Source organism: Mesorhizobium sp. M0292 (assembly GCF_040321695.1).
Lineage (GTDB): Bacteria > Pseudomonadota > Alphaproteobacteria > Rhizobiales > Rhizobiaceae > Mesorhizobium.
The window spans coordinates 1-56390 of the sequence record NZ_JAMYSB010000015.1 but is presented as its reverse complement, the minus strand read 5'-3'; the positions used below and the strand labels follow the sequence as shown (position 1 = coordinate 56390).

Here is a 56390-nt window from a genome sequence, read left to right as displayed (position 1 = left end):
GGAGGCGGGCATCGACCTGCTGATCGACGCCACACATCCCTATGCGGCGCAGATATCCGCCAATGCGGCGCAAGCCTCGCGCCTGACCGGTGTGCCGATCCTGGCGCTGCGCCGTCCCGGCTGGAAGCCTGTCGACGGCGACCGCTGGACGCAGGTCGATAGGACAGGCGATGCGGTGCACGCGCTTGGATCGACGCCGCGCCGCGCCTTCCTGGCGCTCGGCCGGCAAGAGGTCGCGGCTTTCGAGGCGGCGCCGCAGCATCACTACCTCATCCGCAGCGTCGATCCGGTCGAGCCGAAACTGGCGGTGCCGGATGCGACCTACCTTCTGGCGCGCGGGCCGTTTCGCGAGGCGGATGAACGCGCACTGCTCGAGGAGCACCGCATCGATGGTGTCGTGTCCAAGAACAGCGGCGGTGAGGCGACCTACGGCAAGATCGCGGCGGCGCGGGCGCTCGGTATCGAGGTGGTGATGGTGCGCAGGCCCATCCTGCCGGAGGTGCCGTCGGCCGAAACTGTCGAAGCATTGGCCGCGATGATCGATCATGGTCTCGACCCCGTCGCGGAACGCGGTGTGTAGACCAGCGCCGGTTTGTCACCGCGCTTGATGATCCTTGTCTCCGGCGAACCGATGATGATGCAGGTCGCCATGTCGGCTTTTTGCGCGTCGACATCGGCCAGCAAAAAGACCTCGATGCGCTCGTCCGGGCGGCCGGCGGCGCGGCCGAAGATGACCGGCGTGGTGCCGGGCAGGATGGCGCGCAGGCATTCGAAGGCGCGGCCGAGCTGCCAAGGGCGCGCCTTGCTGATCGGGTTATAGAGCGCGATGACGAAGCCGGCGCCGGCCGCCGCCAAAAGGCGCAGCTCGATCAGATCCCACGGTTTGAGATTGTCGGACAGCGAGATGGCGCAGAAATCATGGCCGAGTGGCGCGCCGATGCGGGCGGCGACAGCCAGCATCGCAGTGATGCCCGGCACGACGGCGACATCGACCGCGCGCCACTCGGCCGGACCGGCCTCGATCGCCTCACAGACCGCGGCGGCCATGGCAAAGACGCCGGGATCGCCGCCGGAGACGACGGCGACGTCATGGCCGTCCGCCGCCTTTACCAGCGCGTCCTTGGAGCGGGCGAGTTCCTCGCGATTGTCCGAGGCGACGCGGGTCTGGTCCGGGCGCAGCTCCAGCCGGTCGAGATAAGGCTTGTAGCCATAGAAGAACTTTGCCTCGGCGACGGCGCGGCTGGCTTGCGGCGTCACCTGATCGGCATTGCCGGGCCCAAGGCCGATGACGGTGAGGCGGCCGCTCATGGCTTGGCTCCCATGACGCCAGGCCGGCCGGACCAGCCGGCAACCAGCACGATGGCGAAATAAGGCGCCTTGTCGTCCGGCTTGTCGGCAAGCTTCATCGAGATGCTACCGGCCATGGTGCCGCGCTCGACATAAACGGCGCGGGCGAGCTTGCCGGTGGCTTCCAGCGCCCGCCTGATCTTGGGCAGGTTGCGGCCGACCTTCATGATGACGGCGGCATCGGTGTCGGCGAGACGGCGTGTCAGTTCGAATTCGCTCATCGTGCCGGGCAAAACCGTCAGCACATCGTCGCCCTGGACGATCGGCACGCCGGTCTGCGACCAGCAGCCCGACATGGCGGTGACGCCGGGGATGACTTCGGTTCGGAAGCGATGCGCGAGGCGCACATGCAGGTGCATGTAGGAGCCGTAGAACAGCGGGTCGCCTTCGGAGAGCACGGCGACCATGCGGCCGGCTTCGAGGTGTTCGGCGACCTTCTCGGCCGACTCCTCGTAGAAATCGGTGATCTGCGAACGGTAGTCGTCGTGATCCTTGTCGATCTCGGTGGTGACGGGATAGAGAAGCGGCAGTTCCAGCATATCCGGCCGGAAACGCGCCTCGACGATGGCGCGCGCGTTGCTGTTGTTGCCGCGCTTGGCGAAGTAGGCGACGACATCGGCCTCGGCCAGAACGCGCGCGGCCTTCAGCGTCAGCAGCTCGGGGTCGCCAGGCCCCGTGCCGACGCCGACAAGACGGCCTTTTGCCAGATCTTCTTTGACGGCTGCGTTCACAGGCCGGGCCTCGCCAGCGAATTGAGCGCGGCTGCGGTCATGGCGCTGCCGCCAAGCCTGCCGCGCACGATGGCGTAGGGTACGCCATAGGAATTCTCGGCCAGCGCATCCTTGGATTCGGCGGCACCGACGAAGCCGACCGGCATGCCGATGATGGCTGCCGGCTTCGGCGCGCCGTCGCGCAACTTTTCCAGGAGATAGAACAGTGCCGTCGGCGCATTGCCTATGGCGACCACCGAACCGGCCATACGCTCGCCCCACAGATCGATTGCCGCCGCCGAGCGGGTGTTGCCGATCTCCTTGGCGATGTCGTGCGTGCGCGGGTCGCGCAAGGTGCAGATCACCTCGTTGCCGGCCGGCAGCCTGGCGCGGGTGACGCCATGCGAGACCATTTCGGCATCGCAGAAGATCGGCGCGCCGGCCGCCAAGGCGCTGCGGGCGGCGGCGACGAAATCGCTGGAGAAGACAAAATGACTTGATGCTTCGACCTGGCCGCAGGCATGGATCATGCGGATGGCGACGTCGGCCTCGGCCTCGGAAAAGAGGGACAAATCGGCCTCGGCGCGGATGATGGCAAAAGAGCGCTCATAGATGGCGTTGCCGTCATGGATGTAATCGTAGGCGGCCATGCTTATTCCTGTCGGTAGCTTTCGGCGATTGCCGCCGGCCCGAGCCTTGTCAGGCAAGCGGCGGCGGTTTCGCCCTGAAATCGTGCGCTGCGGACCATCGCCGCGACGCGACTGACGCCGCGTGCGGCGTCATAGCCCGGCCTGTAGCCCGCAGGAAGGGCCTTTGCCGTCGCGTTCACGACAAGTCCGGCTCCGTTTTCGCCGCCGACGATTGTTAGCGCGGCAGAGCCGGGGTGAGCGCAGCCCTTGGCGCAGCCGGAAATGTGCAGTGTGAAGTCGAGGATATCAGCGTTTTCGGCGGCGATTGTCTCGGCGATGTCGCGCGTGGCGATGCGGCCGGAGGCACACGCAGGGGTGCCGGGGCAGGCGGCGATGCGGGTGCGCGGGTCGGCGGCGGTGGTGACGAAGCCGAGCGCGGTGGCGGTGGCTTGCAGGAGGTGGTTTGCGGACGATGGTTGGCCGAGGAAAAGCAAGGCGCGGCCGGGGGCGAGGCGGATTTCGGCGACGCCGAGGGACAGGGCGCTTTGGGCGAGGGCGATGAGTTTTTCGGCCGGCATGCTGCCATAGGGGAGGGCTATGCCGAGAGCGGTGGTGTCGTTGGATAAGGGGAAAAGACCGATAGGCCGGCGATCCTGCACACCCCCCTCTGTCCTGCCGGACATCTCCCCCGCTTGGGGGGAGATTGCGTCTTCGTGGGCGATTTCGCCAATTTTCAGCGTCGAAAGTGGAGAGCCGCCGGCGACCCTGCTGATCTCCCCCCTTGAGGGGGAGATGTCCGGCAGGACAGAGGGGGGTGCGAAGGAATGCCAGCTTGCGAGAGAGGCCAATTGCCTCTCCGACAAATCCCGAGAATGTGCGTCACGCCCCTTCTCGGCAACCATCCTCAGCACAGCAACCGCAATATCGCGCGCTGCATCCTCATCGGCCGTCGCAAGCGGCCTCGCGCTTTGGCCATCGCTGGCAACAGACAAAGCCCACAGAACGCTAGCGCTGAATCGCACCGCCTTCAGCCTGACATCGGCCGTCACCCCATCCATCGTCAACTGCCCGCCGCCATCGACAACCACCGAAACCTTCGGCCCGAGCCTTGGCGTCAGCCCAGCTTCCTCGACCGCAGCCCTGACCCGCTCAGCCAAAGATCGCGGATCGGCAATCTCCCGCGGATCGATGCCAGCCAGCGGCCCGGTCTCGACCGGCACGCCGGTACGCACTGCAATCCCCAGTGCATCGACCTCCGCCGCCAACAGCACCGCACTTTCCGCCGTCAGGCCGCGTATCTGCAGGCTGCCTCGTGCGGTCACTTCCATGATGCCGTTGCCGCGCTTCAAGGCGGATTCGCAGAGTCCGATCAGCGACTTGGGGGAAAGCCCTCCAGCAACCGGGTTGAGCCGCACCAGCAGGCCATCGCCGGTCTGCATCGGCGCCGAGAGAGCCGGACAGGCGCCGCGGCGCGAGAAGGCGTTCATGCCGCGACCCCGAGCGCCTCGGCCTCGGCGATCAACGCCGCGAGATCGTCGTCGATCGCGTTGCGCAAGGGATGCCAGAGACCACGCCGGCGCGCCGACAGGAAGCGTTCGGCGATGACTTTGGCTGCGGCCGGGTTTTCGCGCAGGATGAAGGCGCGGACATCGGGATCACCGACATAGGCATCATGCACGGCCTCGATCAGCGCGCCTGAAATGGCGTGCGTGGTTTCAGCGAAGCCGATGAGGCGGTCGACCGTTTCGGCGAATTCGGAGGCGCCGCGCGGGCCGTGCCGCATCTGGCCGGCGATGAAACGCGCATTGACGGCTCGCGCCCGCACAACCCGCGACACAGCCTCGCCGACCGAGCGCGGCTTCGGCTTGTGCGGGTCGGTGGTGTCGAGCACGATGACGTCGGCATTTCGGCCGAGCGTCGCAAGTGCAGCCGAAAAGCCGCCGATGAAGGCGACGTCGGCGGAGCCCTCGAGAATGTCGCGGCCGGGATCGTCGCCGGTGTGGACGAGCAGATCGGCCTCGGCGATGCGGGTCTCGAAAGCGCCGGGGGAGGCAATGCCTTCGCCCTCGGCGCCGCCATAGGCATGCGATGTCGCATCGAGATAGGCGCGGCCGATTTCTTCGCGCCCGACCCAGTCGCCGCTGGACAGCAGGTCCTCGACGCCGGCGCCGTAGGTGCCGGGCGAGGTGCCGAAGATGCGCGGGCCGATCTTGCCATCGGCGCGGGTTCTGGCGGCGAGCGGGTTTTCCGAATCGTCCTCGTCGCGCGCGGCTACGGCGTTGGCGGCGGCGTCGATCAGCGCGATCTGGGTCGGGAACATGTCGCGGAACAGACCCGAAATCCGCCAGGTGACATCGACGCGCGGGCGACCGAGCGTGGCCGGCGGCAGCACTTCGATGCCGGTGATGCGGCCGGTGGCACTGTCCCATTGCGGCCGGCAGCCCATCAGCGCCAGGCCTTGCGCGATCTCCTCGCCGCCAGTGCGCAGCGAGGCCGAGCCCCAGAGGTCGATGACCAGCGAGCGCGGCCAGTCGCCATGCGACTGCATATAGCCGCGCACGACTTCTTCTGCCGCCGCCTTTCCCAGATCGTAGGCGGTCGGCGTCGGCATGGTGCGCGGGTCGGAGGTGAACAGGTTGCGGCCGGTGGGCAGCACGTCGGAGCGGCCACGCGCCGGTGCGCCCGCCGGACCCGCCTTGATGTGACGGCCGTCGAGCGCGGCAAGAAGTGCTGCTTTCTCGGCCTCCGCGCTTTGCACGCGCATGGCGTCGGGCTCGTCGTCGGGAGCGCGGCCATAGATGTGCAGGCCGTCCTTGATGGCGAAATCCTTGAGGTCGCAGAGCCAGGCGTCGATGCGGCGCAGCGCCTCGTCGGGCGCGTCGGTTTTGGCGACGCCGGCTTCGGAGGCGATGCCGGTCTTCTGCGCGGTGTCGACGATCAGCTTGGCCAGACGATCGCGCCGGCGGCGGTCGAGGCCGTCGGCCTGGGCGTATTCGTCGACGAGGCGCTCGAGCTTGTGCTGCTCTTCATCAAGGCCAGCAGCTGCCAGTGGTGGCGGCAGATGGCCAAGCGTGACGGCTGCTATGCGCCGCTTGGCTTGCGCCGCCTCGCCGGGATTGGAGACGATGAAGGGATAGATGACGGGCAGCGAGCCGGTGACGATCTCGGGGAAGCAGTTTTGTGAGAGCGCTACCGTCTTGCCGGGCAGCCATTCCAGCGTGCCATGGGCGCCGACATGGATGAGAGCATGGATGCGGAGCGATTTGCGCAGCCACAGGCCGAAGGCCAGCAGATCGTGGCGCGGCGGCAGCGTCGGGTCGTGGTAATCGGCGCGCCGGTCGGCCGAGCGGCCACGGTCGGGGGCGAGAGCGACAGTGATGTTGCCGAAGGTGGCGGCGCGGAAGGGGAAGCCGCTCTTACCCTCCCCCTTGTGGGGAGGGTGGCCCGCAGGGCCGGGTGGTGCACCGCTACCCCCACCCCGTTTCGCGCCATCCGCTTCGCGAATGTCGCGAACCGACCCTCCCCACAAGGGGGAGCGTGAAGGAGCACCCCATGCCGCCTCGACTGCAGCCAGTGCCTCAGCCGGCAAATCCTTTGAGAAGTCCAGATACTCATCCAGCCCCAGCCCACCATCGCTCCGCTCCAACGCGTCCAGCAGCGCACGCGGCGTTTCTGGAATCCCGTCAACGCGATAGCCCTGCTCCTTCAGGTCATGCAGCATGGCCAGCACGCTGGACGGCACATCCAGGCCCACTGCATAGCCAGTGCGGCCGGGCGCGCTCGGATAGTCCGGAATGAGGATCGCCAACTTACGCGTCGCGCGGGGCGTCTGCTGCAACCGTGTGAACGCCGCTAGCCTGTCCGCCACTTGCGCCACGCGATCCGGTTCCGGGCGGTTGGCGAAGGCGCGGTGGCCGAGCGCCGGGTCGGTCTCGCTCTCGCCCTTGAAGGAAATCGCGCCGGCGAGGATGCGGCCGTCGAGTTCGGGCAGCACGACATGCATGGCGAGGTCGGCGGGCGCCAGGCCGCGCTGGTTGTTGTCCCAGACGTCGCGGCGGGTGGTGGCGACGATGACCTGGAAGACAGGCACGCCGGCGCGGTCGAACAGGGTTTGGACGCCGGGTTCGGCGCCGGAGGCGAAGGCGGTTGCGGTGATGATGGCGGCGGGGTTGAGCGCGGCCAGAGCAGTTTCGACGAAGGCCAGGGAGGTCGGGTCTTTGAGGCTGGAGACGAAGATCGGGATCGGTCTCATGCCGCGCTGGCGGAGTGCATCAAAGAGGGCATCGATTGGCGCGACATCGGCGGCCAGCAGCATCGAGCGGTAGAAGAGGATGGGGATGATGGGAGGGTTGATGTTGTCTGCGCCGAGTTCCCGCCCACCCCCCTCTGTCCTGCCGGACATCTCCCCCGCAAGGGGGGAGATTGCGCTGTCATCGACGCTTTCGCCGATCGGGGATGTTGCAGAGGAATCTATTATCGGCTGGGCAGAAAAAGTGCCGAGGTCCGCGCCGGCTGATCTCCCCCCTTGCGGGGGAGATGTCCGGCAGGACAGAGGGGGGTGTGAAGGAACGCCGACATCGGCAAAATCCAACTTGCCTACGACGCCGCAGCCTGGCTCGTAGTAGCCAGCTTTCGGCACGCTGACCGGCTCAGCCGCCGCCACATCGGACCCAGCCAACCCCGCTAGCCGCTGCACCAGCGCCGTCATATTCTCCGGGCCACCCTCGCGGAAATAACCAAGCAGGCCGTCCAACTCCTCGCGCGGCAGCGTCGAGGCTTCGATCAGCCTGAGATCCTCGTCGTGGCTTTCACCAGGCAGCAGCGCCAGCTTGATGCCGTTCGCACGGGCAGTCGCGGCAAGCTGGTCGCAGCCATAGCGCCACCAGTCGTAGCCGCCGAGGATGCGCACCAAAATCACCTTGGCGTGGCGGGCGACGCTGTCGAACCAGAGGTCCACGGACATGGGATGGCGCAGGTCGCGCAGCGCCGCCAGCCGCATCGACGGCAGGCGGACGGCATCGGCCTTCCAGGCCGCCGCGAGGCCGGCGAGGTCGCTGTCCGTGAAGGACAGCGCCACGATATCCGCCGGCGTCTGCCGGAGATCAACTGGCTCGGCGAGATCGTCGAGCGACGCGGAGGTCGTGGTGAGTATGTGCATCGCGGCTCGTGCCTGAGATCAGCCGGCGAGTATACGCTCGATCGCCGGGCGGTTCAGCCCCTTCAGGCCGATGACGACAAGACGCGAGCGGCGATCGTCCTCGGCCGTCCAGGCGCGGTCATAGTAGTGGTTGACGCGTGGGCCGACGGCCTGCAGCAAAAGGCGCATCGGCTTGCCGCCGACATCGACGAAGCCTTTGACGCGCAGCACATTCTCTTCCTCGGCCACCGTAGCGACACGCCTGGCCAGTTCGTCCGGATTGGTGATGGAGGGGATGTCGACGATGAAGGTGTCGAAATCGTCATGCTCGTGATCGAAGGCGCCGTCATGGTGCGATTTGCGGTTCTCGATGTCGTCCTCGACGGCGAGGCCGAGGCCGAGCAGCACCGAGGGATCGACCTTGCCATGTGCGGTCGGCACGATCTTCACGGCGCGGGCGGAATGTTCATTGATGATGGCGTTGGCGCGGGCCGAACCGGCTGAATCCATCAAATCGCTCTTCGACAGGATGATCAGGTCGGCGCAGGCGATCTGGTCCTCGAAGACTTCTTCGACCGGATCGTCGTGGTCGAGCGTCTCGTCCTGAGCGCGCTGTGCCTGCAAAGCGTCCATGTCGTTGGCGACGCGGCCTTCGGCCAGCGCCGGGCCGTCTACCACGGCGATGACACCGTCGACGGTTACCCGGCTCTTCACGCTCGGCCACTGGAACGCCTGGACCAGCGGCTTGGGCAGAGCCAGGCCCGAGGTCTCGATCAGGATGTGGTCAACCTTCGGTGTCAGCGCGAGGACCTTGTCGAGGGCGGGCACGAAATCGTCGGCGACTGTACAGCAGATGCAGCCATTGGCCAGTTCGACGATGTTTTCCTCGGGGCAAGTGTCGATGCCGCACCCTTTGAGAATCTCGCCGTCGATGCCGATGTCGCCGAACTCGTTGACAATGATGGCAATGCGCTTGCCCCCGGCGTTTTCCAGGAGATGGCGGACCAGCGTCGTCTTGCCGGCACCGAGAAAGCCGGTGACGACGGTGCAGGGAACACGGGAGAGATTGCCGGTCGGGTTTGAAACGTTCATCGTCAGTCCTTCAGCATATCGAGGGGTGGGATGCGGGCAACGAGGCCGCGCTTGAGGCTATCGGGCCGGCCGCGCCACGGGATGAGACCGTCGGTCGAAGTCGCGAAGAGCTTTGCGCCGGTGACGAGGTCGGCGCCGCTGGTTGGGGCCAGATCGCCGAAGACATAGCTCCAGCAGCCATCACGCAGAATCGCGGCGCTGAGGCGGCGCTTGCAATTGCCGAGACATTCGGCGGTGCGGACGCGGATGTTGTCATCGGCTGCGGCGAGGCGCGTGTCGTCGGCCAGCAGTTCGCCGGCGCGGGGGTGAGCGTCTGAGCCGGTTTCATCGCGGCATGAGGCGCAGACGATGACGGTCACGCCAGCCAACGCGCCGCTATTGGCAGACGAAACATCCGCTGTGCCAGCCGAAAAACTGCTGTTCTGGTCCAAAAACCGTGCTCCTTGCCCGGAAACCCGCCAGGCGATCGGATACTTTGTCTCAGACGGCAGGTCTCCTGGCTCGCGGGTCATCGCCTTGGTTAGCCGCCTTCCCGGTGTTACCCAGTGGCTTTCGGCCTTGGCTCGTCGCTTACAGTTGCGGGGACAGCCGCGGATTTGGGATTTTCGTCCCGTACCGCATTCCCTCTTGGCCCTTGCCGTTGCGGGCAGGGGACCGTCTGGAACGGATTTAGGCTGTTGCGGGGAGTTGTGTCAACGCACGGCTACGACATGGCGATGTCGGCCAAAGGCTTCCCCAAATTGCCGGCCGGCGTTACTTCGACGCGCTCAAGGCCGAGCCAGCCCTGCATCTGCTTCAATTCCTCGAACAACTCTGCAGCTGTCTCAGGCGGTGCGCCTGCTTCGGCGTAGGCGGCGTGGACGCGTAAGACACTCGCAGGCCGGTCGGCCTTGAGATCGACGCGGGCGACGATCCGGTCGCCGAGCAGGAAGGGCAGCACGTAGTAGCCATATTGGCGCTTTTCGGCCGGCGTGTAGATCTCGATGCGGTAGTGGAAATCGAACAGGCGCTCGGTGCGCGAGCGCTCGAAGACCACCGGATCGAAGGGCGCCAGTAGCGCGCGGGCCTCGATCTTTCGCGGCAGACGGGCGTCCTTATAGAGGTAAGCCGGCTTGTCCCAGCCTTCGACGTTTACCGGCAGCAACTCGCCCATCTCAACCAGTTCCTCCAACCGGCCCTTCATGTCGGCTGGCGACAAGCGGAAATAATCGCGCAGGTCACCCGACGTCGCGATGCCGTGGGCGCGGGCGGAAATGCGCAGCAATTCGCGGTGCGCGTCCTCGGCCGCCGGCACCGGCAGGTCGAGGATCGCCTGCGGCAGCACGCGCTCGGGCAGGTCGTAGAAACGCTCGAAGCCACGGCGGTGCGCCGTGGTGATGCGTCCGGCCCAGAAGAGCCATTCGAAGGCGTGCTTGGCGTGGCTCCAGCCCCACCAGCCGCCCGAACCTTTCTGGCCCTCCAGTGCCGAAGCGGCAATCGGGCCGCGCTCGGCGACCGCGCGGTAGATCTCTTCGATATAGGCGGCGTGCTCGCGGCCCCATTTGGCGAGGCCCAGATACATTTCGTCGCCGCTTTCAGCGCGCTGCATGCGCCAGCGCATCAGTGGGTAGGTCTCGACCGGCAGGAACGAGGCCTCATGCGCCCAGTATTCGAACACCGTGCGTTTGCGGGTGATGGCCGCATTGTCGAGCAAAGCCAGCGGGTAGGGGCCAAGCCGCGAATAGAGCGGCATATAGTGGGCGCGCACCACCGCGCTGACGGAATCGATCTGCAGCAAGCCGGTGCGCGACAGCACGCGGGCGAGGTGGCGGCGATCGGGCGTGCCGCCCGGGCGCGGATCGAGAAATCCTTGCGCGGCGAGCGCGATGCGCCTGGCCGTCGGGAGTGAGATTTTGTCCTTCGTCAAAGTGTCTTGCCTCGAACCATTTTCCCGACTTTAGCCGGCGATTCCGGTCATGCTAGCAGGCAAATGGCGGGAGATGTGTCAGGAGACAAAAGTGGAGTGAAAGATGAAGGAAACCAAACAGGAGGAGATCGGACCAGTTTTTCCCGGCCTGCCGTCCAGCACTGTCTTTTGAACAAGGTTTGACTTGCTTCGCTGAAAGCCGTGCGCTAACCCTCGCCGCGTTGCAGCAAAGGCACCTAAAACGGTTCAGCGGTTAAACTGTCGCGCTTCCGCATTAGGGTTGGTTGCTGTAATCAAAGTGGATTGGCCGCCAACGGAAAGCCGAGCATGAACGTACTCCTCAGTTCATACCTGCCCATCGTCCTCTTCATCGCCGTGGCCGCGGTTGTAGGCTTGGCGCTTATCATCGCGCCGTTTCTGGTGGCTTATCGCAATCCCGATCCGGAGAAGCTTTCCGCCTACGAGTGCGGGTTCAACTCGTTCGACGATGCCCGGATGAAATTCGACATCCGCTTCTACCTGGTGTCGATCCTGTTCATCATCTTCGATCTGGAAGTGGCCTTCCTGTTTCCGTGGGCGGTGTCGTTCTCGAAGATCGGCATGCTCGGTTTCTGGTCGATGATGGTGTTTTTGGGGGTGCTGACCATCGGCTTTGCCTATGAGTGGAAAAAAGGAGCGCTGGAATGGGATTGAACGACAGTTCCGGAACGCTCGTCGCGCCGAAGCCCAGAGGCCTGATCGACCCCAATACCGGACGTCCGGTCGGTTCCGACGATCCGTTCTTCCTCGAGATCAACAATGAACTGGCCGACAAGGGTTTTCTGGTCACCTCGACCGAGGCGCTGATCACCTGGGCGCGCAGCGGCTCGCTGATGTTCATGACCTTCGGTCTCGCCTGCTGTGCCGTCGAGATGATCCACACCTCGATGCCGCGCTATGATTCGGAGCGGTTTGGCGTGGCTCCTCGCGCGTCGCCGCGCCAGTCGGACATCATGATCGTGGCGGGAACGCTGACCAACAAGATGGCCCCCGCTTTGCGCAAGGTCTACGACCAGATGCCGGAGCCGCGCTACGTCATCTCGATGGGTTCCTGCGCCAATGGCGGCGGCTATTATCACTATTCCTATTCGGTGGTGCGCGGCTGCGACCGCATCGTGCCGGTCGACATCTATGTGCCCGGCTGCCCGCCAAGCGCCGAAGCGCTGCTCTACGGCATTCTTCTCCTGCAGAAGAAGATCCGCCGCACCGGCACGATCGAACGGTAGACCCATGGCCGCATCCCTGAGCGAACTGTCGACCTATCTCGGCGAAAAGCTGCCGGGCCGCGTCACCGATGCAGTGCTTGCCTATGGCGAACTGACGATCTCGGTTGCTACAGACAATCTGATCGAGGTGACAAGCTTCCTGCGTGACGATTCGGGTTGCCAGTTCATTTCGATCATCGATATCTGCGGCGCCGACTACCCGTCGCGCGTCAAGCGTTTCGATGTCGTCTATCATCTGCTGTCGCCGAAGCAGAATTTGCGCATCCGCATCAAGGTGCAGGCCGACGAAGAGACGCTGGTGCCGTCGCTCACCGCTGTCTATCCCGGCGCCGACTGGTATGAGCGCGAAGCCTACGATCTCTATGGCGTGCTGTTCTCCGGCCATCCGGACCTGCGCCGCATCCTCACGGATTACGGCTTCGAGGGCCATCCCCTGCGCAAGGACTTCCCGCTGACAGGTTTCGTCGAGGTGCGCTACGACGACGAAGCCAAGCGCGTGATCTACGAGCCGGTGGAATTGAAGCAGGAATTCAGGAACTTCGATTTTCTCTCGCCATGGGAAGGGACGGACTACGTCCTGCCGGGCGATGAGAAGGCGAAACAGTAGGGGCGGCGGCGTGGCGATGATCCGCGTAGCGCTACTAAGCCTGTTTTGCTGTGCCGGCTTGCAGAATGCTTTTGCGAACGACTGCAAAGTAGCTGGAGTGGATTGCTATTCGGCGGCGCGAGCTGTCGTGGCGAACGACACGGTGAAGAACTGCCCGACGATATTTCGTATCAAGCCTGCGATGCAGATTGAATTGGACCAGATTTTGAACGCCTTGCGCGATGCTGGAGAGCTGGCCGATCTCCAGCCTTCCAACGAGACCATTGAGCAATGCGAGCAGAGAGCAAAAGAATATGTGGCCGGGCCGCAGACGGTCCGCTTCATGGAACTGACGCCGTCAGCCAAGGAAAGGCTTGGAATCTAGCATGACCGAGCACTCCGTCCGCAACTTTAACATCAACTTCGGACCGCAGCACCCTGCGGCACACGGTGTTTTGCGTCTTGTGCTGGAGCTTGACGGCGAGGTGGTCGACCGCGTCGATCCGCATATCGGCTTGCTGCATCGCGGCACCGAAAAGCTGATCGAGCACAAGACCTATCTGCAGGCCGTGCCCTATCTCGACCGGCTCGACTATTGCGCACCGATGAACCAGGAGCATGCCTTCGCGCTCGCCACCGAGCGGTTGCTCGGCATCGAAGTGCCGAGGCGCGGCCAGCTGATCCGCGTGCTCTATTCCGAGCTCAGCCGCATCATGTCGCACATCCTCAATGTGACGACGCAGGCGCTGGATATCGGCGCGCTGACGCCGCCGCTGTGGGGTTTCGTCGAACGCGAAAAGCTGATGGTGTTTTATGAGCGCGCTTCCGGTTCGCGCATGCACGCGGCCTATTTCCGTCCGGGCGGTGTGCACCAGGATCTGCCGGCGAAGCTGGTCGACGACATCGGCAAGTGGATCGACCCGTTCCTGAAGTCGCTTGACGACCTCGACAAGCTGCTTACCGGCAACCGCATCTTCAAGCAACGCAATGTCGATATCGGTATCGTGTCGCTTGCCGACGCCTGGGCCTGGGGTTTTTCCGGCGTCATGGTGCGCGGCTCGGGTGCTGCCTGGGATTTGCGCAAGTCGCAGCCCTATGAATGCTATTCCGAGATGGATTTCGACATCCCGATCGGCAAGAACGGCGACTGCTACGACCGTTATCTCGTGCGCATGGAAGAAATGCGCCAGTCGGCCAAGATCATGCGTCAGTGCGTCGACCTTCTGCTCGGCAAGGAGAGCACCGGGCCGGTGTCGAACCTCGACGGCAAGGTGGTGCCGCCCAAGCGCCAGGCGATGAAGCGCTCGATGGAAGCGCTGATCCATCATTTCAAGCTCTATACTGAGGGTTACCGCGTGCCGGCCGGCGAGGTCTATGCCGCGGTCGAGGCGCCGAAGGGGGAGTTCGGCGTCTATCTCGTCTCCGACGGCACCAACAAGCCCTACCGCTGCAAGCTGCGCGCGCCCGGCTTCGCGCATCTGCAAGCCATGGATTTCCTCTGCCGTGGCCACATGCTGGCCGACGTCACTGCCGTCCTGGGTTCCCTCGACATCGTGTTTGGTGAGGTCGATCGCTAAATGTCAGTCCGCCGTCTCGCAGAAGCAAGCGTCCAGCCAGCCACCTTCGCCTTCAACCGGGCGAATGCGGCGGTTGCGAAGCAATGGATCAAGAAATATCCGAAGGGCCGCGAGCAGTCGGCGATCATTCCCTTGCTGATGATTGCGCAGGAGCAGGAAGGCTGGGTCACCAAGGCGGCGATCGAGACGATTTCGGACATGCTCGGCATGCCGCGCATTCGCGGGCTCGAAGTCGCGACCTTCTACACGCAGTACCAGCTCAATCCGGTCGGCACGCGCGCGCATATCCAGGTCTGCGGCACCACGCCCTGCATGCTGCGCGGCTCGGAAGCGCTGATGGATGTGTGCCGCTCGAAAATCCATCACGACCAGTTCCACACCAACGACAAGGGCACGCTGTCGTGGGAGGAGGTCGAATGCCTCGGCGCCTGCGTCAACGCGCCGATGGTGATGGTCTTCAAGGATACGTTCGAGGATCTGACGCCTGAGCGGCTGGCCGAAATCATCGATCTTTATGATGCAGGCAAGGGCGCCTCGGTTCCCACGGGACCGCAAAATGGCAGAACCGGCTCGGAGCCGGCGCCTGGCCTGACGACGCTGAAGAGCGAAAAGGCGATCCTCAAAGCGACGCGCGACAAGGAAGCCAGGGCGGCGAGCAAGGCTGCCCACGCGGCGCCCGACGCGATCATTGCAGCGCCTGTTCCGGCGCCTGCCGCTCCTGCAGCGGCCGCCCCGGTGGCGCCATCCAACGCCGGCAAGCCGAAGACCGATGCGCCGGAAACCAGCTCGGCGTTGAAGTCGCCCTCCAGGGCCAAGGTTGCACCGGCGGCGGAAAAAGCGGCGAGCGTCCCGGCGCCCCTGCATTCGGCCGCCAACGCCAACACCGCGGCGCCTGAAGTCGAGAAGGTCGCCAAGCAGCGTAATGGCCCGAAGACCACCGCCACGCCGGCAACTGCCTTCACTGCGCCGGAATTCAAGGCGCCAGCGGTCAAGGCCGCGGTGGCCCCGGCCGTCAAGGCGCCGGCAGCCAGGCCCGCAAAGCCGTCGCTCGAGGACAAGAACCGTCCGGCCGGAATCGACAGGCCGGCTGCGGTCGACGATCTCAAGCTGATCTCGGGCATTGGCCCGAAGATCGAGGGCATCCTTCATTCGCTTGGCATCTTCACCTTCACACAGGTCGCATCCTGGAATAAGGCCGAGCGCGACTGGGTGGATGGATATCTCGCTTTCCAGGGCCGCATCGAGCGCGACGACTGGGGCAAGCAGGCCAAGGCGCTCGCCAAGGGCGGCGTCGCCGAATACATCCGCGTCTTCGGCAAGGAGCCACGTTGATGGCTGAAGCGCAAAGCACCGGATCTTTGCTGACGCTGCGCAGCATTGTCATCGGCGTTGTCTGCATCGCTGCTGCCAACATCCTTCTGGAGGGGCTTCGGCGCCTCGTCGAATTGCCGTTTTCGGATACCCTGGAATCGATGGCCGCGACCGGCATGGGCGTGCTGGTGTGGTTCTCGATCGTCTTGCGGGGAAAGAGGTAAGTCATGCTGGCTGACAAAGACCGCATCTTCAACAACATCTACGGCCTGTTCGATAAGTCGCTGGCCGGCGCCATGGCGCGCGGCGCCTGGGACAACACGCCAGGCATCATCGCCAAGGGGCGCGAGTGGATCGTCAACGAGATGAAGGCGTCAGGCCTGCGCGGCCGTGGCGGCGCCGGTTTCCCGACCGGGCTGAAATGGTCGTTCATGCCCAAGCAGAGCGACGGAAGGCCGAGCTATCTCGTTGTCAACGCCGACGAATCCGAGCCCGGCACGTGCAAGGACCGCGATATCCTGCGCAACGATCCGCACACGCTGGTCGAGGGCTCGTTCATCGCCGGCTTCGCCATGGGCGCGGTCGCCGCCTACATCTATGTGCGCGGCGAGTTCATCCGCGAGCGCGAAGCGCTGCAGCGCGCCATCGACGAGGCCTACGAGGCCAGGCTGATCGGCAAGAACAACACGTCCGGATACGATTTCGACATCTACATGCACCACGGCGCCGGCGCCTACATCTGCGGCGAGGAAACAGCGCTGCTCGAAAGCCTCGAAGGCAAGAAGGGCCAGCCCCGGCTGAAGCCGCCATTCCCAGCCAATGTCGGCTTGTACGGTTGTCCGACAACCGTGAACAATGTCGAGTCCATCGCGGTGGCGCCGACCATTTTGCGCCGCGGCGCGGCCTGGTTCTCGTCCTTCGGCCGGCCCAACAATGTCGGCACCAAGCTGTTTTGCATCTCGGGCCACGTCAACAATCCGTGCACCGTCGAAGAGGCGATGTCGATCCCGTTCCGCGAGCTGATCGAAACCCATTGCGGCGGCATTCGCGGCGGCTGGGACAATCTCCTGGCGGTCATTCCGGGCGGCGCTTCGGTGCCGCTGGTGCCGGCCGAGCAGATCATCGATGCGCCGATGGATTTCGATGCTTTGCGCGACCTGAAATCCGGCCTCGGCACGGCGGCTGTCATCGTCATGGACAAATCGACCGATATCGTGAAGGCGATCGCCAGGCTTTCCTATTTCTACAAGCATGAGAGCTGCGGCCAGTGCACGCCATGCCGCGAAGGCACCGGCTGGATGTGGCGGGTGATGGAGCGGCTGGTGCGCGGCGAGGCGCAGAAGCGCGAGATCGACATGCTGCTCGACGTCACCAAACAGGTGGAGGGTCATACGATCTGCGCGCTGGGCGATGCCGCGGCATGGCCGATCCAGGGCCTGATGCGGCATTTCCGCGGCGAGGTGGAGCGGCGCATCGACGAGTTTTCGCGCAACGCGCACCGGGCCGAACCGGTGATGGTGGCTGCTGAGTAGATTGAAATCGGGCGCAAGCCCCGGACGGAAATATAGGGGCGGGGCTGACGAAGAAACGACCAGGAGATGTCTATGGCGCCCTATTCGAACCCTTTGATGCCCAATTTGGACCAGCTTGAGAAGATGAACCAGGATTTGACAAGGATGATGCCGAAGGAGATGGCCAGCGCCGTCAAACTTCTCGCGCATCCTGTCGCGGGTGCCGCCGCCATGTCGGCGCTGGGCTTCGGCCTTGCCAACCATGCCTTTGGCGTGTGGCTAGGCGCCTTGTCGGGTGCTGCCGAGGCATCGCAGCGGATTTTCCAGCCGATCATCGACGATTTCGAGCAGCGCAGCCAAGAGTTCTCCGAGACCGCGCCGGCCAGCAAGGCGCGCGCGGCGACCAGAACCCTGATCGCCGAGGCGCAGACTTTTGCCCAGGACGTGACCGATATTGCCGCTCGCACCGTAGACGCCGAGCCGGAGAAGACCGATGCCGTCGCCGAAGGCGCGACGATCGGATTGATGCCGGAGGATTTCAGACAGCCCAAGGCCGTGGCTCGTCCGGCCAAGCCGTCGGATCTCAAGGCGATCACCGGCGTTGGGCCGAAGCTGGAAAAGGTGCTGAACGGCCTCGGCATCTGGACCTTTGCCCAGATCGCCGCCTGGGCGCCGGAAGAGATCGCCTGGGTCGAGGACTACCTGTCGCTCACCGGCCGTATCGGCCGCGACGAGTGGACCCGCCAGGCCGCGGCGCTGACGCTGGCTGCCAAGGCGAAGAAGTAGGGGTGGCAGGCATGGAGATCCACGACAGGAGCGATGTTCTCGATGTGCGCAATGCCATCGTCAGCAACTCCAGATTTGACGATGTGAACCTGTCGAACACGCAGTTTCACAACGTCGACCTGTCGGCGGCCGTGGTGGAGGACGCGAACCTCTCGAACGCGTTTTTCAGCAATGTGAATATGAGCAATTTGAAGATAGAAAACGCTGAAGTCGCCGGCATGATGATCAATGGCATCAGGCTGAGCGATCTGTTTCAGGCATATGAGACGGCGCAGACCGCCGGGGGCAATTGATGGCAAAGCTCAAGGTCGACGGGAAAGAGATCACTGTACCCGACCACTACACGCTGCTGCAGGCGGCCGAGGACGCCGGTGCGGAAGTGCCGCGCTTCTGCTTCCATGAGCGGCTGTCGATCGCCGGCAATTGCCGCATGTGCCTGATCGAGGTGAAGGGCGGGCCGCCCAAACCGCAGGCCTCCTGCGCCATGAATGTGCGCGACCTGCGTCCGGGACCCAACGGCGAGGCGCCTGAAATCTTCACCAACACGCCGATGGTCAAGAAGGCCCGCGAAGGCGTGATGGAATTCCTTTTGATCAACCATCCGCTGGATTGCCCGATCTGCGACCAGGGCGGCGAATGCGACCTGCAGGACCAGGCGATGGCCTTCGGCGTCGATTCCTCGCGCTATCACGAGAACAAGCGCGCGGTCGAAGACAAGTATATCGGCCCATTGGTCAAGACGGTTATGAACCGCTGCATCCACTGCACGCGCTGCGTTCGCTTCACCACGGAAGTTGCGGGCATTTCCGAGCTTGGCCTGATCGGCCGCGGCGAGGATGCCGAGATCACCACCTATCTCGAAAGCGCCATGACCTCGGAGCTGCAGGGCAATGTCATCGACCTCTGCCCGGTCGGCGCGCTGACCTCCAAGCCTTTCGCCTTTCAGGCACGGCCGTGGGAGCTGACCAAGACAGAATCCATCGACGTCATGGACGCCGTCGGCTCGGCAATCCGCGTCGACAGCCGCGGCCGCGAGGTGATGCGCATCCTGCCGCGCGTCAATGAGGCGGTCAACGAGGAGTGGATTTCCGACAAGACCCGCTTCATCTGGGACGGATTGCGCACGCAGCGCCTCGACCGCCCCTATGTCCGCAAGGACGGAAAGTTGGCGCCGGCCAGCTGGGCCGAAGCGTTCGTTGCGATCAGGGATGGGGTGTCGAATGCTGCGCCCGAGAAAATCGGCGCAATTGCGGGCGATCTTGCCGCCGTCGAGGAAATCTACGCGCTGAAGCAGCTTATGGCTGCGTTGGGCTCGAAGAACACCGATTGCCGCCAGGACGGCGCCGCACTCGATCCCGCGCTCGGCCGCGCCAGCTACATCTTCAACCCCACCATCGAGGGCATCGAGCAGGCCGACGCGGTGCTGATCATCGGCGCCAATCCGCGCTTCGAGGCCTCGGTGCTCAATGCCCGCATCCGCAAGCGCTGGCGGATCAGCAATCTGCCGGTCGGCGTCATCGGCGAGGTCGGCGACACGCGTTACGACTACGAACAGCTCGGCGCCGGCCCGGAGTCGCTGAAAGACCTGGCCGACGGCAACGGGAAGTTCTTCCAGGTGCTGAAGAAGGCGACGCATCCGCTGATCATCGTCGGCCAGGGCGCGCTGTCGCGTGCCGACGGCGCGGCGGTGCTCGGCCAGGCGGCGAAACTCGCCACCGCCGTCAACGCTGCCCGCGCCGACTGGAACGGCTTTGCCGTGCTGCACACTGCGGCCGCGCGCGTCGGCGGTCTCGATGTCGGCTTCGTGCCTGGCAAGGGCGGCAAGAACGTTGCCGGCATGCTGGGGGAGAGCGAGGTTCTGTTCCTGCTCGGCGCCGACGAGATCGACATGTCCAAGACCGGCGGCGCCTTCGTCGTCTATGTCGGCACGCATGGCGACGCCGGTGCGCACCGCGCCAATGTCATCCTGCCGGGAGCCGCCTACACCGAAAAGTCCGGCACCTATGTCAACACCGAGGGACGCGTGCAGCAGACCAACCGCGCGGGCTTCGCGCCGGGCGACGCGCGCGAAGACTGGGCGATCCTGAGGGCATTGTCCGATGTGCTGGGCAAGAAACTACCCTTCGATTCGCTGCAGCAGTTGCGCGCCAAACTCTATGGCGAATACCCGCATCTCGCCCGCATCGATCATGTCGAAGCCGGCAATGCCTATGACGTCGCTAGGGTGGCGAAGCTCGGCGGGCGGCTGAACAAGGGCACTTTCACCTCGCCGGTCACGGATTTCTATCTGACCAACCCGATTGCGCGGGCCTCCGCCGTCATGGCGGAATGCTCGGCGCTGGCGAAAAACGGCTTCAGGCAGGCGGCAGAGTAGACATGGACACCTTCTTCTCCTTCTACGTGCTGCCGACGCTGATCATCCTTTTAAAGTCGGTCGTGCTGATCGTCGTTTTGCTGATCGGGGTTGCCTACCTGCTTTACGCCGACCGCAAGATCTGGGCGGCGGTGCAATTGCGCCGCGGCCCGAACGTCGTCGGCCCGTGGGGCACGCTGCAGGCTTTCGCCGATCTGCTAAAATTCGTCTTCAAGGAACCGGTCATTCCGTCCGGCGCCAACAAGGGCGTGTTCCTGCTGGCGCCGCTGGTGTCGGCCGTGCTGGCAATCTCGGCCTGGGCGGTCATTCCCGTCAATGCCGGCTGGGGGATCGCCAACGTCAATGTCGGCATCCTCTACGTCTTCGCCATCTCCTCGCTCGAGGTCTATGGCGTGATCATGGGCGGCTGGGCGTCCAACTCGAAATACCCGTTCCTCGGCGCGCTGCGCTCGGCGGCGCAGATGGTGTCCTACGAAGTCTCGATCGGCTTCGTCATCGTCACCGTGCTGCTCTGCGTCGGCTCGCTCAACCTGTCGGACATCGTGCTGTCGCAGCAGGATGGGCTGGGCACCAAGCTTGGCCTGCCCAACAGCTTCCTCGACTGGCACTGGCTGGCGCTGTTCCCGATGTTCGTCATTTTCTTCATCTCGGCGCTGGCCGAGACCAACCGCCCGCCCTTCGACCTGGTGGAAGCCGAGTCGGAACTCGTCGCCGGCCATATGGTCGAATACTCCTCGACGCCGTTCCTGTTGTTCTTCCTCGGCGAATACGTCGCCGTGGTGATGATGTGCGCGTTGGCCACCATCCTGTTCCTCGGCGGCTGGCTGCCGCCCTTCGACTTCGCCCCCTTCACCTGGGTGCCCGGCGTGATCTGGTTCGTGCTCAAGATCTGCCTGATGTTCTTCATGTTCTCGATGGTGAAGGCCTTCGTGCCGCGCTACCGCTACGACCAGCTGATGCGGCTGGGCTGGAAAGTGTTCCTGCCGATCTCCCTGTTCATGGTCGTTGCCACCGCGGCCTTCCTCAAAATCACGGGGTTTGCGTGATGTCCGCTTTTGGCCAGGCCGCAAAATCGCTGCTGCTGCAGGATTTCGTCAGCGCCTTCTTCCTGTCGATGCGCCAGTTCTTCGCGCCGAAGGAAACGATCAACTATCCGCACGAGAAAGGGCCGACCAGCCCGCGCTTCCGTGGCGAGCACGCGCTGCGCCGCTATCCCAATGGCGAGGAACGCTGCATCGCCTGCAAATTGTGCGAAGCGATCTGTCCGGCGCAGGCGATCACCATCGAGGCCGGCCCGCGCCGCAATGACGGCACGCGCCGCACCGTGCGCTACGACATCGACATGGTGAAGTGCATCTATTGCGGCTTCTGCCAGGAAGCCTGCCCGGTCGACGCCATCGTCGAGGGGCCGAATTTCGAGTTCGCGACGGAGACGCGCGAAGAGCTTTACTACGACAAGGACAGGCTGCTGGCGAATGGCGACCGCTGGGAGCGCGAACTGGCGCGCAACATCTCGCTGGACTCGCCTTACCGCTGACATTTGACGCATGGACGGGGCGAGGGCCCTCGTCTAAGGACAACGCAACTTGCCGGCCTGAGGCGGTCGCAGAAATCAAACAGGACGGATGTCCTGTTTGGACAGGAACCCGGGGGATCCCCAATGCTGAGTGGACTAGAGGCGGCCTTTTTCTACCTCTTCGCCTTTGTCGCGGTGGCGTCGGCCTTCATGGTCATTTCGTCGCGCAACCCCGTGCATTCCGTGCTGTTCCTGATCCTGACCTTCTTTAACGCCGCCGGCCTGTTCATGCTGACCGGCGCCGAGTTCCTGGCGATGATCCTGCTCGTCGTCTATGTCGGCGCGGTCATGGTGCTGTTCCTGTTCGTCGTCATGATGCTCGATGTCGACTTCGCCGAGATGAAGGAAGGCGCCCTGCAATATGCGCCGATCGGCGCGCTGGTCGGGCTGATCCTGGCGGCCGAGCTGATCGTGGTGCTCGGCGGCTACACCTTCGCGCCGCAACTGGCCTCGACGGTCTCCAAACCCATCCCGGATCTTGCCGCGCGGACAAACACCGCAGCACTCGGCGACATCCTCTATACGGACTACCTCTACTACTTCCAGATTTCGGGCCTCATCCTGCTGGTCGCCATGATTGGCGCCATCGTGCTGACGCTGCGCCACAAGGAAGGGGTCAAGCGGCAGTCGATCGCCGCCCAGGTCGGCCGCACGCCGGCGACAGGCATGGAAATCCGCAAGGTCAAGTCGGGCGAGGGGCTCTGAGATGGTCGTCGGCATCGCACATTACCTGACCGTATCGGCGATCCTGTTCACGCTCGGCGTGTTCGGCATCTTCCTGAACCGCAGGAACATCATCGTCATCCTGATGTCGATCGAGCTGATCCTTTTGGCGGTCAACATCAATTTCGTCGCCTTCTCGGCGGCATTGGGCGATCTCGTCGGCCAGGTGTTTGCCCTGTTCGTGCTGACGGTCGCGGCCGCCGAAGCGGCCATCGGTCTTGCCATTCTCGTCGTCTTCTTCCGCAACCGCGGCTCGATCGCGGTCGAAGACGTGAACCAGATGAAGGGTTGACGGGGCTAACATGTATCAAGCGATCGTCTTCCTTCCGCTGCTCGGCTTCCTGATTGTCGGCCTGTTCGGCAATGCGCTCGGCGCCAAGGCATCGGAATATATCACCTCAGGCTTCCTGGTGATCTCGGCCGTGCTGTCCTGGGTCGCCTTCTTCTCCGTCGGCTTCGGCGAAGGCGAGGTGTTCACCGTGCCGGTACTGCGCTGGATCCAATCCGGCGGCTTGGACGCGTCCTGGGCGCTCAGGATCGATACGCTGACGGTGGTCATGCTGGTGGTGGTCAACACGGTGTCGGCGCTGGTCCACATCTATTCGATCGGCTACATGCACCACGATCCGAACCGGCCGCGCTTCTTCGCCTATCTGTCGTTGTTCACCTTCGCCATGCTGATGCTGGTGACGGCGGACAACCTCGTGCAGATGTTCTTCGGCTGGGAAGGGGTGGGTCTCGCCTCCTATTTGCTGATCGGCTTCTGGTACAAGAGGCCGTCGGCCAATGCTGCTGCCATCAAGGCCTTCGTCGTCAACCGCGTCGGCGATTTTGGCTTCGCGCTCGGCATTTTCGGCGTCTTCGTTTTGTTCGGCTCGGTCAATCTCGGCACCATCTTCGCCAATGCCGCGACGTTCATTCCGGCTGAAGGCGCCCCACAAGGCGCGGCCGTGCTGACCTTCCTCGGCTACGCGCTGGACAAGCAGGCAGCCATGACCATCGTCTGCCTGCTGCTGTTCATGGGCGCCATGGGCAAGTCGGCGCAGGTGCCGCTGCACACCTGGCTGCCGGACGCGATGGAGGGCCCGACCCCGGTTTCCGCGCTGATCCATGCCGCCACCATGGTCACGGCCGGCGTGTTCATGCTGGCGCGGCTGTCGCCGCTGTTCGAACTGTCGCATTCGGCGCTGACCGTGGTGACCTTCATCGGCGCCTTCACCGCCTTCTTCGCGGCGACCGTCGGCCTGGTCCAGAACGACATCAAGCGCGTCATCGCCTATTCGACCTGTTCGCAGCTCGGCTACATGTTCGTCGCGCTCGGCGTCGGCGCCTATGGCGCGGCGATCTTCCATCTGTTCACGCACGCCTTCTTCAAGGCGCTGCTGTTCCTGGGCTCCGGCTCGGTCATCCATGCCGTCTCCGACGAGCAGGACATGCGCAAGATGGGCGGCCTGCGGAAGCTCATTCCGAAGACCTACTGGATGATGGTGATCGGCACGCTGGCGCTGACCGGCGTCGGCATTCCGGTGACCGTCATCGGCACCGCCGGCTTCTTCTCCAAGGATGCCATCATCGAGGCTGCCTTTGCCGGCCACAATTCGGTCGCTGGCCTCGCTTTTGTCCTGCTGGTCATCGCCGCCTGCTTCACCTCCTTCTACTCCTGGCGGCTGATCTTCATGACCTTCCATGGCGAGCCGCGGGCGAGCCACGACGTCATGCACCATGTCCATGAATCGCCGCCGGTGATGCTGGTGCCGCTGTTCATCCTGGCCGCGGGGGCGCTGTTTGCCGGCGTTATCTTCCATGGTGCCTTCATCGGCGAAGGCTATACCGAATTCTGGAAGGCGTCGCTGTTCACGCTGCCGGACAACCACATCCTGCACGATATCCACGAATTGCCGCTGTGGGTCGAGCTGGCACCGTTCGTCGCCATGATCATCGGCTTTGCCGTCGCCTGGAAGTTCTACATCCGCTCGCCGGAACTGCCCCGGAGCGTCGCCGCCAACCATCGGCTGCTGTATGCCTTCCTGCTCAACAAATGGTACTTTGACGAGCTCTACGACGTCCTGTTCGTGCGGCCGGCAAAGGCGCTGGGCAGGTTCTTGTGGAAGACCGGCGACGGCACCATCATCGACGGGCTCGGCCCTGACGGCATTTCGGCGCGTGTCGTCGACGTCACCGACCGCGTCGTCAAGCTACAGACCGGCTATCTCTATCACTATGCCTTCGCCATGCTGATCGGCGTGGCCGCACTCGTCACCTGGATGATGCTCTGATGACCGCCTGGCCAATCCTCTCGCTGGTCACCTTCCTGCCGCTTGTAGGTGTGCTGCTGATCCTGTTCATCAGGGATGACAGCCCGAATGCGCGTCGCAACATCCGCGCCATCGCGTTCACGACGACAGCGGCCACCTTCATCATCTCGCTGTTCATCTGGACCGGCTTCGACAATTCGCAAGCCGGCTTCCAGTTCGTCGAGAAGTTTGCCTGGTTGGATTCCGGCATCTCCTACCATATGGGCGTCGACGGCATTTCGATGCTGTTCGTCATCCTGACGACGTTCCTCATGCCGCTCTGCATCCTGGCGTCGTGGGAAGCGATCGACAAGCGCGTCAAGGCCTACATGATTGCCTTCCTGCTCTTGGAAACGCTGATGATCGGCGTGTTCTGCGCGCTCGACATCGTGCTGTTCTACGTCTTCTTCGAGGCCGGCCTGATCCCGATGTTCATCATCATCGGCGTCTGGGGCGGCAAGCGCCGCGTCTATGCCTCGTTCAAGTTCTTCCTCTACACGTTGGCCGGCTCGGTGCTGATGCTGCTCGCCATCATGGCGATGTTCTTCCAGGCGGGCACCACCGACATCCCGACGCTGCTGACCCACAACTTCCCGGCCCACATGCAGACATGGCTATTTCTAGCCTTCTTCGCCTCCTTCGCGGTGAAGATGCCGATGTGGCCGGTGCACACCTGGCTGCCCGATGCGCATGTCGAAGCGCCGACGGCGGGCTCGGTGATCCTGGCGGGCATACTGTTGAAAATGGGCGGGTACGGCTTCCTGCGCTTCTCCCTGCCGATGTTCCCGCTGGCGTCGGAAATGTTCGCACCGCTGGTGTTCACGCTGTCGGTCGTCGCCATCATCTACACCTCGCTGGTGGCGCTGATGCAGGAGGACATGAAGAAGCTGATCGCCTATTCCTCCGTCGCCCATATGGGCTTCGTCACCATGGGCATCTTCGCCATGAACCAGGAAGGCGTGCAGGGCGCGATCTTCCAGATGCTGAGCCACGGCCTCGTCTCGGGCGCACTGTTCCTGTGCGTCGGCGTCATTTACGACCGCATGCACACGCGAGAGATCGACGCCTATGGCGGCTTGGTCAACAACATGCCGAAATACGCAACCGTGTTCCTGATCTTCACCATGGCCAATGTCGGCTTGCCCGGCACGTCAGGCTTCGTCGGCGAGTTCCTGACCATGCTCGGCGTGTTCCGGGTCAACACCTGGGTGGCTTTCTTCGCCGCCACCGGCGTCATCCTGTCGGCGGCCTACGCGCTCTGGCTCTACCGCCGGGTCATCTTCGGCGCGCTGACCAAGGAAAGCCTGAAGGGCCTGCTCGATCTGTCGACGCGCGAGAAGGCAATCATCTACCCGCTGGTCGTGCTGGTCATCTTCTTCGGCGTTTATCCCGCTCCCGTCTTCGATGCCACGGCCCAGTCGGTCAAGGCGCTCGTCACCAATGTCACCGCATCCATCGGCGCCGCGCAGACCGCGGCGGCGAACTGACCAGAGGTTTTGCGAACCATGACGCCGGACCTTTACTCCAGCCTTTCGCTCTCGACGCCGGAGCTGATCCTCGCCATCGGCGCGCTGGCGCTGTTGATGGTCGGCGCCTATTCGCGCGCCAACACTGCCATTCTGGTGACCGGCCTTGCCGTCGCCGTGCTGGTGATCGCAGGCCTATGGCTGATCTTTCCCACGGGGCAGGGCGCAGCCTATGGCAACGCCTTCATCCAGGATCCGTTCTCCCGCTTCATGAAGGTGCTGTCGCTGATCGGTTCGGCGGTGACGCTGGTGATGTCGATGCGCTTCGCCAGGCAGGAGCATTTCGACAAGTTCGAATACCCGGTGCTGATCCTGTTGTGCACGCTCGGCATGATGCTGATGATCTCGGCCAACGGCATGATCGGGCTCTATCTCGGCCTCGAACTGCAGTCGCTGGCGATTTACGTGCTGGCGGCGATCAATCGCGACAATCTGCGTTCGACCGAGGCCGGTTTGAAGTATTTTGTGCTCGGCGCGCTGTCGTCGGGCATGCTGCTTTACGGAATCAGCCTCATTTACGGCTACACCGGCAATGTCGGCTTCCAGGAAATCGCCTCGGCGCTTGGCAGCGGTGAGCGCCAGCTCGGCCTCGTCGTCGGCCTGGTTTTCGTTTTGGCCGGTCTTGCCTTCAAGATTTCCGCGGTGCCGTTCCACATGTGGACGCCCGATGTCTACGAGGGCGCGCCGACGCCGGTCACCGCCTTCCTGGCGGCTGCCCCCAAAATGGCGGCAATGGCGCTGATCGTGCGCGTCACCATGGGCGCCTTCAAGCCGATCGCTTCCGACTGGCAGCAGATCATCGTCTTCATCTCGATCGCCTCGATGGCGCTCGGCTCCTTCGCCGCGATCGGCCAAACCAACATCAAGCGGCTGATGGCGTACTCCTCGATCGGCCATATGGGCTACGCGCTGGTCGGCCTAGCCGCCAACAGCCAGGCCGGCGTGCGCGGCGTCGCCATCTACATGCTGATCTATCTCGTCATGACGCTCGGCACCTTCGCCTTCATCCTCGCCATGCGGCGCAAGGAAGGCAATGTCGAGCAGATCAGCGATCTCGCCGGTCTGTCGTCGACCAACCCGATCATGGCGACGATCCTGACCATCCTGATGTTCTCGCTGGCCGGCATCCCGCCGCTCGCCGGTTTCTGGGGGAAATGGTACGTGTTCCTCGCCGCCATCAACGCCAACCTCTATGCGCTGGCGATCATCGGCGTGCTGGCCTCCGTCGTGGGCGCTTTCTACTATCTGCGTATCATCAAGATCATGTGGTTCGACGAACCGGCCGGTGGCTTCGTGCCGATGGCGGTTGAGCTGCGCCTCGTGCTTGGTGTCTCCGGCGCTTTCGTGCTGTTCTATGTGTTGATCGGCGGTCCGATCGCGACCTACGCCGAAGCCGCCGCCAAGACATTTTTCTGACCGGATGGCATTTCGGCTGGCTCCAACCTCTGAGACGGAAGGGTTCCGGCTCGAGGCCCATGACAGCGTGGGTTCCACCAACACGCTTGCGCTGGACCATGCAAGGGCAGGCGACCCCGGCAAATTGTGGGTCGTTTCCAAGAAGCAGGAAAGCGGCCGTGGCCGCCGCGGCAGGGCCTGGGTATCTCCCGAGGGCAATCTGGCGGCGACATTGCTGGTCATCACCGGCGGTGAGTTGCGTCTGGCGGCGACGCTGGGCTTCGTCGCCGGCCTGTCGCTGGCCGATGCGCTTGACGCCGTGGTGCCGAAGGGCAGGATCGCCATCGGCCTCGACGGCGCCAGCCAAGGGCAGAACCGCTTCGAGCTGAAATGGCCGAACGATGTGCTTGCCTCCGGCGCCAAACTGGCCGGCATCCTGCTGGAATCGGCCATTCTCGATGGCGGCCGTTTCGCGGTGGCGGTGGGCATCGGCGTCAATGTGGTGGCGCATCCGCCGGATTTGCCGTATCCGGCGACATCGCTTCAGGCGCTGGGCGCGACATGCGACGCCGAAACGCTGTTCTTGGCGCTGTCCGATGCCTGGACCGACAATGCCCGGCTGTGGGATGACGGACGCGGGCTCGACGCCATCCGGCGTCGCTGGCTGGCGCGCGCGGCGGGGCTTGGCGGCGAGGTTGCTGTCAGGATTGACGGGAATGTGGTGCGCGGTACCTTCGAGACCATTGACGCGGACTGCCGTTTCGTGATCCGCGATGATGAGGGGTCGGTCGTGACGGTAGCCGCCGGCGACGTGCATTTCGGCGCCGTCGCGTCGGCAAAGATTTAGAGCTGGTCGCAAGGGCCGGGAAGGGAAAATTGATGGCGAAAGCGCAAAACGCCGAACTCGTCTTCGTGCCGCTCGGCGGCGTCGGCGAGATCGGCATGAACTTCGCCCTTTACGGCTATGGGCCGCCTAGCGCGCGCGAGTGGATCGTCGTCGATGTCGGCGTGACTTTTCCCGATGCGGCGCATCCTGGCGTCGACCTGATCCTGCCCGATACGCGCTTCATCGAGGAGAACCTCGCCGGCCTGCGCGGCATCATCATCACCCACGCGCATGAAGACCATTACGGGGCGCTGCTCGACATCTGGCCGAAGCTGAAGGCGCCGGTGTGGATGACACCGTTCAGCGCCGGACTGCTGGACGCCAAGCGCCAGGGCGAGCAGGGCGCGCCGAAGAAAATTCCGGTGACGATCTACCGGGCAGGCGAAACATTCACTGTCGGCCCGTTCTCGATCGAGGCCATTCCGGTGGCGCACTCGATCCCCGAGCCGATGTCGCTGGCGATCACCTCGCCGGCCGGCACCGTCATCCATACCGGCGACTGGAAGATCGATCCGGAACCGACGATCGGTCCGAAAACCGACGAGGCGCGGTTTCGCGCCTATGGCGACAAGGGTGTGCTGGCGCTGATCTGCGATTCCACCAATGCGCTGCGCGAAGGCGAATCGCCGTCGGAAGTGGCGGTGGGCGAAGGCCTCAGGGGCGTCATCCAGAGCGCTGTCGGCCGTGTCGCCGTCACCACCTTCTCCTCCAATGTCGGACGCATCGTCTCCATCGCCAAGGCGGCGCGCGATGCCGGCCGCCAGTGCCTGGTGCTCGGCCGCTCGCTGAAGCGGGTCATCGATGTCGCCGGCGAACTCGGCTACATGGACGGGCTGCCGGAGTTCATCGCCGAGGAGGATTTCGGCTTCATCCCGCGCGAGAACCTGGTCATCATCTGCACCGGCAGCCAGGGCGAGGCGCTGGCAGCGCTGGCAAAACTGTCGCGCGACGAGATGAAATCGGTGTCGCTGACGGCCGGCGACACGGTGGTGTTTTCCTCACGCACCATTCCCGGCAACGAGAAGGCGATCCTCGAGACCAAGAACCGCCTCATCGACCTCGGCATCAAGATCATCGAGGATGGCGACGCGCTTGTGCATGTCTCCGGCCATCCCCGCCGCAGCGAATTGCGCAGGATGTATGAATGGGTGCGGCCGCAGATCGGCGTTCCCGTGCACGGCGAAGCCGCGCATCTGGTGGCGCAAGGGTCGCTGATGTCGACGTCGGGCATCGGCCAGGTGGCGCAAGTGCGCGACGGCGACATGCTGCGGCTGGCGCCGGGTCCGGCCACGATCATCGACCAGGTGCCGTTCGGCCGCATCTACAAGGACGGCAGGCTGATCGGCACCGACCAGGCGATGGGCATACGCGACCGGCGGAAGCTATCCTTTGCCGGCCATGTCGCGGTCAATGTCGTGCTCGACGACAAATATGAGCTCGCCGGCGATCCCGATCTGGTCGCCATCGGCGTCGCCGAGGCCGATGCCCGTGGCGAAAACATGGAAGATCTGATGCTCGACGCGGCCGTCGGCGCGGTTGACTCGATCCCTCGCCAGCGCCGCAAGGACCTCGATCTGGTGCAGGAAGCGGTGCGCCGCGCCGTGCGCGGCGCCGCCAACGAAGCCTGGGGCAAGAAGCCGCTGGTGACGGTGTTTGTGACGAGGTGAGGGAATAGGCAGTAGGCGGTAGGCAGTGGAGAAAAATGCGGATGTATCACTACTGCCTGCTGCCTATTCCCTACTCCCTTAACTTGTGGAGCACTTCATGCTGGGACGCCTGAACCATGTAGCACTTGCCGTACCGGACCTGGCCGCGGCGATTGCGGCCTATCGCGATACACTTGGCGCGCGGGTGACTGCGCCGCAGGCTTTGCCCGAGCATGGCGTGACGGTGGTGTTCGTCGATGTCGGCAACACCAAGATCGAACTCCTGGAGCCGCTGGGCGAACGGTCGCCGATCGCGGCCTTTCTGGCGAAGAACCCCTCGGGTGGCATGCATCATGTCTGCTACGAAGTCGACGACATCCTTGCCGCGCGCGATCACCTCAAAGCAAGCGGCGCCCGCGTGCTGGGCGACGGCAATCCCAAAACCGGCGCTCACGGCAAGCCGGTGCTGTTCCTGCATCCCAAGGATTTCTTCGGCACGTTGGTCGAACTGGAACAGGCATGAGCTGGATTTCATTTGCCGCGCTGTTCTTCATCACCTGGTGGCTGATGTTGTTCATTGTGCTGCCGTTCAGCGTCAAGACGCAGGATGACGACCAGGACGTGACGCTGGGCACGGTTGCGAGCGCGCCGCGCGGACCGCATATGCTGCGCGCCGTGATCCGCACCACCATCGTCACGGCTGTCGTCATGGGGGTTTTCTACGGCCTGACGCACGGGCTGGGCTACAGCCTCGACGAAGTCCCGCACATCATCCCCGAAGCCACCCAGGCGCCGGCTAACTAAAACCTGTTTCTGCCGATGGATCGGGTGGGTTTGTGCCTGTTTCGGAGCGCTAAACTCAGGTTTTGTCTCGCCAGCCTGCGATGCGCAATCGGCGGCCATGCATGGCCCACCCGTATTAGAATCACGGCTGGGTATCAGGCTGACGCAAGCTCACGTAATTTGGGAAAAGGTTGATCTAACCAGATGATCGGGCAAAAAAAATGCAAGGCACAAGGCCTTGCAATTTAAACGCGTTCCGATCTGTTTTCCGGTTTCCGGCGGCAGCGGGTAACCGCGCCTAGATCGCATCCTCCCAAGACTTTGACCGCGTAGGAGAGCAGATTTTTCTCCACCCTCTCGGTTATCGGGGCACACTAGCCTAACCCTGATGAAATTGTCACGCAGAATTTTGCCCGCAATCGGGCAATCTGTGCTGCAGTGCACAATAGTGCGGCAGGCTTTGCTTGCGAAACGAACAACACCGAGCTGCCGCATTAATGGGGCCAGGTGTGCTGGGTTGCCCGGACGCGCAAAGCGTGTGTGAGGACTTTGCCGTCAGGCGATCACTTTGCGTCAGAAGCATTATCGTTTTTCGGTGCGAAGGTCTTTGGAAGAAGAATCGATTTTTGCGATTTCGGACCGATGCGGCCGGTCGGGTTTCCATTCCGTCACGAAATAGCTATGAAGCCGGGGCAAGCAAGCCAGCCGCGCCGATTCCGGCGCAGCCTCCTCTCTCACGGACCTGTCCATGCGTTTGTCGCAGTTTTTCCTGCCCATCCTGAAAGAAAATCCGCGCGAGGCCGAGATCGTCTCGCACCGGCTGATGCTGCGTGCCGGCATGATCCGCCAGCAGGGGCAGGGCAGCTTTTCCTGGCTGCCGCTAGGCAAGCTGGTGCTCGACAAGGTCTGCCGCATCATCCGCGAGGAGCAGAACCGCGCCGGCGCGCTGGAAATCCTGATGCCGACCATCCAGTCGGCCGATCTGTGGCGCGAAAGCGGCCGCTATGACGATTACGGCAAGGAGATGTTGCGCATCAAGGACCGACAGGACCGCGACATGCTCTACGGTCCGACCAATGAGGAAGTGGTCACCGAGATCGTGCGCGCCTACGTCAAGTCGTACAAGGATTTGCCGCTCAACCTCTACCACATCCAGTGGAAGTTCCGCGACGAGGTGCGTCCGCGCTTCGGCGTCATGCGCTCGCGCGAATTCCTGATGAAGGACGCTTATTCCTTCGACCTCGATTTCGAGGGAGCCAAAGCCGCCTACAACCGCATGTTCGTATCCTATCTCCGAACGTTCACGCGCATGGGGCTGCAGGCCATTCCGATGCGGGCCGACACCGGGCCGATCGGCGGCGATCTCAGCCATGAATTCATCATCCTGGCCGACACCGGCGAGAGCCAGGTCTATTGCGACCGCGAATATCTGTCGCTCCAGGTGCCCGGCGAGAAAACCGACTTCGGCAATGACGGCGAGATCGCCGACATCGTCAAAACGTGGACGACGCCTTACGCCGCCACCGACGAGATGCATGACGAGGCGGCCTGGGACAAGCTTGGCGAAGCCGACCGGGTCTCGGCACGCGGCATCGAGGTCGGCCACATCTTCCATTTCGGCGACAAATATTCCAAGCCCATGGGCGCCAAGGTGACCGGGCCCGACGGCAAGGATCATTTCGTTTCCGGCGGCTCCTACGGTATCGGTCCGTCGCGGCTGGTGGCGGCGATCATCGAGGCCAGCCATGACGACAACGGCATCATCTGGCCGGAAGCGGTGACGCCGTTCGACATCGGCCTGATCAACATGAAGGCCGGCGACGCCGAGTGCGACCGCGTTTGCGGCGAGCTCTACGCCGCCTTCACCGGCGCCGGCAAGGATGTGCTTTACGACGACACCGACCAGCGACCGGGCGGCAAGTTCGCCACCGCCGACCTGATCGGCCTGCCCTGGCAGGTGATCGTCGGGCCGCGCGGCGTGGCCGCCGGCGAGATCGAGATCAAGAACCGCCGGACCGGCGAGCGCGAGACGCTGCCGGTCGCGGAGGCCAGGAAACGCTTCGGTGCAACCGCATGAGCGAAGCCGCGGCAGCGAAGTCTTCGGTAGCCCAGTCTCCGGTTGGCAAGTCTCCGGTCGCCAAGTCTCCGGTCGCCAAGTCTCCGGTCACCAAGTCTCCGGTCGCCGGCCCGTTCTCCATGTTCGAACGCATGGTCGCCTGGCGTTATTTGCGGTCGCGCCGCAAGGAGACGGTGATCTCGGTCATCGCCTCGATCTCCTTCCTCGGCATCATGCTGGGCGTCGCCACGCTGATCGTCGTCATGGCCGTCATGAACGGGTTTCGAGCCGAACTTCTGACCCGCATCCTCGGCGTCAACGGCCATCTGATCGTGCAGCCGCTGGATTCGCCGCTTGAGGATTATGCGCAGGTCGCAGCCCGCATCAACGGCGTGGCCGGCGTCAAATACGCGATCCCGCTGATCGACGGCCAGGTGCTGGCGCAGGGCAATGTCGGCGGCGGCATGGGCGCGCTGGTGCGCGGTATCAGGGCCGAAGACCTCGGCAAGATCGCCATCGTCGCCCAAAACGTCAAGCAAGGCACGCTTGACGGCTTCGACTCCGGCGAGGGCGTCGCTATCGGCAAGCGCATGGCGGAGAATCTCGGCCTTGTGCTCGGCGACACCATCACGCTGATCTCGCCGGACGGCGATGTGACGCCGATGGGCACGACGCCGCGGCTGAAGGGCTACAAGGTGGCGGCGATCTTCGAGGTCGGCATGTCGGAGTATGACAGCTCCATCGTCTACATGCCGTTTTCCGAAGCGCAGCTCTATTTCAACATGGACGGCAGGGCGCAGACGATCGAGATCTATGTCGACAATCCCGACAATGTCGACGCGCTGAAACCGCTGGTGGATGCGGCGGCGCAACGGCCGATCGACATGGTCGACTGGCGCCAGCGCAACGAGACGTTCTTTTCAGCACTGCAGGTCGAGCGCAACGTCATGTTCATGATCCTGACGCTGATCGTGCTGGTGGCGGCGCTCAACATCATCTCCGGCCTGATCATGCTGGTGAAGGACAAGGGCCACGATATCGCCATCCTGCGCACGATGGGCGCCTCGCGCGGCGCCATCCTGCGCATCTTCCTGATGACGGGCGCTGCGATCGGCGTAACCGGCACGCTCGCCGGCGTGCTGCTCGGGGTGCTCATCTGCACCAACATCGAATCGATCCGCCAGTTCTTCTCCTGGATGACCGGCAAGGTGCTGTTCAATCCGGAACTCTATTTCCTCAGCCAGCTGCCGGCAAAGATGGACCCGCGCGAGACCACCTATGTCATCCTGATGGCGCTCGGCCTGTCCTTCCTGGCAACAGTGTTTCCGGCATGGCGCGCCGCACGGCTCGATCCGGTCGAGGCCTTGAGATACGAATGAAGTCCGAGATCATTATCGAGCTGAAGAGCGTCGAGCGGCACTATGTCCAGGGGCCGCGCAAGCTCACCATTTTGAACGGCGCCGACTTTTCGCTGAAGCGCGGCGAGATGGTGGCGCTGGTGGCGCCGTCGGGCACCGGCAAGTCGACGCTGCTCCATACGGCGGGCCTGCTCGAGCGCCCCGACGCCGGTGACGTCATTCTGGCCGGCCGCGCCTGCGGACGGCTCTCCGACGACGAACGCACGGCAATCCGCCGCAACGATGTCGGCTTCGTCTATCAGTTCCATCATCTGCTGCCGGAGTTTTCGGCACTGGAAAACATCATGATGCCGCAGCTGATCAAAGGGCTTTCGCGCAAGGAGGCGTCGGAGCGCGCAGCACAGCTGCTCGACTATATGCAGATCGGCAAGCGCGCGTCGCACCGTCCGTCGGAGCTGTCCGGCGGCGAGCAGCAGCGCGTCGCCATTGCCCGCGCGGTCGCCAATGCGCCCTTGCTGCTGCTCGCCGACGAGCCGACCGGCAATCTCGACCCGGTCACCGCCTCCTATGTCTTCGAGGCGCTTGGCGCGCTGGTCAAGCAGTCCGGCCTTGCCGCGCTGATCGCGACCCACAATCACGAACTCGCCTCGCGCATGGACCGCCGGGTGACGTTGGCGGACGGCAAGGTCGTTCCGTTGTAGGCCCCAACTTCGTCATCCTAGGGCGAAGCAGGAGCGGAGCTCCGTCGCGAAGACGCTAGGATGACGAAGTGATTGGGGCGTGTCGGCCATGCGATGCGCCCTCCGTCAACACTGTCGTCACCCCGTCAACCTTTCCTTAACCCTGCTCAAACCAGCTGTCAGGATTCGTCGGCATGCCGTCTCCTGATCGTTGACATTCGAACAAAATTAGAACAAAATACGAACATAGCAACAACAGGAGAGAGTTATGAGCGATCTTGTTCAGGACGTCGTTTCGTTGGTGTGCATGAGTGCGTTTCTGGTTTCCATGGCTGTCTGGATCGGCGCCATGTGATGCAACTGCGGTTCGCCGCACTGTTTTAGGCGGGCAGGAAGGCGCTGTGCCGTTAAGCCTTTCTTGCCGCCATGACGCTAGGCTGCCCCGCCAAGACAGGGAGCAAAAACCTCAGGTGTCGCCGATCGTGACGGCCCTTCTGGTGGCCGGTAATCTCGGACTGATTTTCCTTCTGATGACTGCGCCGCTCGGTTTGCGCACGGTGAGGCTCAGCCGCGTGGTCGCAATGGACCGGCAGCGCCTCTGGCAGGCGCTGTGGCCGCTCGGCAGCGATGCCGGCTGGTCCGGCGAGATACTCTCGGCCCAGCCGCTGGACGGGCAGGGCACGGCCCGCATCCTGCTGTCCTGGGAGGGCCGGGACGGCCAGCCGATCGAGCGAAGGTCGCGCTTCGAGGACGTCGTCGAAGGCAGTCGTTTTTCGATGCGGGTCATCGAGGATACCGCGCTCGACGCGTCGTTCTGGAAGGATTTTTATGAGACCACCGAACTCACCTCGGAAGGTGCCGGCACGCGGGTGACGCTCAGCCAGACCGATCGCTATCGCGGCGTCGCCTTCCTGGTGTTCCGCTACTTCGCCATGCGCCGCGAGCTCGGCAAGCTGGAGGTCTGGGCGAGGACCGGACAATATCGCAAGGGCGGTTGGTTCGAGCATCCGCTGAGCCAGGTCGGTTTCGCCGTTCTTTCGGCTTTCATCCTGTGGCCGTTCTTCGGGCTCAATCTCGGCGGCCTGGCGCTGGCCGCGATCCTGACCTCGGTGGTCGCCCTGCATGAGCTCGGCCACATGGCGGCCTTTCGGCTGACCGGTCATCGCAAGGCGCGGATGATCTTTATTCCGCTGCTCGGCGGCCTCGCCATTGGTGGCCGGCCTTATGACAGCCGCTTCGAGGTCGCCTTCGTGGCGCTGATGGGCGCCGGCTTTTCCGCGTTCCTGGTTCCGCTGCTGATCGTCGCCAGCGGGCTCGCATCCGGCGAGGGACATCGGCTTGCCGCGGCCCTTCTGGCGACGCTTGCCGGCTTTGCCGCATTGTTCAACATCGCCAATCTGGTGCCGGTTTGGAAATTCGACGGCGGCCAGGTACTGCGCCAGATCTGCCCGGGGCCGGTCGCCCTGGCGCTCGCCTCGTTTTCCCTGCTCTCGGCCTTGCTGTGGCTTGGCTGGCTGGCCGGCTTTTCCCAAACCTTTCTGCTGGTGGCGGGCGCCGTCTTTGCCATCCTCAGCCTGATGACAGTGGGTAGCGGGGTAAAACCGCGCCACGAATTGAAGCCGATCCGCATCTTCGACCGTTTCGCCATGGCCGGCGCGCTGCTGGCCGTCTTCGCCATTCACGGTTTCGGGCTGTTGTGGGCCTCGGCGCGGTTGCTTTGAGCGTTGGTCGAGGCGAGACTCAGCCGGCCTTGCGAGCCGGTTCTGCAGAAGTTGACTCCGCTGCCCCGAAAACATCCTCGAAGGCGGATTTCAGCGCCAGGTCGAAATCGGCCATGGTCACGGGCAGGCCGAGGTCGACGAGGCTGGTGACGCCGTGATCCGGCACGCCGCATGGCACGATGCCGCTGAAATGGCTGAGATCCGGCTCGACATTGACGGCAATGCCATGAAAGCTCACCCAGCGCCGCAGCCGGATGCCGATGGCCGCGATCTTGTCTTCAGCCGGCGAGCCGTCGGGCAGGGACGGGCGCTCGGGCCGCACCACCCAGACTCCGACGCGGTCCTCGCGGCGTTCGCCGCGTACATTGAAGGCGGCAAGCGTGCCGATGATCCACTGCTCGAGCGCGGCGACGAAGGCGCGCACATCCTCGCGCCGGCGCTTCAGGTCAAGCATGACATAGGCAACCCGCTGCCCCGGGCCGTGATAGGTGTATTCGCCGCCGCGCCCCGCGGCAAACACCGGGAAACGGTCGGGGTCGATCAAATCCTCGATGCGGGCGCTGGTGCCGGCGGTGTAAAGCGGCGGATGCTCGACCAGCCAGACCATCTCGGCGGCCGCACCCGTGCGGATCGCCTCGGCGCGCGCTTCCATCAGGGCCAGCGCATCGGTGTAGCCGGTCAGGCCAGGCTCGATGCGCCATTCGACCGGCGCTGACCCGGGCAAGGGCAGGAACGACGTGGCGATCTGGCTGCGTTCGGTCATGGCTTTTCGTTTTTCGCTTAATGCACGCCGCTTGGCAAAACCGCCTTGCGCTCTGGGGCGGAATGCATTCGCCCTTCATATGGCGGTATCCGGCTGAAACGTCCAGTTCGCCGTCCTTTGCGCGTACCACAGGACGCGCGGCGCTGTAGAGGCCGATATGCCAATTCGCGGCGATTATTGCGCGCGGCGCCCTTGTTTCGCCGGAAACGATTTGCTACACGCCGCGAGCCGGTTCGTTCCGGCTCCTACCACGGGCGGTCGTGGCGGAATTGGTAGACGCGCAGCGTTGAGGTCGCTGTGGGGCAACCCGTGGAAGTTCGAGTCTTCTCGACCGCACCAGTTATTTTTCGGCCATTTAATCGTTGCGACTTCAGGCTGTCGAGGCCGAATCATCGCTTTGGCGATTGAACCGGCCGCTGCAGAGTTGCAACAGGAGTTTGCAGAAACCGCAACGCGAACACGTTAGCTCGCGCCTGCCAGCCTCCTGCACCGGGTGGCGGGGCAGGGGACGGCTTTCTGGGCGACCTAAGCGGCGCGTCGTTGAGGGAAATGGAGACCCGGACGGGCTCGACGAGGGTCAACGGCCGTCACGACGGTGTGGTGGTGATCGCAATAGACGCGATCCGGCGACGTTGGCCCGGCACAAAAACGGTAGCCACCGGGTACCGAGCGGTCTTCGCTCACCGGGAAGCGGCACTGGTTGAGGCCTAGCTGAATGAGGGGGACGTCTCTAGACGCTGGTCTGATATTTTCATGCATGATGGTTTTCAGTTTCCTGGTTCATAGCCATTGCCGGCTGACGGCCGCGGTGCGACCCGCCGGGGCGAGCTTCTCTCGTTTTGGAGGGCTGTGGACCACATATGGTGCTGATCGCACCGTCAAAGAAGCCCGGCGCCCCGCTTCTGCAGCCAAATCGTTTGCGACTTAAGGCCACACCCGCGAGCGCCCGAAGCACCTGTCCGGCCGGGATTTGCCGGCGCGCCGTTGCATAGCCTCAGTCCGTCGCCGCCGATCGCTTGAAGACGATGGTGACCTTGGTTCCCTCGCCGGCACTCGACTTGACGTCGAATTGCGCCTTGGCATTTTCGGTCAGCGACCGCGCGATCAGGGAGCCGAGCTTGCCGGGCCTGGGCCAGGTCTCACCGGTTGGCAGACCGATCCCATCATCGGCGACAGTCACCCGGCAACCATCGCCGCTGACGACGCTGTGCAGCGTGATCGTGCCGCCCTCGCGCCCGACGAATGCATGTTTGAGAGCGTTGGTCAGCAACTCATTGACGACCAGGCCTGTCGGCATGGCAACGTTGATGGATACCGGATAGGTATCCACCTTAAGGTCGAGGCGGATACCTTCGACTGCGTGCGACGCCATGACGGCGGACGCGATCTGGCTAAGATACACGCCAAGATCCACCTCATCCTTCTGCTGGTCAGCCGACAATGTCTGGTAGAGGATTGCCAATGCGTCTACCCGGCCGGCAAGCCTTTCGAAACGCTTCTGGTCGGGTTCGGTGGCGTTGCGGGTTTCCATCCGGATCAAAGCGGTGATCATCTGCAGATTGTTTTTCACCCGGTGCTGCAGTTCGCGCAATAGGGTGTCCTTCTCCCGGATGAGCTCCTCCGCGGGTCGCGCGTCCTCGGTCTCACCGTGTGCCGTGACGTCGACAAGCGCCACCAGCCGGAAGCAGAGCTTGCCGTTGTCGTCCTCGATAACGTTGGAATAAACGTCGACGATTGCCGGCTTGTCCTCGCCGCGCTCGAGGCGAAATGTGCCGACGAAATCGGTGTCTTCAACGACAGCCTCGGCGAGCGGCCTGTCCTTCTGCCGATGAAGCCCCCTGCCGGAAAGGGCCGCCCAGTTTTCCCGCGCAAGCTTCGGCGCCTTGAGGTCCGAGAGCTTCTCGAATTCGGGATTGGCGTAGACGACACGCTCCTTCGCGATCAATTCCGAGACGGCGATCGCGATCGGCATCTGGTCGAGAAATTTCTTGAACTGGTCGCTTTCCAGCGCGGTGGCGAGGTCAGGCGTATCGAGCAATTGCTCGACAGCGTCAGCCTTATCGGAGTCTGTCATCTCGGCGCCTGCGTGATGCGTGGAAGCCATCAATATCAGGCATGCAATTCACCCGCCATCTCCAATATCGAAGGGATACGACAGCGTCACTACTGGTGCGGGCCGCGTCGCGCAGCGCTCCACCGCCTGCCGCTCACGAACGAATTGGACAGAAGGCATTTTTCTCAGAGCCGCCGAACTTTGAAAAGAAATGTCTATGGAATTTGTAGAATTACGCTTTGAATGGGATCTCGGTACTGCTCGCAAGCCTTGGCGGCCTTCGCCTCCTGAGTTGAGATCAGTGCTCTCGTTGCCAAGCAAGTCGGCTCCCGATGAGGGAGTTGCTCCGCCGATCGCTATGCGGCCGGCAGACGGCGGAGCATTGCCACCAGCCCGCGGCTTTAGAGGAAGAGGTTCCCATGACCAGACTTACCCCCGTAGAGCAGATCATCCCGGTTTCCGATATTGTCCCGCTTACCGGACGCGTCGGCGCAGAGATCAGGAACATTCGGCTCTCCGGCGACCTGCCACAGCAGACGGTCGCGGCGATCAACCAGATCCTGTTGCGGCACAAGGTGGTGTTCTTCCGCGACCAGGCGCATCTCGACGATGCCGGGCAGGAGCGCTTTGCCCAGCGTCTCGGCGACCTCGTCCCGCATCCGACCCAAGGTCCCGTCAAGGGAACGGCGTCCATTCTCGAACTCGATTCCAGCCGTGGCGGCGGTCGCGCCGACCAATGGCATACCGATGTCACCTTCGTCGACGCCTATCCGAAATTCTCCGTTCTTCGCGGCGTCGTCATACCGCCGGCCGGCGGCGACACCATCTGGTCGAACACCGCGGCCGCCTACCAGGACCTGCCCGAGCCGTTGAAGCTGCTGGCCGACAATCTCTGGGCGGTTCACAGCAACGCCTACGATTACGCCGCGGTGCGGCCGCGTGCGAGCGCCGCGGAAAAGAAGCACTTCGAGGAAATCTTCACCTCGACGATCTACGAGACCGAGCATCCCGTCGTCCGCGTCCATCCCGAAACAGGCGAGCGCACGCTGCTGCTCGGCAATTTCGTGCAACGGCTGATCGGCCTTTCCAAAAGCGATTCGGCGAAGCTTTACGAGGTGTTCCAGTCCTATGTCACGGCGCCGGAGAACACCGTGCGCTGGCGCTGGAAAGCCGGCGATGTGGCGATCTGGGACAACCGCGCGACGCAGCACTACGCCGTCAACGACTATGGCGACCAGCACCGGGTGGTGCGTCGCGCCACGGTCGACGGCGACGTTCCCGTCAGCATCGACGGCCGCCGCAGCGCCAGCCGCACCAAGGTCGCGAAGCCGGCAGCGGACAAGGCGGCATGAGGCGCGGTCGAACGCGAAGGCCGCTGTTCAGGCGGCCTTCTTCATACGTGATAGTGTCTCTGCAACCACCTCACCAAACGACGACGGCGTCGGCACGATGATCACCCCGGCGTCCTTTAGAATCTCGACCTTCTCCTGCGCCGACTCGCCGAAGGCCGAGATGATGGCGCCGGCGTGGCCCATGCGGCGGCCTTTGGGGGCGGAGAGGCCGGCGATGTAGGCGATCAGCGGCTTCCTCATGTTGTCGCGCGCCCAGATGGCAGCTTCGGCTTCCTGCGGTCCGCCGATCTCGCCGATCATCACCACGGCGTCGGTGTCGTCATCCTGTTCGAACAGTTTCAGCACGTCCTTGAAGGAGGAGCCGTTGATCGGGTCGCCGCCGATGCCGACGCTGGTCGAGACGCCGATGCCGAGCGACTTCATCTGCGACGCCGCCTCGTAGCCCAGGGTTCCCGAGCGGCCGACAATGCCGACGCGGCCGGGGAGGTAGATGCTGCCGGGCATGATGCCCATCAGCGCCTGTCCGGGCGTGATGACGCCGGCGCAGTTCGGGCCGATCAGCCGCATGCGGTCCTCGTAGCGGTAGCGCAGCATGTAGCGCTTGACCTGCATCATGTCCTGCGAGGGGATGCCGTCGGTGATGCAGACGCAGAGTTTAATGCCGGCGTCCGCCGCTTCCATGATCGAATCGGCGGCAAAGGGCGGCGGCACGAAGACGATGCTGGCCTCGGCGCGGGTCTCGCGCACCGCGCCCTTGACCGTGTTGAAGACAGGCAGGCCAAGATGCTTCTGGCCGCCTTTGCCGGGCGTAACGCCGCCGACCAGCTTGGTGCCGTAGCGCTTCATGTCCTCGGCATGGAAGCTGCCGATCTTGCCGGTGAACCCTTGCACGATGACGCGGGTGCTGCGGTTGAGCAGGATTGCCATTTTCTCGACCTCCCTAGAGCATGATGCCGAAAAGTGTGAAGCGGTTTTCGGACGACATCATGCTCCATCTGTTTGATTTTAGAGACGGATTCAGATTTCAGGTCGATTCGACCTGAAATCATCCGGCTCTAGGCTGCTTTTTTCTTGGTGGCCGCGCGCCATGCGGCGACGGCCTTTTCGGCGGCTTCCGCCAACGTGTCGGCGACGATCACCGCCTCGCCGGAATCAGCCAGGATGCGGCGGCCTTCCTCGGCCCTGGTGCCGGAGAGACGGACCACCAGCGGCACGTTGACGCCGACCTCGCGGATCGCCTTGATGACGCCCTCGGCGACCCAGTCGCAGCGGTTGATGCCGGCAAAGATGTTGACCAGGATGGTCTCGACATTCTTGTCGCCGAGCACGGCGCGGAAGGATTTCGCCACCCGCTCGGGCGAGGCGCCGCCGCCGATGTCGAGGAAGTTGGCCGGTTCGCCGCCGGCGATCTTGATCATGTCCATGGTAGCCATCGCCAGCCCGGCGCCATTGATGATGCAGCCGATGTTGCCGTCGAGCCCGACATAGGAGAGGCCGCGGTCGCTGGCGAAGGTCTCGCGCGGGTCTTCCTGGCTCTTGTCGCGCAGCTCGGAGATTTCCGGCCGCCTGAACAGCGCGTTCTCGTCGAACGACATCTTGGCGTCGAGCGCGATCAGATTGCCGTCGCGGGTCACCACCAGCGGATTGATCTCCAGCATCGAGGCGTCGTAGTCGCGAAACACCCGGTAGCAGCTGAAGATGGTCTCGGTCGCCTTGCCGATCAGATTGTGGTCGAGGCCGAGCCCGAAGGCGATCTCGCGCGCCTGGAAACGCTGCATGCCGACACCGGGATCGACCGATGTGCGCAGGATGGAATTGGGCGCCTTCTCGACGATGTCCTCGATCTCCATGCCGCCCGCCGCGGACGCCACGATCATGACGCGCTCTTCCTTGCGGTCGAGCACGAAGCCGACATAGAGCTCCTGCGCGATATCGACGGCTTCCTCGAGATACAGGCGCGAAATCAGCTTGCCGCGCGGGCCGGTCTGCTGGGTCACCAGCTTGCGGCCGAGCATGGCTTCGGCAGCGTTGGAGATCTCCTCGTCATTGGCGCAGAGCTTGATGCCGCCGGCCTTGCCGCGGGCGCCGGAATGCACCTGCGCCTTCAAGACCCATTTGGCGCCGCCGATCTCGCGCGCCCTGTAGGTCGCCTGCTCGGGGCTGTAGGCCAGCCCGCCGCGCGGCACATGCACGCCGTGGCGTGCCAGCAGTTCCTTGGCCTGATATTCGTGGATGTCCATTTTGTCCTCCCTGAACGGTCAATGCGCGGCGACACGCGGCTCGCTAGAGAATTGACCGGCGCGTTCGATTGCCTCGTTGACCACCAGAACATTGCGCGCCATGCGTTCCGACGCTGCATCGATCATCTTGCCGTCGAGGGCGGCTGCTCCCTTGCCCTGCGCCTCCGCCTCCTTCAGCACTTCAAGGATTCGCCGGGCACGGGTGACCTCCTTTTCCGGTGGCGAGAAGACGTCGTTGGCAAGCGCGATCTGCGAGGGGTGGATCGCCCACTTGCCTTCGATGCCGAGGGCCGCCGCGCGCCTGGCGCCAGCGATGTAGCCCTCCGGATCGGAGAAGTCGCCGAACGGCCCGTCAATCGCGCGCAAGCCATAGGCGCGGCAGGCGACGGTCATGCGCGACAAAGCGAAATGCCACTGGTCGCCGGGATAGTCGGGGTTGAGGCCACCGATGTTGACGGTGCGCGCCTTGCAGCTTGCCGCATAGTCGGCGACGCCGAAATGCATGGCTTCCAGCCGGCCGGGTGTCGCGGCAATCGCCTCGACATTGGCCATGCCGAGCGCGGTCTCGATCAGCGCTTCGAGGCCGACGCGGGTCCTGAAACCCTTTGCCATCTCGATCTGGTTGACCATGGCCTCGACCATGTAGAGGTCGGCCGGCACGCCGACCTTCGGCACCAGGATGGTGTCCAGCCGGTCACCGGCCTGTTCCATCACGTCGACCACGTCGCGGTACATGTAGTGCGTGTCGAGGCCGTTGATGCGCACCGAGACGGTCTTGCCCTTGGCGCGCCAGTCGATGTCGTTGAGCGCCTGGATGATGTTCTTGCGGGCGCGTTCCTTGTCGGGCGGGGCGACCGCATCCTCGATGTCGAGGAAGATGAAGTCGGCGGCGCTGTTGGCCGCCTTGTCGATCATTTCCGGGCTGGAGCCTGGAACCGCCAGCTCGCTGCGCTGCAGCCGTAATTTCTTGAGGTGGTTGATGGTGTGGCTCATTGTCGGCTCCTCAGGCGGCTTCGGCGACCGGCACGGCGGCCGAGGCGCGGAAGTGCTGGATGGCGGCGCCGACGCCGGAGCCGGGCGCCAGCCGTACGCCGCAGTCGAGCAGCGCCATTTCGGCGGCCGAGAGCGAGGCCAGCACCATCACCTCGTTCAACCAGCCGAGATGGCCGATGCGGAAGACCTTGCCGATCACCTTGTTGAGGCCGCCGCCGAGCGCGGTCTGGTATTTCTGGTAGGCGCGCTTGACCACATCGCCGCTGTCGACGCCGTCCGGCACCAGGATGGCGCTGACCGTATCGGAGTGCCATTTCGACGCCTTGGCGCAGAGCTTCAGGCCCCAGGCGTCGACCGCCTTGCGCACTCCTTCGGCGAGACGATGGTGGCGGGCGAAGATGTTTTCCAGCCCTTCCTCGGCGATCAGGTCGAGCGAGGCGCGCAGGCCGCGCAGCAGCTGTGTAGCCGGCGTATAAGGGAAGTAGCCGGCATCGTTGGCGCGGATCATGTCCTCGAAGGAGAAGAAGCAGCGGCGGTGCGTGGCGCTCCGCGAGGCCACCAGCGCCTTCTTGCTGACGGAGAGGAAACCGAGGCCGGCGGGCAGCATGAAACCCTTCTGCGAGCCGCTGACCGCGCAATCGACGCCCCATTCCTCCTGGCGAAAGTCGATCGAGCCGATCGACGAGACGCCGTCGACGAAGAGCAAAGCAGGGTGGTTGGCGTCATCGAGCGCGGCGCGGCAGCCGGCGACGTCGCTGGTCACGCCGGTCGCGGTCTCGTTTTGGGTGCAGAAGACTGCCTTGATGCGGTGCGCCTTGTCGGCCCTGAGCCGCTCGGCATAGAGCTCGAGCGGCACGCCGGTTCCCCATTCGCAGTCGATGACATCGACCTCGAAGCCGAGCCGTTCGGCCATGTCGACCCACAGATGCGAGAACTGGCCGAAGCGCGACATCAGCACGCGGTCACCGGGGCTGAGCACATTGGTCATCGCCGCTTCCCAGGCGCCGGTGCCGGAGGAGGGATAGATGAAGACGCGGCCGGTCTCGTTCTTGAACACCGTCTTGATGTCTTCGAACAGCGGTAGCGTGAGATCGGGGAAGGATGCTGCACGCATGTCCTCCATCGGCAGGTTCATCGCCTGGCGGACCTGTTCGGGGATGTTGGTCGGTCCGGGAATGAAAAGATGGGTGAAACCGGCCATGTCGCGAACTCCTCCTGATCCAGCAAAGCGGTGATGGGGAGTTTCGTTTCGACGGCTAAAGGCGACAACACCTCAAGGGGTAACATCTTGCCGCGCGTGGGTGGGGGTTGCCTACCCGGGTGACCTACCCGCGGCTCAGCGCTTGCCTACCCGAACGGCTGCTTCTGGGTACGCCTCTCGCGCGCGTAGAGCGCCACGGCCATCGCCCGGTTGCGGACGTCGAGCTTGTCGTAGAGATTCTTGAGGTGATACTTCACCGTGTTCTCGGAAATCCCGGTACGCGTCGCGATCTGCAAATTGGTCCAGCCGTCGGACAGCACGGCCAGCAGTTCGCGCTCGCGCACGGTGAGCAGCGACAAGGGTGTGTCGTTGACCTTGTTGATGTCGATGTAGGGGATGCAGATGCGGCCATGCGCGACGGCCAGGATGGTCTCGAAGATGATCGCCGGATCGTCGAACTGGAAGCAGTAGCCCTGGGCGCCGAGCCGCACGCACTGCTTCAGGATGCCGATGTCGTGGTCGTTGGAAAACACCGCGATGCGCACGCCGAGCTTGCGGCTGTGAACCTCGGCCAGCACATCGGCGCCGTCCATGTCGGCAAGCTTCCACCCGATGATTGCGACGTCGAATTCGCCTTCCGCTGCCAACTCAAGAAAATGCCTGCCGCTTTGCACGCAGGCCAGGAGCTCGAAGCGCCCGTCGCAGTCCAGCATGTCGCGCAGCGCCGATATCACGAGCGGATTGCGTTCGGCCACGACCACGCGCACGCGCCGTTCCTCGATTGCTTTCTGCGTCTGCGACCTGATCTTCAAGGGCTTCCGGCTGTTCTGGTTGTCGCCTGGGCGGGTCCGGCCTTTGCCTGAACCTGCATCATGACAATTCTGCCCCAACCGTGCTGGGGTGCTCTTTCCCCAGCGACATGCGCTGTCGCGCCGCCTGAATCCTGGGCGGCGTCATATCCTGATGAAATCGCTCTCGCCCATATGCAGGGCGGGGCGCATTTCGTTTGATATTACCGTGCGTTGCGCGCTAGACCTGACAGGCACCTTTTCCGAAATTCCCATGGCGGGAGCCGCTGGTGGAACGCCAGGACGACCACACGACCGGCGCCAAAGCCGCTGACGATGCCCACGCCGACATCTATGGCGAGGACGGCGCCGTTCTGTCATCATTCCTCGCCCAGATCGGGGCGGCGATCGCCGATCGCGATACGCTGACGCTGAAGCGCGAAGTCGACGACCTGCACCAGTCGGAACTTGGCGATCTGCTCGAGGCCCTGCACCCCGAACAGCGTCGCGCCCTTGTCGAACTGCTCGGCGCCGACTTCGACTTCTCGTCGCTGACCGAGGTCGACGAGGCGATCCGCCGCGATATCGTCGACAATATGCCCAATGAGCAAATTGCCCAGGGCATGCAGGACCTCGATTCCGACGACGCGGTCTACATTCTCGAAGATCTTGAAAAGGAAGACCAGGACGAGATCCTGTCGCAGCTGCCGTTCACCGAGCGGATCAGGCTGCGCCGCTCGCTCGACTACCCGGAAGAGACCGCCGGCCGCCGCATGCAGACCGAGTTCGTCGCCGTGCCGCCGTTCTGGACCATAGGCCAGACCATCGACTACATGCGCGAAGACAAGAACCTGCCCGAGCGGTTCAGCCAGATCTTCGTCATCGATCCAAGCTTCAAGTTGCTCGGCGCCATCGACCTCGACCAGATCCTGCGCACCAAGCGCACGACCAAGGTCGGAGACGTGATGCACGAGACGAGGCACGCCATTCCGGCCACCATGGACCAGGAAGAGGCGGCGCGGGACTTCGAGCAATACGATCTTCTGTCCGCCGCCGTCGTCGACGAGAACGAGCGGCTGGTCGGCGTGCTGACCATCGACGACGTCGTCGACGTCATCCAGCAGGAGGCCGAGGAAGATCTGCTGCGCATGGGCGGCGTCGGCGACGAAGAGTTGTCCGACAGCATTCTTTCGACCTCGCGCTCGCGCGTTCCCTGGCTGCTGGTCAACCTGTTGACGGCGTTCCTGGCGGCGTCGGTGATCGGCCTGTTCGACCGCACCATCGAGCACATCGTGGCACTGGCCGTGCTGATGCCGATCGTGGCCGGCATGGGCGGCAATGCCGGTTCGCAGACCATGACCGTCACGGTACGCGCGCTGGCGACCAGGGATCTCGACATCTACAATGCCGGCCGCATCATCCGCCGCGAAATGGGCGTGGGTTCCATCAACGGCATCATCTTCGCCGTGCTGATCGGCATCGTCGCGGCCGTCTGGTTCCGCGATGCCAATCTGGGCGGCATCATAGCGGCGGCGATGATCATCAACATGTTCGTGGCAGCCCTTGCCGGTATCCTGATCCCGCTATTGCTCGACCGGTTCAAGATCGATCCGGCGGTGGCGTCGGCGGTTTTCGTCACCACCGTCACCGACGTCGTTGGCTTCTTTGCCTTCCTGGGGCTGGCCACCTGGTGGTTCGCTATCCCTTGAGAAAGAGGCGTTGCGGGCTCAATTGACTTTTACGTAAATGTGGTGCGAGGCTTGCGCGGGGTTTCATGCCGAGTCCGGCTTGGAACGGGGTTGATCGGAATGCGTTGTAAATCCCGGGCGACCGGGCGTTTTCCGATGTTCCGACATTTGGAGCAAAGATGCGGGAATATTATTCGATCACCGAACTGACCCGCGAATTCGACGTGTCGACGCGGACGCTGCGCTTCTACGAGGATGAGGGGCTGGTGCAACCGGTCCGGCGGGGCCGCACAAGGCTGTTTCGCCCATCTGACCGGCATCTGATCCGCCAGATCATGCGCGGGAAACGGCTCGGCTTCTCGATCAACGAGATCCGCGAAATCATCCAGATGTACAAGGAACCGCCCGGCGAGGTCGGTCAACTCAAGCTGATGATCAAGCGCATCGAGGAAAAGCGCGAGGATCTCAGGCAGAAGCGCCGCGATCTCGAGGAGACGCTGGCGGAGCTCGACCAGGCTGAGGAGTCTTGCGTCGAGCGGCTGGTGGAGCTGGGGGTTAATACCTGAGCGGACCGTCGAGCGTTTGCGCGCCCGTCGCAAACGTTCGCGATTAGCGGAGGCCTTCCACACTTCGTCATTCTAGGGCGAAGCAGGAGCGAAGCTCCGTCGCGGAGACCCTAGAATCCATTCCGTGACATCGGTCGTGGAGTGCAGCGGTAGCGAATTCTGGACCATAGCAACGCTCTGGAGTCGCGGCATGGATCCTCGGGTCTGCGCTGCGCCGCTACGCTTCTTGCTTCGCCCGTGGATGACGAAGAGATGGGCGTTTCGGCTAGTCGCCAAGGCATGCGAACCCTGCCAGCGATCACACCCGCCTCAAATCCAGCGCCTGACCCGCTTCGCATAGTCGCGGTACTTCTTGCCGAATTTGGCGAACAGCACCTTCTCCTCGCTCTCGATGGCGACCTTCTGCGTTGCAAATGCCGCGATCAAAGCCAGCGGCAGGAACCATACGATCCCCGAGACGAAGGCGACGCCGATCAAAAGCAGCGTGTTGGCCAGATACATCGGGTTGCGCGTCACGCCGAACGGGCCGGACGTCACCAGATGATCCGGCACGCCATTGGGGTTCATCGTCGTTTTGGCCCGGATCATGGCGCGGATAGCGGTGAACCAGAGGGCTGCGACGGCAAACAGCACCACAAAGCCGGCGGCAAACAAAAGGTCGCCCAAGAGGTCGCCGATCCAGGGCAGAGGATAGAACAGGCCGAGCACGATGCTGATGGCGATGGCGGCGATGTAGATCAGTGGCGGCCACGGGATCAGCCGTGGTCTCGATAGATCGGGTTTTGCCAGCCCGGGTTTTGTGAGCTTGTCGGTCATTGTTGCCCTCCCTGCGTCATCGGGCTCTCCTCCGTCCTGGCGGTGCAGATGCCGGCGAGTTCACCGAGATGCGCTTTGAACTCCGGGGTCTGGTCGCCATTGTAGAGCCGGTCGAATGCCGCTTCGCTTTGCAGCGTGTCCAGCATGCACACACAATAGCTGGTGCAGAACTCCGTGTCGCGCTGCTGTTCGCAAGATACCTGGCATTCCTTGAGGAAGATCACTTCCCTTGTTTCGACGGGCGCCGGCGCAATCTGCGAGAACAGCCAGACGCAGCCGAACAGCAGCGGCTGGTGGATCAGGTAGAAAGCCAGGCTGTGGCGGCCGATGAAGGTGAGCGGCCTGGTCCAGCTTCCTGATCCCAGCGTGGCCAGCCGCGCCAGCAGGCCGGTGGTGGACGCAAACTTTGCCGCGGCGATGCCGAGAAGTACGGCGCCGAACCAGGGAAACAGCGGCACGTAATCGTTGGAGCGCGGGTTGATCGCCGACAGGCCGACCCACCACAGCGCCGGATGATCGAAGGCTTCGGATCGGAGATACAGGGGGACTGCGATCACCAAAGCTGCCACGAAAAGCGTCAGCAAGGACGGCAGCCGCAAGAACAAAAGGCCGAGCAGGCTGGCCAGCGCGATCTCGTGCAGGATGCCGAAGAAGATGAAGCTGTCCGGCGTGATGAAGTACGTGACCGCCGATATAGCGGCGGCCGCGACGGCGACCATGGCAAAGCGTTTCCAGAAGCCGGTCCAGCGGATCTGCCTGCCATGCGCGAGAAACAGGCTGACGCCGACCAGGAACAGGAACGTCGAGGCGATGCAGCGCGCATAGATCTTCCACCAGCCGACGGCGGTGAGGCCGGGATCGGTGTAGTGGAAATTTTCGAGATCCCAGGTGAAGTGGTAGCTCGCCATGGCGATCAGCGCGATGCCGCGTACGACATCGATGGCGACGATGCGCTTCGGTTGATCTCGCTTCAGTTGATCTCCAGGGGGTGCGGTATGGATGCTCATGGTCTCGCGATCTGATTCAGCCCCAAAGACGACTATCACGGTTGCACCGGACAAAAGAAGGCCGCCCTCTACGCTCCGGGTCGCGCCGTGCGGCTGCATCGGGCGGCGCTTTAGGCCAGAGCCGGAAAGCCTTTGGCCGAATTCGCTTTTTGCCGGGAAGGGGTCGGTTTCCTGTTACCGGCGGAGGAAGCGCCAGCGCAGATTTGACGCCGCGAGTCTGATTTGGGGATCAAATGTCCACCCATGTGCGCCATCCGATCTGGCTTCCGGCCCTGCGTCCGGCGGATGCCCGCACCTTTGCCTCGCTCTATGCGGTCGAATCCTTCGCCCGCGCCACGGTATCGAGCGTCATCCCGATCCAGGCTTATGAGATTCTGCACAACGAGCAGATCGTCTCGATCCTCTACACCATCGTGGCGCTGCTCGGCCTGTCGGTGACCTTGTTCATGCCGATGTTGATCCGCAGGTTTGCCCGGCGCTGGGTCTATACCGCCGGCGCCTGCCTGCTGGCGATAGGCTCTCTGTTCTTCGTCACCCACACGCTTGCCGGGCAACTGACAGGCATGCTGTGCCGCGTCATGGGGGCGAGCGCCCTGTCGATCACGCTCAACCTCTACATCATGGACCACATCCGCAAGACCGATTTCATGCAGGCCGAATCGCTGCGCATGGCGTGGTCGATGCTGGCCTGGACCGGCGGGCCGACGCTCGGCATCTTCCTCTACACACGCTACGGCATCTATGCCGCGCATGGCGCGGTCGCGGTGTTTGCGTTGGCCTTGCTGGCGCTGTTCTGGACCTACAGGCTGGGCGACAACCGGTCGATCCGGCCGGGCAAGACACGGCCGGCCAATCCGCTGGCCAATATCGGCCGCTTCGTAGCACAACCCAGGCTCAGGCTGGCCTGGCTGATCGCCTTCGGCCGCTCCTGCTTCTGGACGACGTTCTTCGTCTACGGGCCGCTGTTCATGGTGATTACCGGCGAGGGCAAGCTTGCCGGCGGCCTGCTGGTTTCGGCCGGCAATGCGCTGTTGTTCATGGCGATCTTCTGGGGCAAAGCGGGAAAACGCTTCGGCGGCCGGCGCACCATGACCTTCGCCTATTTCGCGATGTCGGCGACGCTGCTTGCGGCGGGCGCGGTCGGCACTACCGCGCCGCTGCTTACGGGCTTTTTCCTGCTCTGCGGCGCCTTCTTCACCATCGCGCTCGATGCACTGGGCTCGACCGCCTTCATGCGCTCGGTGCGGTCCTATGAGCGGGCGCAGATGGCCGCGGTCTACCGCACCTATCTCGACTTTTCCGAGCTGACGCCGCCGCTGGTCTATTCGGTGGTGCTGGCGTTTTTCGGCCTCGGCTCGGTGTTCGTGACGCTGGGCATTCTGGCCGCTGTTTGCGGCTTTATCACCTGGCGCTATCTGCCGAAGTCGCTTTAGTCGCCGATCAGGCGGTTGCCTCAAGCGCTGCATGCCGCTCGCACACCCAGTTGTGGAAGCGGTGCAGATCGTACTCCTCCGGCATCAGCACGCCGGCCGCGTGACGCATGGAGCGCAGGCCTTTCTGGTTGATCTCGCAGATCGCGGCATCCTCCTCCAGCACCTGGGTGCCGAAGGCGACGACATTGTCGATGTCCGTCTCAGCCAGCGCCTCGGGCGCGAACAGCCATTCGGCGGTGAGTTCGGTCTGTTCGGGACCGAGCGGCATCAGTCGCACCGTCCTGACATAATCGACATGGCCGACGATGAACATCGAGGGCAGGCTGGTGGCATAGGTCTGTCCGGCCGCACGCTCGGCTGGCGTCAGGCCCGGGAAGACCGGGCCATGGGCATGTCCGTCGCGCGACCAGGTCTCGGCGCCGGCGCGCAGGCCACCCGAAAACTCCGGTGCGTCATTGTCGGCATGGCGGACCCAGTCGGGGTCGTCGTGCCGGCTCATCAGGCCGCGGCCGTATATCGGCACCAGCCGAGACAGGTCCTTGTGGACGCCTGGGCAATGCAGGCACTCGTTGAAGTTCTCCCAGAAGATTTTCCAGTTGCAGTTCATCACCTTGCGCAGGACATGGCCTGATACCAGCGTTTCCAGCGGCCAGTTGGCGAGGTCGCCGGATGCGGGATCGAAGGAGGTCTCGGCGGAGCCGGCCGTCGCCTGCTGAAGGTTCACAAAGACAAAGCCGCGCCACACCGACAGCGCCACCCGGTAGAGCGGATGATCTGCCTTGTCGAAACCATCTGGCAGCGATTTCGAGGGAACGCGCACGAGATCGCCGCGCAGCGAGTAGGACCAGGCATGGTAGGGGCAAGTGATGAGCCGCGCTTTCAGCCGGCCCTCGCTTTCCTGGCAAAGCTGCGAGCCGCGATGCCGGCAGGTGTTGTGGAAGGCGCGCAACTCGCCGGTGTCGTCGCGAAGCACGACGATTTCCTGCGTGCCGACGCGGAATGTCCTGAATGCCAAAGGCTGGGCAAGATCGGCCTCGCGGCAGACGAGCAGCCAGCTTTTGTACCAGATGGCCTCGAGATCGCGCTGGTAAGCCTCGCTATCCCAATAGGCCGATGACGGTAGCGTCGGTTCGGCCCGGCTCAGGCCGTTATAGGGGTCGCGCTCGCTCGGGTTGGGATGCATGGCTGGCTTCCTATGAAGCGTCAGCCGACACCCCGGCAAATCGTTTGTCAATCAGAGTGCCGCATTGCCGGTTGCAGGCGCGGCGCATAATCATGTCGTGGACATGGGACATTCGGAATTGGGGGGATTCGGACGTGGCCGCACGACAGATGTCGCTTACGCCGGAGCTGGTCGCGCGCTGCTGGCGCGAGATCAGGGACCCCGGGCCTGATCCGGACGCGATGCATCTCGATGAAGCCGACTATGACGCGCTTCTGGATGAATTGCAGGTCGAACTCCCGGATAGCGAACCGCTATGGCTGTTCGGCTATGGATCGCTGATCTGGAAACCGGAAATAGATTATGTCGAGGACCGCGTTGCGCTGGCGCGCGGCTGGCATCGGTCCTTTTGCATGAACATGACGCGCTGGCGCGGCACCAAGGTCAGCCCCGGCCTGATGATGGCGCTGGACCGTGGCGGACAATGCAAGGGCGTCGCCTTTCGGCTGACCGACAATAACCGGCGCGAGCAGTTGGGCCGGCTTTTCCGGCGCGAAGTCACGCTGAAGCCGACAAGCTACCGGCCGCGCATGCTGAAGCTTGCAAGCGAGGCCGGACCGCTCAGGGCATTGGCCTTCGTGATCAACCGCAACGGCCTGACCTATTCCGGCCCGCTCGACGAAGGCAAGATCGTCGAAAGGCTGGCCACGTCCTGCGGGCACTGGGGATCGGGCGCCGACTATCTCTACAACACGGTGAAAAACCTTGAAGAGCGCGGCATTCACGATCGCCATCTGTGGCGGCTGCAGCGGCTGGTTGCCGAGCGGATCACCGCGTTGAACCCGTAACGCCGCATGGCGCATTCGCGCTGTTGGCCGGCGGAATTTGGTTTGCCGGATGCGGCCGTTTCAGCCTATAGTCATGCATGTCGTCGGTTCCGTTAGGGACCAAGAGGGAATGCGGTGAGGGCTGACTTTGTTGCCCAATGCCGTGGCTGCCCCCGCAACTGTGTGCGGTAGTCCTCTCCAAGCCACTGAGGATTTTTCCTCGGGAAGGTGGGGAAGGGCGCTGATCCGCGAGCCAGGAGACCTGCCGGCGACAGGGAACTGACTTCGATGCCCTCGGGTGGAGGGCGAAAGGACAAGATATGAATACCGCTTCCGTCTCCCTCGGCGCATCCGTCTCCTCGCAGTCGCGCTTCATGCAGCTCGTGCTTAGCGCGTTTCTGGGCATTTTCGTCGTCGGCGTTGTCGGTTTCTCGCATATCGATGCGGTCCACAATGCGGCGCACGACTATCGCCATTCGATGGCGTTTCCCTGCCACTGACGAGGATCTGACATCATGAACCTGTTTCGCAACGTCGTGTTCATCGCGGCGATCGCAGGGCTCGTGGCGGGTGTCGCTCTCGCCTGCATGCAGGCCTACGCCACCGTGCCGCTGATCCTCAAGGCGGAGGTCTACGAAAAGGCTGGTGGCGGCCATGAGCATCAGCATGCCGCGGCGCCCGCCGCCAACGCTGCGGACACCGATGCCATGAGCACCGCCGCGCCGGCGGAAAATGCGGTGAGCAGCGCAGCACCGGCTGAAGCAGCCGCGCCGGCGGAGGACGAAGGCTGGGCGCCGGCCGACGGCTTCGAGCGTTTCGCCTTCAGTGTCGTCGCCAATATCGTCACCGGCATCGGCTTCGCGCTGGTCCTGGTGGCGGTTTCCGAGTTCGCCGGCGGCATCGGCAGCTGGCGCCAGGGCGTGTTCTGGGGCTTGGCCGGCTTTGCCGTGTTCACGCTGGCGCCGGGCCTCGGCCTGCCGCCGGAACTGCCGGCAATGCCGGCGGCCGATCTCATGCAGCGCCAGATCTGGTGGTGGGCAACGGTGATGACAACGGCGATCGGTCTTGCCCTTATCACCTTCCGCACGTCGGCGCCCCTGACCGTGCTCGCCGTCGTCCTGATCGTCGCCCCGCATATTGTCGGCGCGCCGCAGCCTGACAGTTTCGTAACGCCGATCCCGGAGGGCCTGCATCATCAGTTCGTGGTGGCGGTGACGCTGACCAATCTGGTGTTCTGGCTGGTGCTCGGCGCAGTTGTCGGTGTAGTGCGCGCGCGCTTCGCCGGCACCGCGACCAGCCTGCGCGACAGCTTTGCCTGATCGCAGTTTGACCTTCATCATCGGCGGTGCGCGCTCCGGCAAGAGCGCGCATGCCGAAACTTTGGCGACGGCGTTGCTGCCGCCATGGGCTTATATCGCCACCGCGCTAGCCTATGACGGCGAAATGCGCGAGCGCATCGCGCAGCACCGCTCGCGCCGTGGCGAGGGGTGGGCGACCATCGACGCCCCGCTTGATCTTGCCGGTGCGCTCGAGGCATTGCCGGACAACCAGCCGGTGCTTGTCGACTGCCTGACGCTGTGGCTGACCAATCATATGCTGGCCGATCATGATCTGGAGGGGGAGTGCCGGCGGCTGGCCGATGTGCTTTCGCGGCCGCGCGGACCGTGGTTCGTGGTCTCCAACGAAGTCGGACAAGGCATCGTGCCCGACAATGCGCTGGCACGCCGGTTCCGCGATGCCGCCGGCCGGCTCAACCAGCAGATCGCGGTCGTAGCTGATATGGTGCTTCTGATGGTGGCGGGGCTGCCGCTCAAGGTGAAATGAGATGACCGATATCGACACAAAAGACGAAGAGCGCCATCGCGCCAAGATGGCCAAGCGCAAGGCGGTGCAGGACGCCGAGGTCGCGGAAAAGACGGTCGAGAAGGGGCTGCTGATCGTCAACACCGGACCCGGCAAGGGCAAGACCACGGCTGCCTTCGGGCTGGCGCTGCGCATGCTCGGCTATGGCAAGCGCGTCGGAATCGTCCAGTTCATCAAGGGCAAATGGCACACCGGCGAGAAGGATGCCTTCGCGGCGTTTGGCGACCGCGTCGTCTGGCACACGATGGGCGAGGGTTTCACCTGGGAGACGCAGGATCTGAAGCGCGACATTAAGGCGGCCGAAGCCGCCTGGGCCAAGGCGCTGGAACTGATCGCCGATCCCTCGATCAGCCTCGTCGTGCTGGACGAACTGAACATCGCGCTGCGTTACGACTATCTCGATCTCTACAGAGTGGTGGCGGCGCTGAAAGCGCGGCGCGAAGGTCTGCATGTCGTCGTCACCGGCCGCAACGCCAAGCCGGCGCTGGTCGAGGCGGCGGATCTGGTGACGGAGATGGGCGTGACGAAGCATCATTTTTCGGCCGGCGTGAAGGCGCAGCAGGGGATCGAGTTTTGAGGGGTTTCGTGGGGAGGGTCGATCCGCGAAGCGGATCGGGGTGGGGGTCCTCGTAGGTCGCAGTGGGGGGGCCCCCCGGGGCGGGGGGGGCGCGCCCCCCCCCCGGGCGGGGGGGGGGGGGGGGGGGGGGGGGGGGGGGGGGGGGGGCCCCCAGCGCCGGCGTCGGCGGTTGCGCCTGCATCGGCT

General features: G+C 63.8%; 55 protein-coding genes, 1 tRNA gene and 2 riboswitches (1 of these 58 running past the window's edge). Of the genes, 37 read left to right on the top strand and 19 right to left on the bottom strand.

Features of this window, described 5'->3' with window-relative positions; all coding sequences use genetic code 11:
- Positions 1–580: the 3' portion of a cobalt-precorrin-6A reductase gene (locus NKI96_RS21865; protein WP_352806116.1), read on the top strand. Its footprint begins 179 nt before the window's first position; 580 of the gene's 759 nt are visible here — the last part of the coding sequence; the start codon falls outside the window, past its left edge; the stop codon is at positions 578–580.
- Here NKI96_RS21865 and NKI96_RS21860 read toward each other — a convergent pair.
- From NKI96_RS21860 to NKI96_RS21825, 8 genes are all read right to left on the bottom strand, one after another.
- Positions 544–1308, bottom strand: a complete 765-nt coding sequence (locus NKI96_RS21860) for a precorrin-3B C(17)-methyltransferase (RefSeq protein WP_352806115.1) — start codon at positions 1306–1308, stop codon at positions 544–546. The genes NKI96_RS21865 and NKI96_RS21860 overlap by 37 nt on opposite strands.
- A complete protein-coding gene (locus NKI96_RS21855) occupies positions 1305–2078 on the bottom strand; it encodes a precorrin-2 C(20)-methyltransferase (RefSeq protein ID WP_352806113.1) in 774 nt (257 codons plus the stop codon). The genes NKI96_RS21860 and NKI96_RS21855 overlap by 4 nt, the downstream gene beginning before the upstream one ends.
- Positions 2075–2707: a precorrin-8X methylmutase gene (locus NKI96_RS21850; protein ID WP_352498758.1), complete on the bottom strand. Its 633-nt coding sequence runs from the start codon at positions 2705–2707 to the stop codon at positions 2075–2077. Before NKI96_RS21850 ends, NKI96_RS21855 begins: the two co-directional genes overlap by 4 nt.
- Before the next feature lie 2 nt (positions 2708–2709).
- Entirely contained in the window at positions 2710–4173 is a 1464-nt protein-coding gene (gene cobG, locus NKI96_RS21845) for a precorrin-3B synthase (RefSeq protein WP_352806111.1), read from the bottom strand.
- Entirely contained in the window at positions 4170–7844 is a 3675-nt protein-coding gene (cobN, locus tag NKI96_RS21840; RefSeq protein WP_352806109.1) for a cobaltochelatase subunit CobN, read from the bottom strand. The genes cobG and cobN overlap by 4 nt, the downstream gene beginning before the upstream one ends.
- Positions 7845–7862: 18 nt before the next feature.
- Positions 7863–8915 (bottom strand): cobalamin biosynthesis protein CobW, encoded by a 1053-nt coding sequence (gene cobW / locus NKI96_RS21835; protein WP_352806107.1) that lies wholly within the window; start codon positions 8913–8915, stop codon positions 7863–7865.
- A 2-nt stretch (positions 8916–8917) separates the two neighbouring features.
- Positions 8918–9346, bottom strand: a complete 429-nt coding sequence (locus NKI96_RS21830) for a DUF1636 family protein (RefSeq protein WP_352806105.1) — start codon at positions 9344–9346, stop codon at positions 8918–8920.
- Between the two features lie 38 nt (positions 9347–9384).
- Positions 9385–9589, bottom strand: a riboswitch (cobalamin riboswitch).
- Positions 9590–9618: 29 nt separating this feature from the next.
- Complete coding sequence (locus NKI96_RS21825; protein WP_352806102.1) at positions 9619–10821, bottom strand: winged helix-turn-helix domain-containing protein; 1203 nt, start codon at positions 10819–10821, stop codon at positions 9619–9621.
- A gap of 327 nt (positions 10822–11148) precedes the next feature.
- Here NKI96_RS21825 and NKI96_RS21820 point away from each other — a divergent pair, with 327 nt between their 5' ends.
- The 26 genes from NKI96_RS21820 to NKI96_RS21695 all read left to right on the top strand — a co-directional run bounded on the left by NKI96_RS21820 (position 11149) and on the right by NKI96_RS21695 (position 36875).
- Entirely contained in the window at positions 11149–11514 is a 366-nt protein-coding gene (locus NKI96_RS21820) for an NADH-quinone oxidoreductase subunit A (protein ID WP_023822164.1), read from the top strand.
- On the top strand, positions 11505–12086 hold the full coding sequence (locus tag NKI96_RS21815; RefSeq protein ID WP_023822165.1) for a NuoB/complex I 20 kDa subunit family protein: 582 nt from the start codon (positions 11505–11507) through the stop codon (positions 12084–12086). The genes NKI96_RS21820 and NKI96_RS21815 overlap by 10 nt, the downstream gene beginning before the upstream one ends.
- 4 nt (positions 12087–12090) lie before the next feature.
- On the top strand, positions 12091–12693 hold the full coding sequence (locus NKI96_RS21810) for an NADH-quinone oxidoreductase subunit C (RefSeq protein ID WP_023670823.1): 603 nt from the start codon (positions 12091–12093) through the stop codon (positions 12691–12693).
- 10 nt (positions 12694–12703) lie between these two features.
- Complete coding sequence (locus NKI96_RS21805; protein ID WP_155921649.1) at positions 12704–13057, top strand: hypothetical protein; 354 nt, start codon at positions 12704–12706, stop codon at positions 13055–13057.
- A gap of 1 nt (position 13058) precedes the next feature.
- Positions 13059–14249, top strand: a complete 1191-nt coding sequence (locus NKI96_RS21800) for an NADH-quinone oxidoreductase subunit D (protein ID WP_023822166.1) — start codon at positions 13059–13061, stop codon at positions 14247–14249.
- Entirely contained in the window at positions 14250–15581 is a 1332-nt protein-coding gene (locus NKI96_RS21795) for an NADH-quinone oxidoreductase subunit E (protein ID WP_023744666.1), read from the top strand.
- On the top strand, positions 15581–15784 hold the full coding sequence (locus NKI96_RS21790; protein ID WP_023690953.1) for a hypothetical protein: 204 nt from the start codon (positions 15581–15583) through the stop codon (positions 15782–15784). Before NKI96_RS21795 ends, NKI96_RS21790 begins: the two co-directional genes overlap by 1 nt.
- Positions 15785–15787: 3 nt before the next feature.
- On the top strand, positions 15788–17092 hold the full coding sequence (gene nuoF, locus NKI96_RS21785; protein WP_023670819.1) for an NADH-quinone oxidoreductase subunit NuoF: 1305 nt from the start codon (positions 15788–15790) through the stop codon (positions 17090–17092).
- Positions 17093–17164: 72 nt separating this feature from the next.
- Entirely contained in the window at positions 17165–17857 is a 693-nt protein-coding gene (locus tag NKI96_RS21780) for a helix-hairpin-helix domain-containing protein (protein WP_352806098.1), read from the top strand.
- An 11-nt stretch (positions 17858–17868) separates the two neighbouring features.
- A complete protein-coding gene (locus tag NKI96_RS21775; protein ID WP_352806096.1) occupies positions 17869–18150 on the top strand; it encodes a pentapeptide repeat-containing protein in 282 nt (93 codons plus the stop codon).
- Positions 18150–20231: an NADH-quinone oxidoreductase subunit NuoG gene (nuoG, locus tag NKI96_RS21770; RefSeq protein ID WP_352806093.1), complete on the top strand. Its 2082-nt coding sequence runs from the start codon at positions 18150–18152 to the stop codon at positions 20229–20231. Before NKI96_RS21775 ends, nuoG begins: the two co-directional genes overlap by 1 nt.
- Before the next feature lie 2 nt (positions 20232–20233).
- A complete protein-coding gene (gene nuoH / locus NKI96_RS21765) occupies positions 20234–21277 on the top strand; it encodes an NADH-quinone oxidoreductase subunit NuoH (protein ID WP_023685202.1) in 1044 nt (347 codons plus the stop codon).
- Entirely contained in the window at positions 21277–21768 is a 492-nt protein-coding gene (gene nuoI, locus NKI96_RS21760; RefSeq protein WP_023685203.1) for an NADH-quinone oxidoreductase subunit NuoI, read from the top strand. Before nuoH ends, nuoI begins: the two co-directional genes overlap by 1 nt.
- 123 nt (positions 21769–21891) lie before the next feature.
- The gene (locus NKI96_RS21755; protein ID WP_023690957.1) at positions 21892–22512 is read left to right on the top strand and encodes an NADH-quinone oxidoreductase subunit J; all 621 of its coding nucleotides are present in this window, start codon (positions 21892–21894) and stop codon (positions 22510–22512) included.
- Position 22513: 1 nt separating this feature from the next.
- Entirely contained in the window at positions 22514–22822 is a 309-nt protein-coding gene (nuoK, locus tag NKI96_RS21750; protein WP_023670810.1) for an NADH-quinone oxidoreductase subunit NuoK, read from the top strand.
- A gap of 10 nt (positions 22823–22832) precedes the next feature.
- Positions 22833–24806: an NADH-quinone oxidoreductase subunit L gene (nuoL, locus tag NKI96_RS21745; protein WP_352762419.1), complete on the top strand. Its 1974-nt coding sequence runs from the start codon at positions 22833–22835 to the stop codon at positions 24804–24806.
- Positions 24806–26311, top strand: a complete 1506-nt coding sequence (locus tag NKI96_RS21740; RefSeq protein WP_023670808.1) for an NADH-quinone oxidoreductase subunit M — start codon at positions 24806–24808, stop codon at positions 26309–26311. The genes nuoL and NKI96_RS21740 overlap by 1 nt, the downstream gene beginning before the upstream one ends.
- 18 nt (positions 26312–26329) lie before the next feature.
- A complete protein-coding gene (nuoN, locus tag NKI96_RS21735; protein ID WP_023741632.1) occupies positions 26330–27766 on the top strand; it encodes an NADH-quinone oxidoreductase subunit NuoN in 1437 nt (478 codons plus the stop codon).
- Between the two features lie 4 nt (positions 27767–27770).
- A complete protein-coding gene (locus NKI96_RS21730; RefSeq protein ID WP_023670806.1) occupies positions 27771–28592 on the top strand; it encodes a biotin--[acetyl-CoA-carboxylase] ligase in 822 nt (273 codons plus the stop codon).
- A 32-nt stretch (positions 28593–28624) separates the two neighbouring features.
- Positions 28625–30298 (top strand): ribonuclease J, encoded by a 1674-nt coding sequence (locus NKI96_RS21725; protein ID WP_352806090.1) that lies wholly within the window; start codon positions 28625–28627, stop codon positions 30296–30298.
- 97 nt (positions 30299–30395) lie between these two features.
- Positions 30396–30800: a methylmalonyl-CoA epimerase gene (gene mce, locus NKI96_RS21720; RefSeq protein ID WP_023690961.1), complete on the top strand. Its 405-nt coding sequence runs from the start codon at positions 30396–30398 to the stop codon at positions 30798–30800.
- Entirely contained in the window at positions 30797–31081 is a 285-nt protein-coding gene (locus tag NKI96_RS21715; protein ID WP_352790950.1) for a DUF1467 family protein, read from the top strand. Before mce ends, NKI96_RS21715 begins: the two co-directional genes overlap by 4 nt.
- Positions 31082–31808: 727 nt before the next feature.
- Positions 31809–33137 (top strand): proline--tRNA ligase, encoded by a 1329-nt coding sequence (gene proS / locus NKI96_RS21710; RefSeq protein WP_023735912.1) that lies wholly within the window; start codon positions 31809–31811, stop codon positions 33135–33137.
- Between the two features lie 119 nt (positions 33138–33256).
- The gene (locus NKI96_RS21705) at positions 33257–34495 is read left to right on the top strand and encodes a lipoprotein-releasing ABC transporter permease subunit (protein WP_031194713.1); all 1239 of its coding nucleotides are present in this window, start codon (positions 33257–33259) and stop codon (positions 34493–34495) included.
- Complete coding sequence (locus NKI96_RS21700) at positions 34492–35175, top strand: ABC transporter ATP-binding protein (protein ID WP_023685211.1); 684 nt, start codon at positions 34492–34494, stop codon at positions 35173–35175. Before NKI96_RS21705 ends, NKI96_RS21700 begins: the two co-directional genes overlap by 4 nt.
- 449 nt (positions 35176–35624) lie before the next feature.
- Positions 35625–36875 carry a site-2 protease family protein gene (locus NKI96_RS21695; protein ID WP_352562496.1) on the top strand — a complete coding sequence of 417 codons (1251 nt, stop codon included), beginning with the start codon at positions 35625–35627 and terminating at the stop codon, positions 36873–36875.
- Between the two features lie 19 nt (positions 36876–36894).
- Here the strand turns inward: NKI96_RS21695 and lipB are convergent, their stop codons facing one another.
- Entirely contained in the window at positions 36895–37638 is a 744-nt protein-coding gene (gene lipB / locus NKI96_RS21690; RefSeq protein ID WP_023751636.1) for a lipoyl(octanoyl) transferase LipB, read from the bottom strand.
- A 254-nt stretch (positions 37639–37892) separates the two neighbouring features.
- On the opposite strand from lipB, the gene NKI96_RS21685 reads away from it, so the two are divergent.
- Positions 37893–37977: transfer RNA gene (locus NKI96_RS21685), tRNA-Leu, on the top strand.
- A gap of 186 nt (positions 37978–38163) precedes the next feature.
- Here NKI96_RS21685 and NKI96_RS21680 read toward each other — a convergent pair.
- Together NKI96_RS21680 and NKI96_RS21675 are read right to left on the bottom strand one after the other, a co-directional pair.
- Entirely contained in the window at positions 38164–38397 is a 234-nt protein-coding gene (locus tag NKI96_RS21680; protein ID WP_081726779.1) for a GcrA family cell cycle regulator, read from the bottom strand.
- Between the two features lie 235 nt (positions 38398–38632).
- Entirely contained in the window at positions 38633–39712 is a 1080-nt protein-coding gene (locus tag NKI96_RS21675; protein WP_352806088.1) for a sensor histidine kinase, read from the bottom strand.
- A gap of 398 nt (positions 39713–40110) precedes the next feature.
- Here NKI96_RS21675 and NKI96_RS21670 point away from each other — a divergent pair, with 398 nt between their 5' ends.
- Positions 40111–41043, top strand: coding sequence for a TauD/TfdA dioxygenase family protein (locus NKI96_RS21670; protein WP_352806085.1), 933 nt, complete (start codon positions 40111–40113; stop codon positions 41041–41043).
- 27 nt (positions 41044–41070) lie between these two features.
- Here NKI96_RS21670 and sucD read toward each other — a convergent pair whose 3' ends face one another.
- The 5 genes from sucD to NKI96_RS21645 all read right to left on the bottom strand — a co-directional run bounded on the left by sucD (position 41071) and on the right by NKI96_RS21645 (position 46289).
- The gene (sucD, locus tag NKI96_RS21665) at positions 41071–41970 is read right to left on the bottom strand and encodes a succinate--CoA ligase subunit alpha (RefSeq protein ID WP_352806082.1); all 900 of its coding nucleotides are present in this window, start codon (positions 41968–41970) and stop codon (positions 41071–41073) included.
- Between the two features lie 128 nt (positions 41971–42098).
- Positions 42099–43283, bottom strand: a complete 1185-nt coding sequence (locus tag NKI96_RS21660) for a malate--CoA ligase subunit beta (protein ID WP_023727683.1) — start codon at positions 43281–43283, stop codon at positions 42099–42101.
- An 18-nt stretch (positions 43284–43301) separates the two neighbouring features.
- The gene (locus tag NKI96_RS21655; RefSeq protein WP_023727682.1) at positions 43302–44276 is read right to left on the bottom strand and encodes an HpcH/HpaI aldolase/citrate lyase family protein; all 975 of its coding nucleotides are present in this window, start codon (positions 44274–44276) and stop codon (positions 43302–43304) included.
- A gap of 10 nt (positions 44277–44286) precedes the next feature.
- A complete protein-coding gene (locus tag NKI96_RS21650; protein ID WP_023690974.1) occupies positions 44287–45477 on the bottom strand; it encodes an aminotransferase class V-fold PLP-dependent enzyme in 1191 nt (396 codons plus the stop codon).
- A gap of 146 nt (positions 45478–45623) precedes the next feature.
- The gene (locus NKI96_RS21645) at positions 45624–46289 is read right to left on the bottom strand and encodes a response regulator transcription factor (protein ID WP_023670791.1); all 666 of its coding nucleotides are present in this window, start codon (positions 46287–46289) and stop codon (positions 45624–45626) included.
- A gap of 266 nt (positions 46290–46555) precedes the next feature.
- Between NKI96_RS21645 and mgtE the strand changes: the two genes are divergently transcribed.
- Both mgtE and NKI96_RS21635 read left to right on the top strand, forming a co-directional pair.
- Positions 46556–47974 carry a magnesium transporter gene (mgtE, locus tag NKI96_RS21640; RefSeq protein WP_023670790.1) on the top strand — a complete coding sequence of 473 codons (1419 nt, stop codon included), beginning with the start codon at positions 46556–46558 and terminating at the stop codon, positions 47972–47974.
- A 158-nt stretch (positions 47975–48132) separates the two neighbouring features.
- Positions 48133–48519, top strand: a complete 387-nt coding sequence (locus NKI96_RS21635; RefSeq protein WP_006203215.1) for a MerR family transcriptional regulator — start codon at positions 48133–48135, stop codon at positions 48517–48519.
- Positions 48520–48828: 309 nt separating this feature from the next.
- Here NKI96_RS21635 and NKI96_RS21630 read toward each other — a convergent pair whose 3' ends face one another.
- Together NKI96_RS21630 and NKI96_RS21625 are read right to left on the bottom strand one after the other, a co-directional pair.
- Entirely contained in the window at positions 48829–49335 is a 507-nt protein-coding gene (locus NKI96_RS21630) for a methyltransferase family protein (RefSeq protein WP_352806080.1), read from the bottom strand.
- Positions 49332–50342: an acetyltransferase domain-containing protein gene (locus NKI96_RS21625; protein WP_023670788.1), complete on the bottom strand. Its 1011-nt coding sequence runs from the start codon at positions 50340–50342 to the stop codon at positions 49332–49334. Before NKI96_RS21625 ends, NKI96_RS21630 begins: the two co-directional genes overlap by 4 nt.
- Positions 50343–50575: 233 nt before the next feature.
- Between NKI96_RS21625 and NKI96_RS21620 the strand changes: the two genes are divergently transcribed.
- Positions 50576–51775, top strand: coding sequence for an MFS transporter (locus tag NKI96_RS21620; protein WP_352445494.1), 1200 nt, complete (start codon positions 50576–50578; stop codon positions 51773–51775).
- A 7-nt stretch (positions 51776–51782) separates the two neighbouring features.
- On the opposite strand, the gene NKI96_RS21615 is transcribed toward NKI96_RS21620, so the two are convergent.
- Positions 51783–52958, bottom strand: a complete 1176-nt coding sequence (locus NKI96_RS21615) for an aromatic ring-hydroxylating oxygenase subunit alpha (RefSeq protein WP_352806077.1) — start codon at positions 52956–52958, stop codon at positions 51783–51785.
- A gap of 134 nt (positions 52959–53092) precedes the next feature.
- On the opposite strand from NKI96_RS21615, the gene NKI96_RS21610 reads away from it, so the two are divergent.
- The 5 genes from NKI96_RS21610 (at position 53093) to cobO (ending at position 56204) form a co-directional block, all read left to right on the top strand.
- On the top strand, positions 53093–53785 hold the full coding sequence (locus tag NKI96_RS21610) for a gamma-glutamylcyclotransferase (protein ID WP_031199063.1): 693 nt from the start codon (positions 53093–53095) through the stop codon (positions 53783–53785).
- A 67-nt stretch (positions 53786–53852) separates the two neighbouring features.
- Positions 53853–54048, top strand: a riboswitch (cobalamin riboswitch).
- 36 nt (positions 54049–54084) lie between these two features.
- A complete protein-coding gene (locus NKI96_RS21605) occupies positions 54085–54264 on the top strand; it encodes a CbtB domain-containing protein (RefSeq protein ID WP_023670784.1) in 180 nt (59 codons plus the stop codon).
- 15 nt (positions 54265–54279) lie between these two features.
- Entirely contained in the window at positions 54280–55083 is an 804-nt protein-coding gene (locus tag NKI96_RS21600) for a CbtA family protein (protein ID WP_023670783.1), read from the top strand.
- Entirely contained in the window at positions 55076–55588 is a 513-nt protein-coding gene (gene cobU, locus NKI96_RS21595) for a bifunctional adenosylcobinamide kinase/adenosylcobinamide-phosphate guanylyltransferase (RefSeq protein ID WP_023710812.1), read from the top strand. Before NKI96_RS21600 ends, cobU begins: the two co-directional genes overlap by 8 nt.
- Before the next feature lies 1 nt (position 55589).
- Positions 55590–56204 carry a cob(I)yrinic acid a,c-diamide adenosyltransferase gene (gene cobO / locus NKI96_RS21590; RefSeq protein ID WP_023830515.1) on the top strand — a complete coding sequence of 205 codons (615 nt, stop codon included), beginning with the start codon at positions 55590–55592 and terminating at the stop codon, positions 56202–56204.
- Positions 56205–56390 lie beyond the last annotated feature (186 nt).

Excerpts from the sequence above, each read along its gene's own strand:
- mce (WP_023690961.1), top strand. The coding sequence starts at position 30,396 with ATGCTGGGACGCCTGAACCATGTAGCACTTGCCGTACCGGACCTGGCC.
- NKI96_RS21615 (WP_352806077.1), bottom strand. The coding sequence starts at position 52,958 with ATGCATCCCAACCCGAGCGAGCGCGACCCCTATAACGGCCTGAGCCGG.
- NKI96_RS21625 (WP_023670788.1), bottom strand. The coding sequence starts at position 50,342 with ATGAGCATCCATACCGCACCCCCTGGAGATCAACTGAAGCGAGATCAA.
- NKI96_RS21800 (WP_023822166.1), top strand. The coding sequence starts at position 13,059 with ATGACCGAGCACTCCGTCCGCAACTTTAACATCAACTTCGGACCGCAG.
- nuoL (WP_352762419.1), top strand. The coding sequence starts at position 22,833 with ATGTATCAAGCGATCGTCTTCCTTCCGCTGCTCGGCTTCCTGATTGTC.
- nuoG (WP_352806093.1), top strand. The coding sequence starts at position 18,150 with ATGGCAAAGCTCAAGGTCGACGGGAAAGAGATCACTGTACCCGACCAC.
- NKI96_RS21705 (WP_031194713.1), top strand. The coding sequence starts at position 33,257 with ATGTTCGAACGCATGGTCGCCTGGCGTTATTTGCGGTCGCGCCGCAAG.
- cobN (WP_352806109.1), bottom strand. The coding sequence starts at position 7,844 with ATGCACATACTCACCACGACCTCCGCGTCGCTCGACGATCTCGCCGAG.
- NKI96_RS21820 (WP_023822164.1), top strand. The coding sequence starts at position 11,149 with ATGAACGTACTCCTCAGTTCATACCTGCCCATCGTCCTCTTCATCGCC.
- NKI96_RS21670 (WP_352806085.1), top strand. The coding sequence starts at position 40,111 with ATGACCAGACTTACCCCCGTAGAGCAGATCATCCCGGTTTCCGATATT.
- NKI96_RS21715 (WP_352790950.1), top strand. The coding sequence starts at position 30,797 with ATGAGCTGGATTTCATTTGCCGCGCTGTTCTTCATCACCTGGTGGCTG.
- cobO (WP_023830515.1), top strand. The coding sequence starts at position 55,590 with ATGACCGATATCGACACAAAAGACGAAGAGCGCCATCGCGCCAAGATG.
- nuoK (WP_023670810.1), top strand. The coding sequence starts at position 22,514 with ATGGTCGTCGGCATCGCACATTACCTGACCGTATCGGCGATCCTGTTC.
- NKI96_RS21860 (WP_352806115.1), bottom strand. The coding sequence starts at position 1,308 with ATGAGCGGCCGCCTCACCGTCATCGGCCTTGGGCCCGGCAATGCCGAT.
- nuoI (WP_023685203.1), top strand. The coding sequence starts at position 21,277 with ATGTCCGCTTTTGGCCAGGCCGCAAAATCGCTGCTGCTGCAGGATTTC.
- NKI96_RS21630 (WP_352806080.1), bottom strand. The coding sequence starts at position 49,335 with ATGACCGACAAGCTCACAAAACCCGGGCTGGCAAAACCCGATCTATCG.
- NKI96_RS21600 (WP_023670783.1), top strand. The coding sequence starts at position 54,280 with ATGAACCTGTTTCGCAACGTCGTGTTCATCGCGGCGATCGCAGGGCTC.
- nuoF (WP_023670819.1), top strand. The coding sequence starts at position 15,788 with ATGCTGGCTGACAAAGACCGCATCTTCAACAACATCTACGGCCTGTTC.
- NKI96_RS21730 (WP_023670806.1), top strand. The coding sequence starts at position 27,771 with ATGGCATTTCGGCTGGCTCCAACCTCTGAGACGGAAGGGTTCCGGCTC.
- NKI96_RS21605 (WP_023670784.1), top strand. The coding sequence starts at position 54,085 with ATGAATACCGCTTCCGTCTCCCTCGGCGCATCCGTCTCCTCGCAGTCG.
- NKI96_RS21620 (WP_352445494.1), top strand. The coding sequence starts at position 50,576 with ATGTCCACCCATGTGCGCCATCCGATCTGGCTTCCGGCCCTGCGTCCG.
- NKI96_RS21650 (WP_023690974.1), bottom strand. The coding sequence starts at position 45,477 with ATGGCCGGTTTCACCCATCTTTTCATTCCCGGACCGACCAACATCCCC.
- NKI96_RS21780 (WP_352806098.1), top strand. The coding sequence starts at position 17,165 with ATGGCGCCCTATTCGAACCCTTTGATGCCCAATTTGGACCAGCTTGAG.
- nuoH (WP_023685202.1), top strand. The coding sequence starts at position 20,234 with ATGGACACCTTCTTCTCCTTCTACGTGCTGCCGACGCTGATCATCCTT.
- lipB (WP_023751636.1), bottom strand. The coding sequence starts at position 37,638 with ATGACCGAACGCAGCCAGATCGCCACGTCGTTCCTGCCCTTGCCCGGG.
- NKI96_RS21680 (WP_081726779.1), bottom strand. The coding sequence starts at position 38,397 with ATGCATGAAAATATCAGACCAGCGTCTAGAGACGTCCCCCTCATTCAG.
- NKI96_RS21675 (WP_352806088.1), bottom strand. The coding sequence starts at position 39,712 with ATGACAGACTCCGATAAGGCTGACGCTGTCGAGCAATTGCTCGATACG.
- NKI96_RS21795 (WP_023744666.1), top strand. The coding sequence starts at position 14,250 with ATGTCAGTCCGCCGTCTCGCAGAAGCAAGCGTCCAGCCAGCCACCTTC.
- NKI96_RS21815 (WP_023822165.1), top strand. The coding sequence starts at position 11,505 with ATGGGATTGAACGACAGTTCCGGAACGCTCGTCGCGCCGAAGCCCAGA.
- NKI96_RS21755 (WP_023690957.1), top strand. The coding sequence starts at position 21,892 with ATGCTGAGTGGACTAGAGGCGGCCTTTTTCTACCTCTTCGCCTTTGTC.
- cobW (WP_352806107.1), bottom strand. The coding sequence starts at position 8,915 with ATGAACGTTTCAAACCCGACCGGCAATCTCTCCCGTGTTCCCTGCACC.
- NKI96_RS21635 (WP_006203215.1), top strand. The coding sequence starts at position 48,133 with ATGCGGGAATATTATTCGATCACCGAACTGACCCGCGAATTCGACGTG.
- nuoN (WP_023741632.1), top strand. The coding sequence starts at position 26,330 with ATGACGCCGGACCTTTACTCCAGCCTTTCGCTCTCGACGCCGGAGCTG.
- NKI96_RS21775 (WP_352806096.1), top strand. The coding sequence starts at position 17,869 with ATGGAGATCCACGACAGGAGCGATGTTCTCGATGTGCGCAATGCCATC.
- proS (WP_023735912.1), top strand. The coding sequence starts at position 31,809 with ATGCGTTTGTCGCAGTTTTTCCTGCCCATCCTGAAAGAAAATCCGCGC.
- NKI96_RS21790 (WP_023690953.1), top strand. The coding sequence starts at position 15,581 with ATGGCTGAAGCGCAAAGCACCGGATCTTTGCTGACGCTGCGCAGCATT.
- cobG (WP_352806111.1), bottom strand. The coding sequence starts at position 4,173 with ATGAACGCCTTCTCGCGCCGCGGCGCCTGTCCGGCTCTCTCGGCGCCG.
- NKI96_RS21810 (WP_023670823.1), top strand. The coding sequence starts at position 12,091 with ATGGCCGCATCCCTGAGCGAACTGTCGACCTATCTCGGCGAAAAGCTG.
- NKI96_RS21725 (WP_352806090.1), top strand. The coding sequence starts at position 28,625 with ATGGCGAAAGCGCAAAACGCCGAACTCGTCTTCGTGCCGCTCGGCGGC.
- NKI96_RS21660 (WP_023727683.1), bottom strand. The coding sequence starts at position 43,283 with ATGGACATCCACGAATATCAGGCCAAGGAACTGCTGGCACGCCACGGC.
- NKI96_RS21655 (WP_023727682.1), bottom strand. The coding sequence starts at position 44,276 with ATGAGCCACACCATCAACCACCTCAAGAAATTACGGCTGCAGCGCAGC.
- NKI96_RS21700 (WP_023685211.1), top strand. The coding sequence starts at position 34,492 with ATGAAGTCCGAGATCATTATCGAGCTGAAGAGCGTCGAGCGGCACTAT.
- sucD (WP_352806082.1), bottom strand. The coding sequence starts at position 41,970 with ATGGCAATCCTGCTCAACCGCAGCACCCGCGTCATCGTGCAAGGGTTC.
- NKI96_RS21850 (WP_352498758.1), bottom strand. The coding sequence starts at position 2,707 with ATGGCCGCCTACGATTACATCCATGACGGCAACGCCATCTATGAGCGC.
- NKI96_RS21740 (WP_023670808.1), top strand. The coding sequence starts at position 24,806 with ATGACCGCCTGGCCAATCCTCTCGCTGGTCACCTTCCTGCCGCTTGTA.